The organism is Acinetobacter lactucae, from assembly GCF_013122135.1.
In the GTDB taxonomy this organism is placed as follows: domain Bacteria; phylum Pseudomonadota; class Gammaproteobacteria; order Pseudomonadales; family Moraxellaceae; genus Acinetobacter; species Acinetobacter lactucae.
The window spans coordinates 864,729-922,399 of record NZ_CP053391.1 but is presented as its reverse complement, the minus strand read 5'-3'; the positions used below and the strand labels follow the sequence as shown (position 1 = coordinate 922,399).

The following is a 57,671-nucleotide window of genomic DNA, read 5'->3' as shown; positions in this document are numbered from 1 at the left end:
GCAAAGCACCAAAGCACAAGCAAATCTTGCAAAAACCACCTACCAACGTGGGGAAAATTTATATAGACAAGGCGTCATTTCACGTCAAAGACGAGATGAAATGCTTGCTGCACAGACCTCTGCTCAAGAATTAAGTGAGGCCTCTTATCAACAATATGCTCGTGCTAAACGCGGCAGTACCAGCCAACAGAAATCTACGGCAGATGCACAGGTTGAAATTGCAAAAGCAGCGGTAAGCGAAGCAAAAGCACTGGAAGCAGAGACACGTTTACTCTCACCTATTTCAGGTACGGTTTCAAAAACTTATGGTAAACCTTCCGAATTAGTCGCTATGGGTGTACCTGTTGTCAGCATTTTAGAAGATGATGATTTATGGGTAAGTTTAAACGTCGGTGAAAATCAATACGCCTCTGTTTATAAAAATAAAACCCTTGAAGGATTCATTCCCGCTCTTAATCAGAATGTGAATTTTAAAATTAAGAATATTGATGCTGAAGGCGAATTTGCCACCATTAAAACGACTCGCCAAACCGGAGGATATGATATCCGTAGCTTTAAATTACATCTGGTGCCTGAAAGTCCTGTCAAAGATTTAAAGGTTGGCATGAGCGTTCTATTTAAAATTAAAGAAGACAAATAAAGCATGTTTGCCAGTATATTACGGGAACTAAACTATCTAAAAAGCAATAAATGGGATTTGTGTATGGTGACACTTATCCCTGTTTTTATCATTTTTATGTTTAGCAGCATGTTTTACGCGGGTAAAGCTGAACACTTACCAATTGCGATTATTGATCAGGACCAAAGTGAACTCAGCCGTAATATTGAAAAGTATCTTTCGTTAAATCATACAGTAGACATTAAAACAATTACGGCAAGCTCTGCTGAGGCTGAACAACTACTCAATGAAACCAAAATATGGGGTTATGTTTTTATTCCAGACGGTGCTGAAAAACGCTTCGTGAAAGCACAAGATGCTCAAATCAGCATTGCATTTAATCAGTCTTTTTTTAGCGTCGGGAACACGATTTCCTCTGCAATGCTGGTCAGTACACTCAATGCTTTAGCAGATTATGCAGGTCAAAGTTATCTTGCAAATAGTATTCCCTATTTAGATGTACCTACCGCGCATGTCAAAATCTCAACGCTTTACAACCCAAGTATGAGCTATGAATTTTATTTAGAACCTTTCATGGTTCCAGCGGTATTGCACTTATTGTTATGTTGCTGTGTTGCCTTTGCTATTGGACAAGAACTTAAACGTGGCACATTAACAGCATGGGTAAACCGAGAAAGTTTTATTCAAGGCTTATTGGCTAAAAATCTGCTTTATACCCTTATTTTTTGTTTCTGGACATGGGTATGGATGTTTTGGCTAGTCGAAATCCGTGGCTGGTTTGTAGCAGGTTCTCTTAGTTTATTGCTATGCGCACAGTTTTTACTTTATTTTGCTTACGCTTTGATTAGCAGCACGGTCATTCTTGCTACTAAAAATTTAAGTAAAACTTTTGGCTTTATCGCCGTATACGGTGGCTCTTCTTTAAGTTTCGCAGGTGTTACGCTACCTTTAAATAATGCCCCTATTTTCACCAAGTTTTGGTCACTCATTATTCCTTATACCCCTTATGCCAAACTGCAAACCGAACAATGGGTGATCGGCAGTCCAGTTTTCATTTCTATGATTCCTTTTTTAATACTCTTGGGTTATTGCCTGATTTACTTCTTTTTAAGTTGTCTATTACTTAAAAAATTAGTTCAGGGGGCAACGCAATGAAAGAATTCTTTAAGGCTTATGGGCAAACATTTAAAGACATTGTAAGTAATAGCTCAGTTTTCACAACGCTAATTTTATCGGTCATTCTTTATAGCTTTTTTTATCCTACTGCATATAAAGCTGAGCGTGCAGAATCTATTCCTATTGTGATTGTTGATGAAGAACAAAGTCTTTTAACTTCTCAATTGATTGGCCAAAGTGCAAATAGCCCTCATGTTCATATCGTTACCGTTACCAGCAATTTTTTACAAGCTGAACAAATGGTACGTGAGCAAAAAGCCGATGGTATTTTACTTTTACCAAACAACCTAACCCAAAGCTTACGCAGAGGAGAAACTGGTGGAATTGGCTTATACTTAAGCACAACCAACTTTTTAAAAACTAAAGAAATTGGTTTAGGTCTAGCAACCTCAATTGAAGCCACATTAAAAGAATATATTGAAAAATTCGGACAACGCACACATTTCCAGCCAGCGCTTTCTATTCATCAAGTGCCGTTATTTAACCCTCTTTCAGGATATGGAAGTTATATTTTTCCGGCTGTTGCATCATTAATTATTCACCAAACCATTGTGCTCGGTTTGGCAATGTTAATAGCGACCTACCGTGAGCAACATGAAAAAATTACAACTGTTCGCTTCGCTGGAATTTTCGCAAGTATATTGACCATTGGCTGTTTAGGTTGTTTTTATCTTTTCGGTTTTACTCTGTGGTTCAATGACTATCCACACGGTGGAAATTTTATAGGTCTACTTATTGCTGTTCCAATTTTTATTAGTTGTGTGATTGGACTAGGTATGTTGATCGGCTCACTTTTAGATATGCCAGAGCGTGCCGGACATATTATTGTGTTTAGTTCAGTACCTTTATTCTTACTCACTGGAGCTGCTTGGCCTCATCAAGCAATGCCTGACTGGTTACAATGGCTGGCGTGGTGTTTACCTTCCACACATGGGGTACAAATGTTTGTGCAACTTAACCAGATGGGTGTTCCATTAGCGACAGTTGTACCGAAACTAATTTTTCTTGGGACAATTGGATTATTATTAGGAAGCTTAGCCTATTATCGGATTGTTAAAAAAACGTCTTTTTAAAATAAAAAAAGGAAGCTTACGCTTCCTTTTTTTATTTAATTTCTTCTTACTCTTCTGACACTTCGTCATTCGTAGAAACTGCATCTTCACCATCTACATCTGAAGTATCAACTTCTCCTTCGAGAAATTCTTCTTCATCTTCGACAGCTTCAATAGAAACAACACCTACTAAAGTTTCTTCTTCACTTAAACGAATTAGACGTACACCTTGTGCATTACGACCAGTCATTGCAACTTCTGCTGCGCGAGTACGAACTAATGTACCGCCGTCAGAAATGAGTAACAACTCTTTGGTTTCATCAATAGAAACTGCACCAACAAGCTCACCGTTACGTTCGCTTGTCTTAATCGCAATGACACCCTTACCACCACGTTTCTTGGTTGGGAAGTCATTTACAGGAGTACGCTTACCATAACCGTTGGCACTTGCACACAGTACTTCACCTGTCTCAGGTACAACTACAAGCGATACGATGCGACTTACTAAATTTGAATCTGCTGAATCGTCATTGTCATCTGATTCATCATTTTCAACTTCCGCATCTTCTTCGCTTAAGATACTGCTTGCAAAGCTTACACGCATACCACGAACACCTTTCGCGGTACGACCCATTGCACGCACATCGGTTTCAGCAAAACGGATTGCCTTACCTTCGTTCGAGAACAACATGATTTGCTGATTACCATCAGTAATCGCAACACCAATTAAGGTATCTTCTTCATTGAGTTCAATTGCGCGTAAACCATTTGAACGGATGTTAGCAAATTGCTCTAAATCAACACGTTTAACCGTACCTGAAGCTGTCGCCATAAATACGTAATGGTTTTCCGGGAACTCAGTTAACGGCAAGATAGCTGTTACTGTTTCATTCGCATCTAAAGGTAACAAGTTCACAATTGGACGGCCTTTGGCACCACGTGATGCTTGAGGCACTTCAAACACGCGAAGACGATATACTTTACCTACATTGGTAAAGCACAGCACAGTCGCATGGTTTGAAGCTACAATGAGATGTTGAATAAAGTCATCATCTTTCATTGAAGTTGCAGACTTACCACGTCCACCACGGCGCTGAGCCTGATAATCTGAAAGTGGTTGAGTTTTTGCATAACCTGTTTGTGAAACTGTTAATACAACTTGCTCTTCAGGAATTAAATCTTCACGGCTAAAATCAATACGTGATTCAATAATTTCAGTGCGACGTCCATCACCATACTGTTGTAGTACCAGTGCTAATTCTTCGCGAATTACAGCCATCAATAAATTGAAATCATTCAAAATCGCAGTAAGTTCAGCGATTTGACCTAAAATTTCAGTATATTCTGCATGTAATTTGTCTTGTTCAAGACCAGTTAAGCGATGTAAGCGTAATTCTAAAATTGCACCTACTTGCGTTGGCGATAAACGGTAAATCGACTCAGTTAAACCAAATGGACGATCTGGGTTTTCACCTTCAATTTCATCTGGACGAACAGAAATTGCGCCAGCTTTTTCAAGCAATGAAACGACACCACCACCTGCCCACTCACCAGCAAGCAAACGCTCACGCGCTTCAGCAGGGTTAGCAGAAGTTTTGATGGTTTCAATAATTTCATCGATATTGGCTAAAGCAACTGTTAAGCCTTCTAAGATATGACCACGTTCACGTGCTTTACGCAATTCGAACATAGTACGGCGTGTCACAACTTCTTGGCGGTGACGGATAAATGCCGCAATAATATCTTTCAGATTCATCAATTTAGGTTGTCCATTGTCTAGACAAACCATGTTGATGCTGAATGAGTTTTCAAGCTGAGTATTTAAGAATAAGTTATTTACAACGACTTCAGCGTTTTCACCGCGTTTCAAGTCAATTGCAATACGCATACCTTCTTTGTCAGATTCATCACGAAGTTCTGAAATACCTTCAAGTTTTTTCTCTTTCACTAACTCAGCAATACGTTCAATAACTCTTGCTTTGTTGACTTGATATGGAATTTCAGTAAAGACGATGGTTGTACGACCTGTCTTTTCATCTTCTTCGAAATGGTACTTACCACGAATGTGTAAGCGGCCTTTACCTGTACGGTACGCATCAACAATGCCTGATTTACCGTAAATAATACCGCCTGTAGGGAAGTCAGGACCCGTAATGTATTCCATCAATCCTTCAATAGAGATATTCGGATTGTCAGCATAGGCTAAGCACGCATTGACAACTTCTGTCATATTATGCGGTGCCATATTGGTTGCCATACCAACAGCAATACCAGCAGCACCATTAATTAACAAGTTAGGAACACGTGTCGGAAGCACTTCAGGAATACGCTCAGATCCGTCGTAGTTATCTTCCCAATCAACCGTGTCTTTTTCTAGATCTGCAAGAAGCTCATGTGCAAGCTTAGTCATACGGACTTCGGTATAACGCATCGCAGCTGCGCTATCACCATCAATCGAACCGAAGTTACCCTGACCATCTACCAATAAATAACGTAAGCTAAAGTCCTGAGCCATACGTACTATGGTTTCATAAACAGCTGAGTCACCATGAGGGTGATATTTACCGATTACGTCCCCAACAACACGTGCAGATTTCTTGTAGGCTTTGTTATAGTCATTGCCCAATTCGTGCATGGCATAAAGCACACGACGGTGAACAGGTTTAAGACCGTCTCTCACATCCGGCAATGCACGAGATACGATTACACTCATCGCGTAATCTAAATATGAATGCTTGAGTTCGTCCTCAATGGCAATCGGTCGGATTTCCGATACGCTCATGCATACTCCTTCTTACAGATAGAAATTTCTATCTGCTTATATGTCTTGATCTTGCAAAAAATTTAGTTCCGAAAACTGAACTAAAATCGAAAAAAATATAGCTGTATACTATAGCATAAAAGCACTTTGTAATGTGCGGAATCTACATCGCTAATCTGGCGATATTTGTATAATTTAATTGCATATTATTCTTATCATATCGCTATAACGAGCATCTTCTCATCTTGGTAAAACTATGTGATTTTTATTCTATAAAAATCAAACCTCAAATGAGCTAAAAGTCTCACTTATACATTTAAGGACACTACTCACAATAAAAAAACCCCTAGTAAAAACTAAGGGTTTTTTAGCTTTAATCGATAAAGATTAAAGTTTAGATACCAATTCAGGTACTACAGTGTTCAAATCACCAACTAACCAGTAGTCAGCAACACTGTTGATTGGCGCTTCTTCGTCTTTGTTGATTGCAACAATAACTTTAGAATCTTTCATACCAGCTAAATGCTGGATCGCACCAGAAATACCTACAGCAACATAAAGGTCAGGTGCAACGATCTTACCAGTTTGACCAACTTGGAAGTCGTTTGGTACAAAGCCCGCATCAACTGCCGCACGTGAAGCACCTTGTGCTGCACCAAGCTTGTCAGCTAATGGATCAAGTACTTTATGGTAGTTCTCACCAGAACCTACACCACGACCACCAGAAACTACGATGCGAGCCGCAGTTAATTCTGGACGGTCAAGCTTCACGATTTCTTCAGATACGAAGTTAGAAATACCTGCATCTTTCGCTTCACTTACTGCTTCAACAGCAGCTGAACCACCTTCCGCAGCAACTGGATCAAATGCTGTACCACGAACAGTACCAACAATGATTGCTTCGTCAGATTGAACCGTTGCAATCGCGTTACCAGCGTAGATAGGACGCTTGAATGTGTTTGCAGATTCAACAGAAATAATATCTGTGATCATGCTTACATCAAGAAGAGCAGCAACACGTGGAAGAATGTTCTTACCAGTTGTTGTAGAAGCAGCTAATACGTATTTGTAACCTTTAGCCAAGTCAGCAACTAAGCCAGCTACGTTTTCAGCTAATTGGTTTGCATAAGCGGCGTTGTCAGCAAGTAAAACTTTGCTTACACCAGCAACTTTAGCAGCAGCATCAGCAACTGCTTGAGCACCAGAACCAGCAACTAATACAGTAATATCACCACCGATTTTTTGTGCTGCAGCAACAACGTTTAAAGTAGCACCGTTAAGTACTTGGTTGTTGTGGTCAGCGATAACTAAAATACTCATGATTTTATCCTTCCGTATTAGATCACTTTCGCTTCATTTTTCAATTTTTCAACAAGCTCATCTACAGATTTCACTTGTACGCCAGCTTTACGTTCTGCAGGAGCTTCAACTTTAACAGTTTTAAGCTTAGTACCAGCTGTAACGCCATAATCAGCAGGAGATTTGGTATCAAGTGGCTTCTTACGAGCTTTCATGATGTTAGGCAATGCTGCATAACGTGGCTCATTCAAACGCAAGTCAGTTGTAATGATTGCTGGAAGTGCCAGTTCAACAGTTTGTAAACCACCGTCAACTTCACGAGTTACTTGTACTTTGCCGCCATCAACTTTCACTTCAGAAGCGAATGTACCTTGGCCCGCACCTAATAATGCACCAAGCATTTGGCCTACTTGGTTAGAGTCATCATCAATTGCTTGTTTACCAAGAAGGATAAGTTCTGGTTTTTCAGCGTCAACAACACCTTTTAAAATTTTAGCAACTTCTAAAGCGCCAATTTCATCAGTAGTTTCAACTAAAATACCGCGGTCTGCGCCTAGAGCCATTGCAGAACGGATTTGTTCTTGAGCTTCTTTAGGACCTACAGAAACAACAACGATTTCTGATACTGTTCCTTTTTCTTTTAAGCGAACCGCTTCTTCCACTGCGATTTCACAAAATGGGTTAATTGACATTTTTACGTTGGTAAGGTCAACCCCACTATTGTCCGGCTTAACACGAACTTTAACGTTGGCATCAACCACGCGTTTTACAGCAACAAGAGCCTTCATGTAATCCTCGGCTGTTCTAGCAAAAGTAAATGTTGAGAAAAGTATATTAACTCTTCAATTAAAATTTTTTAGGTACCCTATCTTGCAATGTGTTTGGCATTTCGGTCAAGTCACAATTTTCTGGAACAGCACAAAAAAAATGAAATCATCAGTTCATAAAAAAATTTTAGCCTACTATTACAAGCTATTTTATTCTTTTTAAACTCTATTTTATACATTGATTTTTATTATCTTTTTATCTTATTTAGCATATAAGCTAGAAACATAAGATTATGTTTAAAAACCTTAAATTCAAGGTTTTTTAGACTCAGTCGTCAACAAAATATGCAAAGATCAAAATGGTCAATTAGGCAGTTTTAGCTATTTCTCTTAAACAAAATTGTAAAAAAAGACAAATGATCTCTACATTCCTCTAAAACTTCTCAATTTAATTATCTTTTTATTCAGTCTATTTTTTAACTTTTAGTTTTTATGTGCCCTTGGATGAGCTTGATCATAAACTTGCGCCAAATGATCGAAATCAATATGGGTGTAAATTTGTGTTGTAGATAAATTACTATGTCCTAACATTTCTTGTACCGAACGCAAATCGCCGCTACTTGATAACATATGGCTAGCAAAACAATGTCTGAGTAAATGCGGATGTAAATCGACATTTACACCAGCCCGTTGAGCTTGAAGCTTTACTCTTTTTTCGATTTGCCTTGGAGTGAGTGCTCCCCCTCGTAAAGAAATAAAGACAGAATCGTTTTGTTCGAAATGTCCTTTCCAAATTTTATAAACTTTCAGCCAATTCAATAGGCTTTCTTTCGCTTTTTTCCCGAACGGTACAATACGGGTCTTATTTCCTTTACCTGTAATACGTACCAGTTGACGATTAAAATCTACATCTTTAACTGTTAAACCCTGCAATTCAGCCAGACGTAAACCACTTGAGTAAAGTAACTCGAGCATGGCTTTATCTCTTAACCATAATTGCTGATCAACGGGTTTTTCAGGCATAGGTTGATCTAAAATCTGATTAACTGTTTCTATGTCGATCATACCTGGCAAAGGTCTAGGCTGACGTTTTAATTTAAAATCGTCAGTCGGATTAATTTCTAAATATTTACCTTGTTCCGCCCATTTCATGAACTGACGAATTGAGGTGAGATGACGTTGCATACTACTTGAACTTAACTGATCCTGCTCAACACGCTGGGCCAAATATTCTCTTAAATCTGAAGCTTCAATATTTCTTAAATCTAGTTGTTTGTGCTCGCAGAACTCAAGAAAGCTTTTCACATCTCTTTCATAAGCAGTAATCGTGTGCTCAGATTGATTCTGTATTTTTCTTTCTTTTAACCACATTGAGAGCAGCTGTAATGCAAAATCCAAAATGCTCTCCATTTATTTGCTCATTTTTTTGAGTGTACCAAAAACTATGTGATCATGAAAATTTGATATCGCACAACCTAATGATGAACTAATTTATATATTACAATTCACCTCAAGTATTTGTCGGACCTTGCTGCCATGACCACCATACTCATTCCTTACTTAATTACGATTACATTACTTACGCTTACCCCTGGTCTAGATACGACTTTAATTATTCGTACAGCAACACTTGAAGGTAAATCGAAAGCGTTTCAAGCAGCAATAGGCATTTGTCTTGGCTGTATTGTATGGGGAATTGTAGTTGCTTGTGGTCTGGGTGCTTTACTCATGGCATCTGATTTAGCTTTTAATATTCTGAAATGGATGGGAGCAGCATATCTCGCGTGGCTGGGTTTAAATATGATTTTAAAACCGCGTAGTCAACTTGCAGACACACAAGAAAGTCATTCAAATCGTTCTACTTCAGAGAATTGGTTCATTAAAGGTTTTTTGGGTAACTTACTTAACCCGAAAGTTGGGATCTTTTATATTTCATTTCTTCCACAATTTATTCCGCCGCAAGCATCGGCTGTGACTTGGGTGATGGGACTGGTAATGATTCATGTGGTAATTGGAATGTTATGGTCAACTTTATTAATTTTAGCCATGCAGCCACTGTCACGTTATCTTAAGCAACCCAAATTTGTGAAATATATGGATCGGATTACTGGCAGTATTTTTGTGTTGTTTGCTTTGAAATTAGCTTTGAGTAAAAGATAATTAAATCAAATATTATTGTACATATAAAAGAAAGCCTCTTTTATCACTTTAGCTGATGAAAAGAGGCTTCTATTTAGGTAATGCGATTAACCTTGGAAATAACGTAAATCCAAACGCCCATCATATACATGAGTTGTTGGACCAGTCATCCAAACCACATCGCCTTCTTGCCATTCGATTTGTAACTTACCACCAGCAAGCTCAACTTCAACTGAGTTCGCAAGTAAGCCACGGCGCATACCACTTACCGCAGCAGCACAAGCACCTGTACCACATGCAAGCGTTTCACCGACACCACGTTCAAATACACGTAAGCGAACATGTTTTTCATCAATTACTTGCATAAAGCCAGCATTAACACGTTCAGGGAAACGTTTATGTGACTCGACTTGTGGACCAATGCCAGCAACATCTGCAGTTAATACGTCTGGAACAATAGTGACAGCATGAGGATTACCCATATTGACCACATCAATACTGATGTTTTGGTCGTTGGCTAACTCAAGTGTATATAAAGCTTCTGGTTGTTCAGCAATGAATGGAATTTCATTCGGCAAAAATTTCGGGTAGCCCATATTCACGCGAACCCAACCATTTTGCCCCAGTTCAGGTTTAACAATCCCTGCTTTGGTTTGAACAGTAATACTAGTTTTCGTTGTTAAATGACGCTCATGTACAAAGCGAGCAAAACAGCGTACACCGTTACCACATTGTTCAACTTCAGAACCATCAGCATTAAAAATACGGTATTTAAAATCCGCTTCCGGTAAATCTGGTGGTTCAACAATTAAAAGCTGATCGAATCCGATGCCAAAATGACGATCGGCTAAGCGTTGAATTGTTTCTGTATCTAAATAGGCACGTTGGCTGATTAGATCAACCACCATAAAGTCATTGCCTAGGCCATGCATTTTAGTAAATTCTAATAACATTTCATTTACTCCTCAGGCAATAAACTTTCTTTTTCCCAAAGGGATTCAACTGTTTCACGCTCACGAATCAAATGGGCTTTGTCGCCAGACACCATCACTTCTGCGGCACGTCCACGTGTGTTGTAATTTGAACTCATTACAAAACCATAAGCGCCAGCACCGAGAACAGCTAACAAGTCATTTTCTTTTAAAGCCAATGAGCGATCTTTACCAATGAAGTCACCTGTTTCACAGATTGCTCCAACGAGATCCCAAGTTTTTTCTTCAGTATCTGAACTTGGCACCACAGGTTGGATATCCATCCAAGCTTCATATAAAGCAGGGCGAATTAAATCATTCATTGCTGCATCAATAATGGCAAAGTTACGGTGGCTTGTTGGCTTGAGCAAATCAACTTTTGTTAAAAGCACACCTGCATTTGCACTAATGCTACGACCCGGTTCCATATAAACCTTGAGACCTAACTTTTCTAAAGCAGGTTTCATTGAGTTAGCATATTCTTCAACACTTGGCGGTGTTTCATCTTTATAACAAACACCCAAACCACCACCGATATCAATGTGTTTAAGAGTAATACCAAGTTTTTTTAGTTCTTCGATCATCAACATGACACGATCTAAAGCGTCAACAAACGGTTTAGTCTCGGTCAATTGCGAGCCAATGTGGCAGTCAATACCAATGATTTCAAGATTTGGTAAAGATGCAGCATATTGATAGGTTTCATAAACGGTATCACTAGGAATACCAAATTTATTTTCTTTTAAACCTGTTGAAATATAAGGATGAGTTTTTGCATCTACGTCAGGATTTACGCGTAAAGAAATTGGCGCTTTTTTACCTAGACGAGCTGCAACTTTTTGAAGACGGTCTAATTCTGCATAAGACTCTACATTAAAGCAAGCAATGCCTACATTTAACGATGTTTCAATATCGGCTTCGGTTTTACCTAAACCAGAAAAAACAACTTTAGAGGCATCTCCACCCGCTTTCAAAACACGTGCAAGCTCACCACCCGATACGATATCAAAACCAGCACCAAGTTTTGCCAAGACATTCAGAACAGCTAAATTCGAGTTAGATTTCACCGCAAAACAGATTTGATGATCAATAAAATCAAAAGCACGGTCCATATCTAAGTAATGTTTTTCAAAAGCTGCTTTTGAATAAACATACAAAGGTGTGCCAAATTGCTGTGCAAGCTGCTCCATAGAACATTGCTCTGCATGCAATACTCCATTAATGCGGGTGAAACTCATGAATGTGTCCTTATTTCAAAGCTTAAGGTGAAGTTGTTTGGGTTGGGGCTGATGATTCAACTGGCTGTTCAGCCTGCTCATCCTGTTGCACAACTTGTTTCTGTTCTTTATTACGATAGAGCAAGTATTTCGCACGTTTGTCATAATTCGGATCAGAAGGTAGCTGTAATGCTCCTGACTGACCACAAGCGCTAAGCAAAATACTGCTGCTCAATAAACTGATGAGGCAAATGACACGACGCATCTGAGCACCTGATTTAAACAATTCGATGCAGTATACCGTGATCATGCAAGCGGCTAAAGAGTAAACTTAAAGAGAAAAACAATATGCATAAAAAACGCCGGCTTTTCAGCCAGCGTTTGATCATAACTAAATAAATTTAATTATTTTTTATGACGTGGTTTATAGAAGAAGAAATAACCAATGATCAAGATAACAAACCAAATCGGGCTGACTTTAAGTGCTTTGAACGTATCTGGTTCTAAAGACAGCACATAAATCATACCAATAAAGAAAATAATCGTGATCCAACACGTAAATAGACCGCCTGGCAATTTAAATGTTGATTTTGCATGTAGCTCAGGACGCGTAGTGTAATAACGGATATAGCTCCAGATAATGAGTAACCACACGCAAATGAACAGAATCGTTGAAAGCGTCGTTGCAAGTGTAAATGCCTCAACAGTATTTGGAACAAAATACTGTAATGCCGCACCTAACAATAAACACGCAGCAGAGAAATACAATGCATTTGCAGGTACTGCACGTCTGTTCAATTTACCAAATGCTTTTGGCCCCTGATCTTCACGAGATAAACCAAATAACATACGGCTTGTTGAGAAGACACCACTGTTCATTGATGACATCACTGATGACAACACCACCAAGTTCATCAAAATTGCTGCTGCTGCCACACCTGCTTGACTGAACAAGTTTACAAATGGACTGATCGCTGGATCAATTTTATTCCATGGTGTTACTGACATCACAATCAACAATGCCAATACGTAGAAAATAATGATACGGATTGGAATTGAGTTAATCGCTTTTGGTAAGTTACGCGCCGGATCTTTCGTTTCGGCAGCTGTTGTTCCCACAAGTTCTACACCCACGAAGGCAAAGATTGCGATTTGGAAGCCTGCCAAGAAGCCATGCACGCCTGTTGGGAAGAAACCACCATTTGCCCAAAGATGAGTAAAGGAAGCAACTTCACCTGTGCTTGAGGTAAAGCCAGTAAAGATCATCCATAGACCCACAGCGATTAAAATAATAATCGCAAGAATCTTAATGAGCGCAAACCAGAACTCTAATTCACCAAACAAACGAACGGTTAATAGGTTTAAACCCATAATAAATACAATCGCAGCAACACTGATCATTGCCCCTTCGACAGGCGAGAAAGGTAGACCATTATTGAAGAACTGTAGGTAGTAGATAATTGCAGAAAGGTCAGCGATACCAATCGTGATCCAACATAACCAGTATGTCCACCCTACAAAATAACCTGCCCATGGACCGATTAAATCTGTTGTGAAGTCAATAAATGATTTATAGGCAAGATTTGAAAGAAGTAGTTCGCCAAGCGCACGCATGACAAAAAACACCATCACACCAATAATCAGATAAATGAACAAGATCGATGGACCAGCAAGACTAATTGTTTTGCCTGATCCCATAAATAATCCGGTACCAATTGCACCACCAATCGCGATCAGCTGTAAATGCCGATTGGAGAGGCTTCGATGGAGCTCACCTTGTTCATGAGGCTCGCTCAGATTTTGATTCGACATTTTATAAATACACTCCAGTAATTTTTTTAATCCGTTAGCTAAATTCAAATCAAAAAGACGATATCGCACCATTTGCAGGTATCTTTTAAATGTATATTTTTTGACAACTTTTCAGCTAACCAATTTGTCTGTATTGCTGATGATTCCAAGCTACATACAATTCAATCCGATAATACGCACAAGCCCATTCCAATACAACGGACTCTCAAGTCAACTTTTGTCGCACTTGTTTAACTCAAGCCGATATAAAAAGGCTACCAATGAGGTAGCCTTTTTGATTAAAAAATCAGAAAGTAAATTCATCATCTGAAAATTTACTTTTGTTTATTCTTCAATTTTTCTTCCCAGAATGTCGCATTTTTGATGCCTAATTTAACAGGGTCAAATGTGTACTCTTTTACTCCAGCTTTTTGCTGCGCTTCATAATCTTTTAGTGCTTTAATTGTTGGCTTCCATACAAAATAAGTCACAATAATTCCGACAATATTAATCCATGCCATTAAACCTACACCAATATCACCAATACCCCATATATAACCAGTTGCACTCAGTACTCCATAAGATACCGATAAAATAATAAAGCACTTCGTCACAAATAATAATGATGGAGATTTTGTAATATAGCTTAGATAAGTAATGTTAGTTTCAGCAATATAGTAATACGCAACAATCGTTGTAAACGCGAAGAAGAACACAGCCAACGCCACAAAGATTTGACCAAAATTACCAAACATTGTGCTCACTGCCATCTGTGTAAATGCAGGAGAGCCTATTTCTACAGTTGCTCCAACATGTTGCACGATAAATTGACCAGCTTCTAATGTACCTTGTACATTATACATGCCGGTAATTAAAATCATGAATGCTGTTGCAGAGCAGACGAATAAAGTATCAACATAAATTGAGAATGCTTGTACAAAACCTTGTTGAGCTGGATGTTGAACTTCTGCTGCCGCTGCTGCGTGTGGCCCTGTTCCTTGCCCTGCCTCATTTGAATAAACACCACGTTTCACTCCCCAACCGATCGCAGCACCAAGACCCGCCATCGGAGAAAAAGCATCTTCAAAAATTAATTTGATTACACCAGGTAGTTCGTCAATATTCGCAATAACGATAACAACAGCCATTAGAATATAACCAGCTGCCATAAAAGGAACAACGAATTCAGCAAAGCGTGCAATCCGTTTAATTCCACCAAAAATAATGATGGCGAGTAAACTAACAATCACCACAAGTGCTACAAGTTTGAATAAACCAATATCACCGAAAATAATTGCCCCTTCACCTGTAATTTGGGTAAATGCTTTACCTACCGCATTTGCTTGAATACCCGGTAAAAATAAACCACAGGCCACAATTGCCGAAATTGCAAATAAAACCCCTAACCAACGTTGTCCCAGTCCTCTATCAAAATAAAATGCTGGACCACCACGATATTGGCCTTGATATTCAACTTTATAGATTTGACCTAAAGTTGATTCTACATATGCCGTGCTTGCTCCTAAAAATGCAACTAACCACATCCAAAAGACTGCACCTGGCCCACCAAAGCCAATTGCTGCCGCCACACCCGCAATATTACCTACACCCACTCGCCCCGATAATGAAACAGCTAAGGCTTGAAAAGATGAAATCCCCTGTTCTGAAGAAGTACCTTTTATTAACAGTCTAAACATTTCCTTCATTTGACGTACTTGAACGAATCTTGTCAAAATAGAAAAAAATAAACCCGCGCCTAAGCACAGGTAAATAAGTCCTTTACTCCAGATTATGCTATTTATCCAATCAACAATTTCTGCTGCACTCATAGATATCAACCTTTTGTATTTTTAAAATACAATACTCATATTATTTTGTTCGTTTTCACTTCAGCAATATCCATGCCATATCTATAATAAACAGCTAGATACATACTGCAGTAAAAACACCGTCCTTGGGGAATAGATTAGATTTTTTATATCCACTGAAAACAAACTTTATCTGACTTGTAAAAATCCAATATCGTGTTATTTTTGGTGTCTTTCCCTTATTAGTTCCTTAGAAGATCCCTTCACATTTCCTCATTATCTTTATGAAAATTTCAGGAAACAAGAATGAAGAACTTCCTAAGAACTATATTTATATAATATCGAGCAAAATTTCAATTTTTTATGAGCAAAGTCAAAACTGTTTACCGTTGCGAGCAATGTGGTGCCGATCATCTTAAATGGGCTGGTCAATGCTCAGAGTGTGGTGAATGGAATTCACTGACTGAAGTTAAACTTGAGCCGACCACTGCTCACCGTGCACGCCCTAAAATTGGGGGCTATGCGGGTCAAGTTGCTAATATTACAACGCTCAATAAAGTTTCAGTTTCTCATGAAACCCGCTTACCTACAGGCATTAGCGAATTTGACCGTGTGCTTGGCGGTGGTTTGGTGACAGGTTCTGTTGTACTGATTGGGGGTGACCCTGGTATTGGTAAATCGACCATTCTTTTGCAAACCGCAACGCACATGGCAAGCGCAAAAAGCTCAGCACTTTATATTACAGGTGAAGAATCTTTATCTCAGGTTGCGCTTCGTGCACAACGCCTTGACTTACCTACTGATCAATTAAAAGTCATGGCTGAAACCTGTGTAGAACGTATTTGTGAAGTTTTAGAGCAAGAAAAACCTGTAGTTGCTATTCTAGATTCGATTCAAACACTTTATACAGAAACTCTCCAATCTGCTCCGGGTGGTGTTTCACAAATTCGTGAATCTGCTGCTTTATTAACCCGCTATGCAAAAAATAGTGGCACAGCGCTATTCATTGTTGGTCACGTGACCAAAGAAGGTGCGCTGGCAGGTCCTCGTGTTTTAGAGCATATGGTGGACTGCGTACTTTACTTTGAAGGTCAATCAGACTCTCGCTATCGCATGATTCGTGCTGTTAAAAACCGCTTTGGTGCAGTCAATGAACTTGGTGTATTTGGCATGACTGATAAAGGCTTACGTGAAGTAGCCAACCCTTCTGCCATTTTCTTAAGCCGTTATGATGAGGCAATTCCCGGTTCAATTGTCATGATTAGTCGTGAAGGAACTCGCCCTCTTTTGGTCGAAGTACAAGCTTTAGTTGATGATGCTCAAGGACAACCACGACGTGTTGCACTTGGACTTGAACAAAACCGTTTAAATATGCTGCTCGCTGTAATGCATCGTCATGGCGGTGTGCAAACCACAGGGCAAGACGTTTATGTCAACATTGTAGGCGGTTTAAAAATTACTGAAACGGGTTCAGACTTAGCGGTTTTACTCGCATGTGCGTCAAGTTTACGTACTAAAGCCTTGCCCCAGCAACTGGCTGTCTTTGGTGAAGTTGGACTTTCAGGTGAAATTCGCCCTGTTCCTAACGGTCAAGAACGCTTAAAAGAAGCAGCAAAACATGGCTTTAAATATGTCATTTTACCAAGAGGTAACGCGCCGCAAAAAGCAATTCCGGGCGTACAAGTCATTGCGGTTGCGCGCTTGCATGAAGCCCTGACAGAAGCAATGCAACTCAGTGATGAATTGACATAAAAAAACATACTTTTAAGGTTGAAATTTAGAGTAAATACCTGCATAAATACTATTACAAATTAACACTAAACAGGAATTTCCTATGGAAGTACACCAGCGTGGCTTGATTACCGGTATTTTAATGGCTGCTTTAGCAATTTCTCCTCTTGCTGAAGCAAAACGTGCAGGTGGTGGTAAAAGCCACGGCATGGCACGTTCTACTACTTCAAGCCAGTCTTATCAACAACCTCGTCAAGTGACTCCAGTTCAACAAACCACTACAGCGCCTCAGAAATCTGGTCCAGGCGTTGGTTCAATGGTTGCAGCTGGTGTGGCTGGTGCTGCCGTAGGTGCTGTTGCAGCAAATGCTTTAGCTGATGACAAACCAACATCAACTGAACAGCAAGCCGCTCAAGCTCAAGAAGAGAAAAAAGGTGGAATCCCAGGTTGGATTTGGGTATTGCTTGCCGCAGCTCTCGCTTTCTTTGTATTCCGTAAATTGGGATCAAAAAAAAAATTAGCGGGTAACAACCCTTACGCACCAAATAGTAACGGTCAAAACCCATTTGGCCGTTCTGCTGCTCCACAAGCAACTCCACGTAATGCTGGAGATAATACAAATATCTTTGGTCAATCTGTGGCTGGCGGTGCAGCAACACAAGCTCCTTTTGGCGGTGTAACAACGAGCAATGGCAATCAACTTCCAGATGGTAGTGAACCTGCTGCGTTCTTACGTATTGCACGTCAACGTTTTAATCACATCCAATCGATGAATACTGCAAGTAACATTGAAGAAATTCGCCGTTATTTAACACCAGAACTTTATAGTTCTATGTATAACGACATCATGGAAAACCAAGATCAAGACGTTGCTGAATTTAGTAACTTGAATGCGATGGTTGTAGATAGTGCGACTGAAAATGGTCAATACGTAGTAAGCGTACGTTTCACTGGTACAGTAAGTGAAGACTTAAACAGCTTGCCGCAACCATTTACTGAAATCTGGCACTTTGTTAAGCCTGCTGGTTCTCAGCAAGACTGGGTTGTTGCAGGTATTCAACAAGCTTAAGCTAAATAAATCCTAAATAAAAAAGCCACACTATTGTGGCTTTTTTATTTGTCAGCGTTTAAGCAATTTCTGCTGGAAAGGTCACTACTTTTTCAATTTTGACCTGATCCATTGCAACCATAAGTAAACGGTCTACACCTAAAGCAATTCCTGAGCATTCTGGCATATGAGGCAACGCTGCTAAAAGATGCTCATCTAAAGGCATAACGTGAAGCCCCTGTTTCGCCCGTTCTGCGTTGTCTGCTTCAAAGCGTGAACGTAACACGTCTGCATCAAGCAATTCATCGTATGCATTTGCCAACTCTAAGCCTTCAATATAAACCTCAAAACGTGCTGCAACCTCTTCCCCGTCTTCATCTACTTTCACTTTTGCCAAAGAGGCCATTTCTGGTGGAAAGTCAGTTAAAAAGACAGGTGCATCAAAACCTAAACTTGGTTCAACAAAATGAGAAAACAACAAATCCATGTAAGCTAGACGATCATCGCCCAAATCAAGGTTTAAGCCCACACGATTTGCTGTGTCTTTAAGTTGCTTCAAAGTGGCTTGCAACGGGTTGATATCAAGGCGATCTTGAAAGGCATGTTTATAACTTAAAATAAACGGACGAACTTCACCGAAACGATGCTGCAAACAAGTTTGCAATAAATCAGCGGTTTCATGCATTAACGCTTTTAAGTCTAGACCGGGTCGATACCATTCAAGCATGGTAAATTCACTATTGTGTTTACGCCCGTGTTCATCGTCTCGGAAAACCTTACAGATTTGATAAATTGGTCCACTACCGCTCGCCAATAAACGCTTCATGGCAAACTCTGGTGAAGTCTGTAAATATTGAGTTTGCAATTTGCCGTTAATATGACGCAAAGCCTGAACCGAAGCTAGATGTACATCGGTGACACCTGCTTGTGAAACGATGGGTGTTTCGACTTCCATAACATCACGTTCAGCAAAAAACTGACGAATTTGGGTATAGAGCTTGGCACGTGCTTTTAAGGCATCAATTGAACAAGTAGGTTGATAACTTAAACTCATGCCTGTGGTCCCCCATGTGCTGCCCATTCACGGCGCAGCGGATAATTCTTACGTAATAAATCAAATGCTTTTTGCTCTACTTTGCCGTCTTTAATACAGGCACGAATGTTGGCATCATCTTGAGCAATATCATAAATTTGAGATAGTTTTTGCTTTAACACCGCTTTTAAATCACGTCCTGAAAAATAATCTTCACATGCAGGTAACTGAGTTTCAAAACGCTTATTAATGTCGTATCCAAATTTTTGGCAAAACGCTTCATAAATCATTTGAGTACCGCGGGCTTTTCCTTCTAGGCTATAACCTGCAATATGCGGTGTTGCTAAAGCCAACATGTCTATAAGCTCTTCTGATATGACTGGCTCATGTTCAAATACATCAAGCACCACTTTACGCTGGGTACGTTGAATATCCTCCATTAAAGTGGCTTCTTTAACGACTGGACCACGTGCACTATTAATTAAAATCGTGTTCGGTTGAAGGGCTGCAAAAGCTTTTTCATCAAACAGATGATATGTGGCATGTTCACCATTTTTAGTAAGCGGCACATGAATTGAAATTGCATTCGCTTGTTGCAACAAAGTTTCAAAGTTTACATTTTCAATTGAATCTAACTTCACATACGGGTCAAAGCCAATTACGTTCCAGCCAAGCAACTGGCCCATATATGCCAAACGCTTACCGACATTTCCAAGACCAACAATGCCTAGCGTAAATTTTTCTTGTTCTTCTAAAAGGCTCTCATCTAAATGAAGTAAAGCAGTAATGACATATTCAGCCACAGCCTGTGCATTACAACCTGCGGCATTCGCCCACGTAATACCTTGTTTTTCTAAAGCCGCGATATCTAAATGATCCGTGCCGATTGTGGCACTGCCCACATATTTTAAGGCGGTATTTTCAATTAAACTTTCATTCACTGCGGTGACTGAACGAACCAATAAAGCTTCAGCATCTTTTACATCGGCATGGGTTAAAGTACGCCCTGCTTTGTGTTGAATATCGCCAAACTCAGAAAAAAAGTAATCGGTAAACGCCAAATTTTCATCTGCGACGATTTTCATTGTCTGCAACCCATAGCTTATAAAAACGTTATTATCCTTTGAGTTGCAGCAAAGCACAATGTTAAGGGCGTTAAATTAGTAGACGGTTTCAAGACTCAGTTCAGTTACAAACCACCGCCAAAATAAAAGTAAGCCATGACCGCGATTGTGAGCCAAATTAAAATAATGAGTACGGCAACCAAATAGTTTTTGGGTCGTTTTTCATGGTCATCCAGCCATTCTTCAGCTTGTTGTTCAGCATCGAAAATGACTTGTTGAGGCGTAAAACGAATAGCTAACCAAATGAGCATTGGTAAAATAATGGCATCATCAATAAAGCCCAAAATAGGAATAAAATCTGGAATTAAATCGATTGGACTAAATGCATAAGCCACAGCCACCACAGCAATAATTTTAGGTAACCACGGCATTTGCGGATGCCTTGATGCAAACCAAAGCATAATAATTTGTTTCTTTAGACCTTTTGCCCATTCTTTTATTGATTGTAACCAAGACATTTGGACAGACTCTGAACCTTTAGAGTTTTATAATAATCCATAAAACCTATCCTTAGCTTAAAAGCCAAATAAATGTCAGATGAGCTTTATTTTAGGTCCATCATATTGAACAATATATTTTAAATTTCTGTATATAAAACAAATCTATCTTCTCGGCAAAAACTTGCCAAAGTCAGGCCAGATTGTTTGGCTAACTGAATCGCCATGCTGGTAGGTGCTGAAATTGACGCCAGTAGACTAATGTTCAGCTGGGCACATTTTCTTATCAGTTCATAACTAGCCCGACTGGTCATCACTACAAAACCTAAACTGGTGTCATAGTTTTCTTGAGCTAGATAACCGATTAATTTGTCTAATGCATTATGGCGGCCAACATCTTCAAATAAAGTGGCAATTTGACCATCAACTACCCATGCTGCGGCATGTGCTCCACCCGTTAAAGCAGTAATCTCCTGTTGAGCTTTTAAATGGGAAATGGCACTCGGAATTTGCTCAAGCCATATTTTGGATGCATGCGTTGTAATTTTTGGAACATCTAACTGAAATTGCTCTAAACTCTCAATTCCACATAAACCACAGCCTGTGCGGCCTACCATCATGCGGCGGTGTTCTTTTAATGCAGCAAATGCTCTAGATGAAATGGTCATTTCCACCGTAATGCCCAATTCATTTTGATGCATATCAAGCGTATATAGTTCTTTTAAGCTCGTTAAAATTCCTTCGGAAAGACTAAAACCTTTGGCAAATAAATCAACATTGGTGGGTGTTGCCATCATCACTGCCTGTGAAATGCCGTTATACACCAAGGCAATTGGGTACTCTTGCACAATATGATCTAAAACATTTTCAGAGTCGTTTTTGTTAAACCGCTGCACTGGTAACGTTTCAACCCCATAAGAATGTGGTGTCAAAATGATTTCCTTTATTTCAAAATGGCGCTTATTGAGAGCGCCATTTGTTTTGATGACATTTTTTTATATCGTTTTTGTTGATTAAAGGCTACTTACTTTCTTATCGGCATCTTCAGGGGCTACTGCCGTTGCCAAGTTAAAGTGGGCGGGTGCATCACCGGGATGTAAAATCACAGGAACACTTTTTGAAGCCGGAATCTTGGCATATTTATCATGACTGCTTAACGCCACCAAAGGATTAGTTTCCGGATAGTAAGCGGCTAAGCTGCCTCGCGGAATGTTGTACGGCACAATACGGAAACTATGCACGATACGCTTCACACCGTCGGAGAAAACACTTTCAATATCAACCCATTGATTTGCTTCAAAGCCAGCTTCATCAATATCGGCTTGGTTCATAAACAACACACGGCGCTGACCAAATACCCCACGATAACGGTCATCGAGACCATATAAGGTCGTATTGTATTGGTCATGAGAGCGAGTGGTCATTAAGGTATAAACTTTACTCTCGGTATATGCGGCAGCGTACTGATTTTCTTTATCAGCATAGACCTCACTCAGAGGTGTAATCATAAACTGCGCTTTGCCACTTTTTGTATTCCAGATGTGCTGATTGGCCGGATGCTCTAGGTGAAATCCACCTGGTTTATAGACACGTAAATTAAAGTCATGGAACTCATCAAAGACGTCAGCAATTGAGTCACGAATACGATCATAACTTTCAATGTACCATTTCCATTTAATCTTGCTGTCTGGCAGCACCGCTTCAGCCATACGGGCGACAATGTCTGGTTCAGACAAAATATTTTCAGAAATTGGGGTATTACGCCCTGCCGACAAATGAATATTACTCATCGAATCTTCGACTGAAATGGCCTGTGGGCCATGAAGCTGCTCATCAATTTCGGTACGTCCCAAACAAGGCAAAATGAGTGCCTCTTTACCACACACCAAATGACTACGATTCAACTTGGTGGCAACGTGAACGGTTAAATTACATTTTCTGAGCGCTTCTTGAGTATACGGTGTATCTGGCGTCGCAACGGCAAAGTTCCCACCCAAACCAATAAAGACTTTGACCTCGCCTTCAGCCATGGCTTTGATGGTTTCAACCACACCAAAACCATTTTTTCTCGGTGATTTAATCCCAAACACACGGTCAATGTTGTCGAGTAATTTGGGACTAGGTAGCTCATTAATACCCATAGTGCGGTCACCTTGCACATTACTATGCCCACGAACTGGACAAAGCCCTGCACCCGGTCTACCAATTTGACCACGCGCCAACAATAAATTTGCCAGCATATGTACATTGGCTGTTCCGTGGCGGTGTTGAGTAATACCCATTCCCCAGCAGAAAATTGAACGCTCAGACTCTAAAAACAGTTTGGCGAGTTTTTCTAAATGCTCTGGTGATAGCCCCGAGTGTTTATAAATATCTTCCCACTCAGTTCTCTCGATCTCGGCAATCATCTCATCAAAACCGACTGTATTGACCGCAATAAAATTTCGGTCAAAAACGCTTGGTTTACCTGAAGCAAGCGCTTTTTTATCCCACTCATTTAAGTGCTTTAAAATCCCTAACATCAGTGCGTAGTCACCACCAATTTTAGGTTGGAAATAATAGCGACTAATCGGTGTACTACCATTGGTCATCATTTCAAGCGGAGCTTGCGGGTCTTGGAAACGCTCTAAGCCCCGCTCTTTAATTGGGTTAATCGCAATAATGTTACCGCCGCGTTTAGATACTTCACGTAAAGTACCTAACATACGTGGATGGTTGGTGCCGGGGTTGTGCCCAAAACTAAAAATAGCATCGGCTAAGTCAAAATCTTCTAGGGTGACTGTGCCTTTTCCTAAACCAATCGAGTCAAGCAAACCAACACTTGTGGTTTCATGGCACATGTTCGAGCAGTCTGGAAAGTTATTTGTACCAAAGCTTCGCACAAATAATTGATATAAAAATGCTGCTTCGTTACTGGCACGGCCAGAGGTATAAAATGCCGCTTGGTATGGGTTGTCTAGCGCATGTAAATGTTCAGCAATGAGTTTAAACGCATCGTCCCATGAAATAGGCAAATATTTATCGGTTGCAGCATCGTAGCGAACTGGGTCTGTTAAGCGACCTAAGTCTTCGAGGAAAAAGTCACTTTGCTCTGACAGCCAACTAACGGTATGTCCTGCGAAATATTCAGGAGTCACTGTTTTACTGGTTGCTTCAAAGGCAACTGCTTTTGCACCATTTTCACAGAAGTTAAAGGCATGAGCATCTTTCTTTTCTGGCCATGCACAGCCGGGACAGTCAAAACCTGTAGGCTGGTTAATATTGAGTAAGGTAATTGAACCTTTACCTAAAATATCTTGTCGCTTTAAGTTTCGAGCAACACTTAGCAGTGCACCCCACCCGCCAGCAGGATGAGTGTATGGCTCAATTCGCGCAAAACCGTTATTTTCCTGTATGTGCTTTTGTTCTTCTGAATTATCCACTTTGTCATCCTCTTAATTCTTCTTAGGCATTCAACAAATCCAATAAAACCACAAATTTAATTATGCTTATATTAAGAATCGCTGCTGTCTAGCTTGGGGGTAGAGTCCACTTGGTATATTATTCACCATATTTTAAAAACCTGGCTCAACTGTTCTTATAATATGTGCCATATTTTTTACAATTACAATCATTCAAGCCAACCACGCTATTTATAGAAAAATATATAAAACAATGAGTTAAAAAGATAGAAACTCCGCCTTTTACAGATCAAAACATTATTAGTTTTCATTCTTAACAGAAGAGAAACTCTTTAAAATTGATGCTTACATGTCTTTATGTATGGTTTTTTTGGATTAAGCAGTATAAAACAATTAAAAATCTATCCACATTAGAGCACTTATGAAGGTTGTGATCGCTCCTGACTCATTTAAAGACAGCTTATCTGCTTTAAACGTAGCTCAGGCCATTGCCAAAGGATGGCAAGAAGTTTTTCCTCATGCAGAAACGATTTTATGCCCTATGGCCGATGGCGGCGAAGGAACCATTGAAGCTGTTTTAGAAGTCTGCGAGGGGCAATGGCGTGAAAAAACTGTGGTTGGGCCATTAAGTCAGCCTGTTCAGGCAAAATGGGGCTGGTTAGAAAAACAAAAAATCGCCATGATTGAAATGGCTCAAGCGAGCGGCATACAGTTAGTTCCACCGGCTGAGCGTGATGCTTGCCACAGCACAACGTTTGGAACAGGCCAGCTCATTCTGGATGCTTTAGATGCAGGCGCAAAAGACATTATTTTAACTGTGGGTGGTAGTGCTACTAATGATGGTGGCACAGGATTACTGAGTGCTTTAGGTGCTGTTTTGCTCGATGCCAACCAAAAGGTTTTATCCGCAGGTGGTCTCGCTCTAAGCAACCTATCAAAAATTGATTTAACACATTTCGACTCACGTATTCAGCACACGCGGTTTTTACTAGCTGCCGATGTGACCAATCCACTTTGCGGACCAAACGGCGCATCTCATATTTTTGGTCCACAAAAAGGGGCTTCCCCTACTCAAGTAAAGTTACTTGATCAAGCGCTTGCCCATTTTGCCGATGTCTCGGCACAACTTTTAGGTTTCGATAAACGAGATGAAGCAGGCTCTGGCGCTGCTGGCGGTTTGGGCTTTGCAGCCAAAAGTTATTTAAATGCAGACTTTAAAGCTGGAGTCAAAGTCGTGGCTGAACTGAATCGGCTTGAGCATAAAATTTCTGACGCAGATTGGGTCATTACCGGTGAAGGTAAATTTGACCAGCAAACCTTAAGCGGTAAAACCGTTTTCGGGGTAAGCCAAATTGCCAAAGCCCACAATGTTCCTGTCATTGTGATTGCAGGAACTTTAGGCCAAGGCTATCAAGCACTTTATGAGCACGGCGTTACGGCTGCTTTTTCGCTAACAAATGGTCCCATCACATTAGAACAAGCCTGCGAACATGCGGCAGAACTCATTTATGAAAGAACAGTCGATATTGCGAGGTTAATTCAGCTTAGCCAACCAAGTTTTAAAGCTTCAAAAGCTTAATCGGCTAACTTTAAAAGACTATCTTTACAGCTTTCCAATATTTCATCGCTAAGGTTTGATTGGTCTGGGCATGCGCGAGACAAGGCAATTGCTCCTACGGATTGAGCAAGAATATTAATAGCTTGCTTTCTCAACTCTGGCGCTTCCAAAGAAGCTTGTTTTGCACGTTCATTCATAATGAACTGAATAAGTTGCTCAATGCCCTCTTCAAATTCGACTTTTACTTCGTCTGGTTGTCTTGCAGCATCACAAGATAATGCTGTTAAGGTACATCCCAAATCTCGATTATCTCGATGAGTGCGAGACACATAAAGCTGAATAAATTGAGTTAAGTTTAAGCCTTCTATTCTTTTTAAAACTTGCTCAAGCCCATGTTTAACAGTAATTGAGACAAGGTCTGTTTTAGAGCTGAAATGTTTATAAAACCCACCGTGGGTAAAGCCTGCGCTAGACATTAATTCAGCAATGCCGACACCGTCGTAGCCTTTATTACGAAACAGTTGAGTCGCCTTCTCGACAATTTTTTCTCGGTTTTCTTTTACCTGAGTTTTACTGACTTTCATGTTGGCCTACCCACTTTTACTCACTCTACTCGTCATAATTATACATTGATTATGATTGACATCAAAACTTGTATATTTTAGATTATACTCATCATCTAAAAATTAAAGCGTGGAGACATCACATGTCAGCTCAATCAAAAGTACTTATTACAGGAGCTTCGTCAGGAATTGGTTCTGTCTATGCAGACCGATTTGCTCAACGTGGCCATAACTTAATCTTGGTTGCACGAGACACCAACCGCTTAGATAAAATCTCAAAAGATCTTCAAGAAAAATACGGCGTACAAGTCGAGTTCATTCAAGCCGATCTATCAAACGATCAAGACATCAGTAAAATTGAAGATGTACTCAAAAACGATGCTGATATTGAAATTTTGATAAATAACGCTGGGATTGCATTAAACGGAAACTTTTTAACTCAAGATATTAAAGACATTGAAAAACTCATTAATTTAAATATGACTGCGGTTGTTCGTTTGTCTCATGCAATTTCTCAATCACTTATACATAAAGGTAAAGGCGCAATTATTAATTTAGGCTCTGTGCTTGGATTAGCGCCTGAATTTGGTTCTACCATTTATGGGGCAAGTAAATCTTTCATCCAATTTTTTAGCCAAGGCCTATATTTAGAATTAAAAGATCATGGCGTGCATGTTCAAGCCGTGTTGCCTTCTGCAACTAAAACCGAAATTTGGGAACGTTCAGGCATCGACTTAAGCCAAGTCCCACCATTAATGGATGTCAATGATTTGGTCGATGCGGCTCTGATTGGTTTTGATCGTAAAGAAACGATTACAATTCCTGTGCTGAAAGACGAAAATCAATGGAATAATTTTGAAAAATCACGTATCACATTACTACCAAACTTTTCTTCGGCTGATGTAGCCCAACGTTATAAAAACTAACGAGTACCGCTACCCAACTCTTAAGTAGGAAAATCTTATGAATGTTATTGATGCCATCCGTAACCGCCGCGCAGTTAAACGCTTCGACCCTGCTTTTCAACTCTCTGACGATAACAAAAAGCAGTTATTACAAGAAGTTTTAGCAAATGCGCCAAGCGCTTTTAACTTACAACATTGGCGTCCAGTCATCATTGAAGATACTGAGTTAAGACAAAAAATTCGCACCATTGCTTGGGATCAACCACAAGTTACAGAATCATCATTACTGATTGTGTTGTGTGCAAAAGTAAATACATGGGAAGTTGATGCTAAGCGTGTGTGGGATGGCGCGACTCCAGAAGTACAAAATATTATGGCTGGCGCAATTGACCAATATTATCGTGACCGTCCGCAAACTCAACGTGACGAAGTAATGCGTAGTGCAGGTATTTTTGCTCAAACTTTAATGTTACTTGCTCAAGAGCATGGTTTAGACAGTTGCCCTATGGATGGTTTTGACTTTGACGCAATGGCAAAGCTCATTAACTTACCTGAAGATCATGTGGTGTGTTTAATGATTGCTGTTGGTAAGTCGGCTTCCGAGCCTTACCCACGCGTGGGCAAACTTCCTTACGATGATGTCATTATTCAAAATACATTCTAAGTTTTTAGTCAGATTTTAGGCCCTCATGCTATTTATAGCATGAGGGCCTAATTGTTAATGACATTCTGTTTTGTAAAATCATTTGGCTTTTTTGGTGTTTAACTTATTGGTTAAACGACGAACTAAAAGAAAAAATAAAGGTACAAAGAAAATAGAAAGTAGAGTTCCCGAAATCATCCCACCAGTGACGGCGATACCAATTTCTTTTCGGCTCACAGCTCCTGCTCCTGTAGATACAGCCAATGGTAGAACACCTGCAACAAAAGCCAGAGATGTCATAATAATTGGCCGTAATCGCTGACCAGCACCTTCAATAATGGCATCCATTAATGCCTGACCAGCCTCTAACTTGGCTGCCGCAAATTCAACAATCAAAATAGCATTTTTGGCAGAAAGTCCAATGGTGGTAAGCATAGCGACCTGAAAGTAAATATCGTTAACAAAACCTGCCAGACTTGCAGCAACTACAGCCCCAATAAGACCTAAAGGAATCACTAGCATGACAGAGACAGGAATAGACCAACTTTCATAAAGTGCTGCCAAACATAAAAAGATAAAGATGATTGAGGCTAAATATAACCAGATCGTTTGGCCACCCGCTAGCTTCTCTTGATAAGACAACCCACTCCACTGAAGATTAAAACCTTGTTGTTGGTCTACTAACTCCTGCATCTTATCCATAGCCCCACCAGAACTCTCACCAGCTGCCGCAGAGCCTTGTATTTGAACGGCTGAAAGACCGTTAAAGCGTTGCAGCATTTGAGGGCCCATCTGCCATTTCACAGAAGAGAAGCTAGAAAATGGCGTCATCTCACCAGTAGCACCGCGAACATACCATTGCCCAATATCTTGGGGTAAGGAACGATAGATTGCCTCTCCTTGCAAATAAACTCGCTTAACACGTCCCTGATCTATGAAATCGTTAATATAAGATCCGCCCCACGCTGATGACAGCGTATTACTAATATCTGCTTGGGCTAATCCAAGAGCACTGGCTTTTCTTTGATCGATATCGACTTGTAACTGGGCTTTATCTTCTAAGCTATTCAAACGTATTGCAGCTAGGCCAGAATCAGCATTTGCTGCTTTTAACACATTATTTTGTGCTGCGAGTAAAGCATCTCGTCCTTTATTTTCAGCATCTTGCAACCAAAATTCAAAGCCACTAGATTGCCCAAGGCCTCTTACAGCAGCGGGTGAAAGTACCTGAACACGTGCGTTACGCAGTGACTTAAAATGTGCATTTGCACGAGCAATCACAGCTTCGGCTGTATTTTCACTACCTTCTCGGTCATCCCAATGTTTGAGTCCGGCAAATGCCATTCCCACATTTTGACCACTGCCTGCGTTATTTCTACCCATCACCATGAAAATCACATTAAGATTATTCTTTTCTTTCGTCAAAAAGTAATCTGCAATCTGGTTACCAACCCGCTCTGTTTCAGCTAGTGTCGTGCCTACAGGCGTACTAAATTGAACCATAACCGAGCCTTGGTCTTCTTGAGGTAAAAACCCCGTATTCATACGCGTATATTGCCAACCTAACAAAGCTGTAATAGCTAAGAATATGATCATAAATATTTTGGGTTTACCTAAAACAGCAACTAGCTTTGTGCGGTAGCCTGACTGCCCTTGTTCGACTTTACGATTGAACCAAGTAAAAAATTTTCTCTGCTTATGTTTTTCATTTGCAGGTTTGAGTAAGGTTGCACATAGCGCAGGTGAAAGTGTTAAAGCAACAATTGCAGAAAGTACCATAGCCGATACGAGCGTTACCGAGAATTGGCGATAGATAATCCCGACAGAACCACCAAAAAATGCCATCGGTAAAAATACCGCCGCAAGTACCATGGCAATACCAACGAGCGCGCCAGATATTTCTTGCATGGAAATTAAGGTGGCTTGCCGAGCATCAAGATTTTGCTCATGCATAACCCGCTCAACATTTTCCACGACCACAATTGCATCATCTACAAGCAAACCAATTGCCAAAACCATCGCAAACAAAGTCAGTGTATTAATGCTATAGCCCAATACGCTCAACACCCCAAATGTTCCTAACAATACAACTGGAACGGCAATTGCCGGTATTAAAGTCGCACGCCAGCTTTGCAAGAATAAGAACATGACAATAATGACGAGAACAATCGCTTCAGCTAAAGTTTTAATCACCCCATTTACCGAAGCTTCGACGAAGGGCGTACTGTCGCGTGGGTATGCAACTTTTAAACCCGCTGGCATAGAGGCAGTTAAACGCATGACCTCAGCCTTAACTCTCTCAGCCGTTTCTAATGCATTGGCACCAGAAGCAAGTTGAATAGACATACCCGAAGCTGGCTTTCCATTCAGACGTGTAGAAGTCTGATAACTCTCTGCACCACGCTCGACTCGGGCAACATCTTTAAGTAATACAACCGCACCATTGGTTTGTGTCCGCAAAATAATATTTTCAAATTGGCTCACGGTTTGTAACCGAGATAATGCTGTTACTGTTGCATTTAGAGCCTGCCCATCACGCGTGGGTAATGCGCCTAATTCTCCCGCTGTAATTTGAGTGTTTTGTGCTTCAATTGCGGTTCTAACGTCTGATGGCATTAATCCATAACTGTTTAATTTATGAGGATCAAGCCAGATGCGCATTGCATATTGGGCACCGAATACAGTGATTTCACCTACCCCATCAACCCGACTTAATGGGTCTTGAAGTGTGCTCACCATATAATCGGAAATATCTACTGAAGATCTACTTCCACTTTCATCATAAAGCGCAAAGACTAGTAAACTATCGCCTTGTGACTTTGTTACAGTGATCCCTTGCTGCTGAACCTCTTGAGGCAATCGACTCAGCGCCTGATTCACAGCATTTTGCACCTGCACCTGAGCAGTGTCAGGATTGGTATTCTGATCAAAACTGAGACTTATCCGTGCTTGACCCGCCGAACTACTACTCGATGAAAAATAAAGTAGGCCATCAATCCCTTTAATTTGTTGCTCCAAAATCTGGGTAACACTGTCTTCAACAGTTTTGGCGGATGCGCCCGGATAATTTGCAGTAACATTTACACCTGGTGGCGCAATATCAGGATATTGCTCAATGGGTAACGTTAAAATCGAAATCGTCCCCAATGCCATAATACAAATAGAGAGGACCCAAGCAAAAATAGGTCGTGCAATAAAAAAACTCGACAACATACGCAATCCTCAACTCATTGGGGTAGGTTCAATCGTCATGCCGACACTTAAGCCTTGCAGACCCTCAACAATGACTTGATCTCCTGCTTTCAAGCCAGAGGTCACTAACCAACGATTATCAATTGCATCGCCTAGAGTAATTTTTCGTTGCTCGGCTTTATTATCTTTTCCAACAATCCAAACAAGTGGATTTCCTTCTGCGTCTCGGAACAGCGCACCTTGAGGAATTAAGACGCTGTTAGGACGTGTTCCCGTTCCAAGTTCTGCCCGCACATACAGGCCGGGCAATAACGCATTATTGGGATTGGGAAATGCTGCACGTAAGGTGACACTTCCTGTCGCCTCATCTACAGCAACATCACTAAACTTAAAAGTCCCCTGTTCTGCATAGGCAGTGCCATTCTCAAGCTTCAAACGTACTGAAAGTTCAGTCGGTTTTATTCCATTTTCAGTAAGCTGTTTACGCAGCGCCATATATTCATCACTCGACTGGGTTAAATCGACATACATCGGGTCAAGTTTTTGAATGGTTGCTAAAGGGTCTGTTTGAGCCGAAGTGACTAAAGCACCGCGTGTAATTGAAGAGCGTCCTATCCGTCCTGAAATTGGCGCACTAACTTGTGTGTAACGTAAATTGGTTCGTGCTGTTTTCAGTACAGCTTCATTTACGGCAACAGTCGCTTTCGCTTGCTCATATGCACTTTGAGCATTATCAAGCTCTTGTTGACTCACCCCATTTACTTTAATTAATTCTTTATAACGCTCGGCTTGAAGGCGAGTCGAATTTACAGTGGCTTTTGCTAATGCAAGATTACCAGCGGCTTCATCCACGCCATCCCGATAGAGTGATGAATCAATTTTATAAAGTGGCTGCCCTTTGCTTACTTGCGTGCCTTCCTTAAATAATTGCTCTATTACTACTCCATTGACTTGTGGACGGACCTGAGAAATTTCAGAGGCCACCGTTCTACCAGCCAATTGATAGGTAGATTCAATCGTCTCTGGTTTTATAGTGATCGTACTCACCTGCTGAATATTTTTAGGGGCAGGCTGATCAGAATCACATCCATTTAAAAAAACCAATAACGGCAATAAATATAAAAACTTACGATAATTAAAACTTAGATCAAGCATATCTGGGACCCCAGACTTATAGACAATTTATTTACTTTACTGTAAAGTAAATAAATAAGATGTGCAAGAAAACCGATATGTTAAAAAAATCTCCAGGTCGTCCCTCTCGAATTCGCCCTACTATCATTGCTGCAGCACGCGAACTATTTCTAGAGCATGGATTAGAAGTTCGTTTGGAAGCTATTGCAGCTAAAGCCGGCACAAATCGACAAACTTTATATAACCACTTCCCGACCAAGACAGCTTTACTTATTGAAGTCTTTGATCATTTAAAAGCAGAAATGGAAGCACCTTTTATTGAGCAGCATGAATTGAAAAATAAGCGTCTAGATCAATTATTGTTAGAAATTGGACAGTCTGTACAAAATCATTTTTATCATATTGACGTCATTCGCCTGCAAAGATTGCTGATTATTGCCTTAGTTGAAATGAAAGAAATTCTTCCTAAAATTCAACAACGTACTCAAGGTAATATAAAAAGGTCTTTAACCGATATTCTTGTAACTGCACACAATGCTGGTATTGTCAAAATTGATCAGCCAGAGGAAGCAACTAAGGCTTTCCTCGGTGCGGTAATGGGTTATACCTATCCCGCTACGTTGATTAGTGGAAATATCCCAACTCCAGAAGAACTACAGCGGTTAAATCAAGAAGTTTGCCAAACCTTTTTAAAAGCATGGCAATATAAAGAATAACTGTATAAGCAATAAAAGCTCCGTATTTAGAGGGGCTTTTATTGTCTAAATCACACTAAACAAGTGTAATAATTTGGTCTTAGATTCATTCTAAAGCATTGTTTTAACGTGAAAATAAACCATAACTTCATATAAGCGCTGCTATATTAAGTTATTTGTGATGTCTTAAATTTAGTTCTTGAGAACGGCGTATGGTAGACAATCGATAGGAAGGGCTACGAATCGCAAACATCGGGTCTTGAACACTTTCTATTCCTATACTTAATGTTGTAGGGTCAAAAGCTAAATCTTGATTTAACCTCAACTGATCATCTCCAACTTTATTAAGCGTGATCGTTCCTAAATCAATAATTTCATGTGGACCTAGCCATGGTTGACTAATACGCATCACATCATCTCCTGGTTTCGAAACTTGTAGTACTAAATGATATTCGACAGGTGCTTTCTTTAATTGTTCAACGAGATCTGTTTGTAAAAAGTTCTTATCCTTCACGCTTGCATTTTTGTCACTTAAGTATTGAACTCCTAGAATTGGCTGAACTTGATAGCGCCCTAACGTTATTTGATGATGTTGATTAATAAATTTAAAGGTGTGCAGTGGATAAAATGCCGTGGTTGCAAAACTTTTGGGTGTTTGACCAAGTAAGGAAAAAAAATGCTTACTCGCTTCATGAGCATTTATATAATTTGAAAATTTATCTGGATCACTTTCCGCTTGATTGGCAACGCTTAAAAAATTTAAAAACTCTTCTGGGGTATCCGCAGGGAAACCTTCTACTGAATGACCAACGATATTTGTGTGTTGATTGTTCGGTAAAGCAAATCGAATTGCGATACCACGTGGACTCGCTTTTGGATTTTGGTCTTCAATATTGGGGATACCTGTTGAATTTGATAAACGAACGATAACGGGAACACTCTGAGAAAAATGGGGAGCAGTTGAAATAGAAGAGGCTTGTTTAGATGGGGTAAATAAGCCCGTTAAGACAATCCCTTTTGCATGATTAACACGGTAGCCTGCTACTTCCTTTTGATTACCTTCGTATAACTTATCAATTAAATGACTTGCAATAGGCTCATTAAGTTGAGATGAATTTTTCACAATATTTTCTCCCGCAAGTACATGTTGAGAATGAAATATTTGGATGAATGCAATCAAAAATAAATATAATTTTTTCATTAGAATACCCGTTAAACTTATGCTTTCTAACAAACTATTTAACCAACCACCACGCCATCTTTTTAGTTAGAAAAGGCATGGAAATATAGGTCATGAGCCAAGAAATAATTAAAGAAATTGGTAATCCAATTAGAACCCGTGGAAATGTATAAATATGCTGTGCAAGATAAAGAACAATTAGAGGTATGCTGAGTGCCCATGGCAACACACCAATCCAAGCCAGTACAAACTGTTTCCATCGCTTGGGTTGATTTACTTTTGGGGCTTTGAACCAAAAGTCAGGATCGACATATGTCTGATACTGGTCGCCATATAATAGACATGGTTTCACTTCATTTATGATGAGCAAACGGTTATCTGATTTAAACCAACTTTCTGCACTATCGATACTTTCGAATCTCAGAATAACGACATAACGCATACCCTCACCGACGGGCCGGAGTATATCTAAAGACTGAAATCCAGAATGCTGACTAAGAAAGTACCGGAACTTTTCAATACTTTTTTCATAAGCTTCACTATGTAACCGATCAACATCATGAATGATGACACTTGTCACAGAAGACATTAGATTCGGCACTTGTCCAATAGAATCATTGCGAGAGAATGTCATATAGGGTCAGCCTATAAAATCAATTTTGAGTATAAGTTTTTGGATTCAAAGCTGCGGGCAAAAAACTCTCTTACCCGCATCAATTGAAAAAGACTACTGATTTAAACTAATCAACCAAACCAGAGGTGATCGTTATATGCTTATACTCAATAAAGTCATCCATTGCGGCGACACCATTTAGACGACCTAAACCAGACTGTTTAAAGCCACCCTCTTCGAACTCATCATAAACCACCGCCCAATCATTGATCCAAATGGTTCCTGCATCAATTTCACGAGCAACTCGTAAAGGACGATTAACATCACGAGTCCAAATACTGGCTGCCAAACCATATTCATTGTCATTTGCAAGTGCAATCGCTTCTGCTTCGGTATCAAAGACCTGTAACGTCAAAACTGGACCAAAAGTTTCCTTCTGAATAATATCCATTGAATTATCAGTCACTTCTAGCAAAGATGGTCGATAAAAAGCACCTTTGGCTAAATCACCTTCTAAGATTGGACCACCACGGACAATAACTTTTGCACCTTCATTAATCGCTTTTTCGACAACTTTATTGACACGCTCCACATTAGGTTTATCAATTAGCGGTCCCATATCGCTTGATGGATCAGATGCTGGGCCAACATTTACAGCTTCTAAACGAGCTGCTAACAATGTTTTAAGTTCTTCAACAATCGGCCGTTGTACTAATAAACGAGAACCTGTCATACAAAATTGACCAGCAAATACAGTTAATGCCTTTTCAATTTTAGGTAACACTTCAGTAAGGTCAGCATCCTCAAATACGATCATTGGTGTTTTACCGCCAAGCTCTAAACCAAAACGCTTTAGATGCTGAGCACCTACTGCAGAAATAGCACGTCCTGTCGTGGTGCTTCCAGTAAAGCTAATTACCGGTACATCAGGTGAAGCAATAAGTAATTTAGAACCATCTCCACCAGATTCACTAAAGATATTAACTACACCTTTAGGTAAAGAAGATACCTCCGAAACAACCTTCGCAATTAATGCATTGGTCTGGGCTGTTTGACCGGGCATTTTGACTACAGTAGTTGCGCCTGCGGCTAAGGCTGGTGCCAACGAACGAATTAATAGAACAACAGGTGAATTCCACGGAACAATAATGCCAGCAACACCCATTGCTTGTCTTAAACTTATAGAAAAGCTACCTGCTTTAGGCTCCAGAGCACGACCATATTCAGTCATGGTTAACGAGGCATAGTAACGTAATTTGGCAGGTACCATGCTGACTTCAAAACCAGCCTCAGCTTTTATTTTTCCATTTTCTGTCGATAAAATTTCAATCAACTCAGGTGTATATTTTTCAAATGCATCAGCTAATTCATGCAACACGCGTGCACGTAGTGAGCGATTATCTTTCCAATCAGTATTTCTAAATGCATCTTTAGCAGCTGCAATCGCTGTTGCAGCATCCGCTTCAGTAGCATCAGCGTATTGACCAATCACGGAGTAGTTTGCAGGGTTAATTGAATCTTTATGTTCAGCAGAATCGACCCATTCACCATTTATCCAGTTTTTTGCAATATTAGACATTTTGTTTTCCTTAAGCATTTGTATATAAATTCGCAATATGTTCAGCGGTTGCAATAACAGTAATATTTGTTGCAACAGATGGAACATCCGGGAAAATTGAAGCATCAACGACACGTAAGCCAGTTACACCGTGTACTTTTGCTTCTAAATCTACAACTGCATTTGGATCACTTAATTGCCCCATCGGCGCGCTTGCCACAGGATGATGATAAGTATCTAATGTTGATCGAACAGAGGCTAAAATAGCTTCATCACTATCTGCTGCTGGTGCAATTTCACTATCAATTAAATCTGATAATGGCGCAGTTTGACCGATCTTACGCGCGAGCTTAATTCCTTCGAGTAGACGGGCTTTATCCTGATCTGCTGCAAGAAAATTTAAGTCAATTTTAGGAGCTTGTAATGGATCTTTACTTTCAATCCAAATGCGCCCTCGAGAAATTGGTCGGGTTAATGCAACCGCCAACACAAAACCCACTTTAGTTGGGCTCATTTCATGAGGAAATAAATGAGTTGCAGTGATATGTAAATCGAGTTCACCTGAAGCTGCACTTGAACTATTTGTCCAGAGTTTTGCACCAATCACTGGAGATTGATCCCCTATTAGGTCAGGTTTTGCTGCATAGGCATTGTAATAAAATGGATGATCCATCAAATTTAAGCCTACTGGTAAATCAGCAATAACAGGAATACCTAATTTATTTGATTGATCTGACGGTCCAACACCTGAGCGTAAAAGAATCGCTGCGCTTCCATATGTTCCTGCCGACAAGATCACTTCTTTCGCGTGTATTTCTTCACCTGATACTAAACGGACACCCACCGCTTTTTTACCATCAAAAACAACACGATCTACCATACTATCTGCACGAATAGTAAGATTTTCCCGACTGCGAACATCCTCTGTCAAATAGACAATACCTGTATTGACGCGCACGCCATTTACGATATTCATTGGATATGGGCCAACCCCATTGGCATCTGCACTATCAAAATCATCAATAGCTTTGTAACCATTTACTATCGTTGCTTTCACGAATGCATCTTGCATGGGGGTAATATCTGCTTGAGTTAATTGCACGATAGGCAGCGGACCAGAACGTCCATGAATTGTGTCATCGCCACCATGTCGAGTTTCTAATTTTTTAAATGATGGTAATAAATCTTCATAACTCCAACCGGGCAAATTCCAACGTTTAAAATCTTCAGGACGGGAACGAATCGCTACAGCACCATTTACGGCAGAACTTCCACCCAATATTTTTCCGCGGATTGCACCAATCTCATGATCGATATAACCAGTTTTTGTTTTATAACCCCATTCAAACTCAGGGTCTAAGTTAGCACCTAAAACATCACTGTTAGAGATAACTCTTGGATAATTATATGGTTCAGGTGAATGGCCTGCTTCTAGTAATAAAACATGACGATTTGCTTGTTCACTTAAACGCGATGCTAATACAGCACCCGCAGAACCGCCTCCAACGATAATTACATCAAGAGTTTCAGAGCTGTGCTGACTAGACGGAAGTGCTGTAGATGCTAGAGTTGCTTCATTTTGTATCGAATCTTTATAGTTACCTGATGACATCATTCTCACCACTTATTTTTAACGTGGTTTTAGAATAAAAGTCTTTACTACGCTTCAATAGGTAACAAAGCTCGAATCAAGGGTTCTTATTTTTAGAACACTTTTAACTATTGATTTAAATTTAAGCCCAATGCCTTTGCAATATCTATTTCCCATTTTGGAGGATTTCCAATTTTTTCAATCAGAAAATTAGAGATTGCATGAATTTTAGGCGAAGCTCTAAGCGAACGTTTATAGACCACAGAAATATTGCCGCCAGAGGGACGAAACTCAGGTAATACTACTTTTAACGATTGATCACAAATAGCAGGCGCAGCAATAAATCCCGGTAAAATAGCTAAACCAAGCCCTGCCTTAGCTGCTTCAAGTAATTGGTGTGCACTATCAGTTCGCATGGCTGTACGTATACGAAAAGATTGATATTCACCATTGACTGGTAATTGCAACATACCATGCGACTCTCTAGCCATATACAGCAATCCATCATGATGATTTAACTCATCTGGATGCTTAGGTGTTCCAAATTCCTGCAAATATTCGGGACTGGCACAAATATAGTGGTGATTGGCGGTGATACATTTAGAAATTAAATCAGAATCCGAAAGCTGCCCCATACGAATTGCGACATCATAATTTTCCTCATGCAAACTGACAAAGTTATCTGTCGATTCAATATCTAAATGTAGATCGCGATGTAATTTCATGAATTCTGCTAAATATGGCGCAAGGTAATTAATACTAAATGCCATTGGCACAGCCAAACGAAGACGGCCTGTAAGACTAAAATGAATTGACTTTACCGACTCCTCTATCGCATTGAGTTCTGTAAGCAATCGTATGGAACGCTCATAAAACTCTTGTCCAGCCTCTGTTAAAGTCATAACCCGTCCACGATTAATCAACGACACCCCTAGCCGGGCTTCTAACTGTTGCATTCGTTGACTGATCACAGATTTTGTAGTGCCAATTCGCTTTGAAGCCTCAGTAATACTGCCAGCTTCGACGATTGCAATATAGGTTTGCATCTCAACAATTTGATTCACTTAGCCGTACTTTATTAATTTATTTATTGTCAGTAATCACGAAATGATTCATCAAATCAAGTTTTGTTTCAAATCAAATTATAAGATTTTTTAAGATCAGTGCTTTAATCGACCTCGAACCTTAGCGAAAAAACTGCACATTCATATAGATTCAATACATTTCTGATGAACCAAAATTATGAACACTTTAGATAAGAGGTCTCATCACTAAAACTTTGGAGCATTTTCAAATCATATCGTTTTAAAAATTTAGTTAACTCAAAAAACCAAATATCATATGTTTAAGAATATAACTAAATACCATATCCCCCATCAATATTGATGTTTGCACCTGTGATATAACCCGCATGTTCGCTACATAACCATGAAACTAATGCCGCAATTTCGCTTTTATGACCATAACGCTTAATCGCCATAATATCTATGAGGGAGCTTGCCATTTCACCATCAGCTGGATTCATGTCGGTATCAACTGGACCTGGTTGAATATTATTGACCGTAATAAATCGCTCACCTAAATCACGTGCCATACCTTTAGTTAATCCTTTAATAGCTGACTTAGTCATGCTATACAAAGTCAATCCTTCTGTAGGCACTCGTTCGGCGTTAATACTACCTATGTTAATAATACGGCCATAGTCTGGCATATGTTTAGCAGCTTCATTAGACGCCACAACCACACTTTTTATATTCACGGCCATGATCTTTTCAATTTCTTCTAATGTCACATCTTGTATTTTGTTCATCACAAAAATACCGACATTATTGACTAAAATATCAATTTTCCCGTAAGCAGTAACAACATGATTAATCGCTTCTATGATTTGCTCTGGAGAGCCACTATCTGCTTTTAATGCAATTACCTTCGACCCGTTGGCATTCAGTTCATCAACTAAATGATGAGCTGCCTGATCTGAGTTAGCATAAGTAAAGGCTACTGTTGCACCCTGCTCTGCTAATTTAGACACAATAGCAGCACCTATACCTCGTGAACCACCTTGTACAAATGCAATTTTATTACCTAAATCATGCGATAAAGTATTACTCATAACTTACTCCTTTTATAAGTTATATAACTGACTTTAAATAAATTATTTTTACCTCACCTATAGGCTCAAATAATTAATCGTATTTCTTTAAAGTTTTGATCAAAGCCTCATGAAATAGTTTCGGGTTTTGCATTTGTGGCGAATGTCCCATACCTGCAAATTCAATTAATTCAGCGTTTGGAATTAATTTCGCAGCCTCTTTACCCAGAACGCTATATTGACCAATTTTCTGTTTAACTTCAGGTGGAGCTATATCACTACCAATTGCAGTCGTGTCACCTGTGCCGATATAAAGCAAGGTAGGCACTTTAAGATCAGAGAATTCATAATAGACAGGTTGAGTAAAAATCATGTCGTAAATAAGAGCAGAGTTCCAAGCGACTTTTTCATGTCCCTTCCCTGCATTTAATCCAGCTAACATATCTACCCATTTGTCATACTCAGGCTTCCATTGGCCCTGATAATAAGTTTTTAATTCATAAGCCTTAATGGACTCAGTACTCACTTTTAGTTCACGCTGATACCATTGATCGATACTGCGATATGGAACCCCTTTTGCTTTCCAATCCTCTAAACCAATTGGATTGACCATTGCGAGAAGTTTTGTTTCTTTCGGATACATAAGTGCATATCGCGTTGCGAGCATGCCACCTGTTGAATGTGCCAATAAAATAGGTTGTTTAACACCTAACTTATTGAGTAAAGCATGGGTGTTCTGTGCAAGCTGTTGGAAACTATATTGATAATGATCGGGTTTACTAGAGGTACAGAAACCGATTTGATCGGGAGCAACCACCCGATAACCATTTTGTGTCAGAAAATTAATGGTTTCTTCCCAAGTTGCAGCACAAAAGTTTTTGCCATGCAAAACAACCACTGTTTGTCCATTAGGCTTTTTGGGTTGAACATCCATATATCCCATTTTTAGATTCTGCTGCTGGGATGAGAAGTTAAAATATTGGAGTGGATAAGGATATTTAAATCCTTCTAAATGCTCTCCATACATATTATTTGCATAACTGACTGACGAAGCAGTGAGACAAGCAAAAAATAAAGACAAGAATGGAAGTTTATTTTTCATCTTTCATTTCTCTCGACCAAATAGGGATAAGGATGTTTTATCTGAGTTACATCCGAATTCGAGATCGATTCGAATGTAAAAGTTTTACGAATTATTTGAATAAAAAATTGGATAAACTTTTCTCGACGCCTTCAGGGTTTTCTTCAATTAGCCAATGACCTGTGTTAGGTAAAATTACGGCTTCTAACTTAGTAGGATCTTCAACAAACTTTGATCTCATCTGCTTAATTAATACTTCATTAACACCTTTCTCTCCACTGAGCGCCATTGCAGGAATAAATAACTTTTTGTTATTTGCTAAAAGTGCTTCATTTTGTAGGGCAGAGTCTTTCTTTGAGCTGTAATAACCAAAGGCTGCTTTTAATTTATCTCGAGTTGAATACGGCTCAATCAACTCAGCAAGCAACTCAGGCGTAAAAATTTCTTTTTTACCTGCATAAGTTTTAATAAAGTATGTGAAAAATAAATTTGGATCATTCGCAATTTGTTTTTCAGCAATATCTCCAAAACTAAAATAACCAAAATGCCACCCTAAACCCGGCCCTTTTGGTGAATACCCAGGATGGTTAAATGTCTCCATATCTGGAATTGGAGAATCCATAAAGACAACTTTTTTAATGTAATCTTGATTATTTGCAACTAGTGGGTAAGAAGCCGTATTTCCTATGTCATGACTAACATAATAAATAGGCTCATTCTTGGTAATTTCTTTTATCGCACTTAATAAAATTTTCGATACATTCTCCGCGGAGTAATCATCGTTAAGTAGTGGAGTAGATTGGCCCAAACCCGGCAAATCAATCGCAATGACTTTATGGTCTTTCATATACGAAAGCATCACTGGTTCCCACATTTTCCATGTCGAACCAAAACCATGAATAAATACAATCGGTGTACCTTTAGACCCACCTTCAACGTAATGGAGTTTTACGCCTTCAGACTCTATAAACTTACTAGATAGACCTTTTGCATAAGAGTATTGCCCTAGCCCATTAGATTTCACTTTATTAAACATTTGTTGTGAAACGGCTGGTGGTGTATCGATAGACTTTAAATTTGGATCATATTCTGCTTTTGCATATGGTGAACTAACTAAAATAAAAGCTATAGAAATGGATATATTTTTGAAATATCTAATCATATTAATACTCTATTAAATATAAAAAGTAATTACACCCAAGTGCAAATCTTGGATGTAATTATCTTCTTAATTATTTAAATAAAAAGTTAGATAAGCTTTTTTCGATGCCGTCAGCATTTTCTTCAACCATCCAGTGGCCTGTGTTTGGCAAAATGATAGCTGTGTATGTGGATGGATCAGCTACAAATCTTGCTCGCATTTCTTTAACCAAAACATCATTTACCCCTTTTTGACCTGTAAGTGCCATAGAAGGTATGGTTAACTTTTTACCACTAGCAAGTAATGCTTCATTTTGACGAACTGAATCGGCATGTGAACGGTAATACCCAAAAGCTGCTTTTAATTTATCTCGAGTCGAATACGGCTCAATCAGCTCAGCAAGTAGTTCAGGTGTAAAAATTTCTTTTTTACCTGCATAGGTTTTAATGAAGTACGAGAAAAATAAATTTGGATCATTTGCAATTTGCTTTTCAGCAATATCACCGAAACTAAAATAACCAAAGTGCCAGCCTAGGCCTGGACCGTCTGGGGTATACCCTGGATATTCGAACATCGCACGATCTGGAATCGGTGAGTCCATAAATACCACTTTTTTGATATAGCCTTGGTTATTTGCAACCAGTGGATAAGAAGCAGAATTTCCTAAATCGTGACTGACATAATAGATTGGGCCCTTACCAGCAATTTTCTTAATCGCACCAATCAAGGTTTTTGATGTATTTTCTGCTGAATAATCATCGTTAAGTATTGGAGCTGATTGACCCAGACCCGGTAAATCAATCGCAATCACTTTATGGTCTTTCATATACGAAAGCATCACTGGTTCCCACATTTTCCATGTCGAACCAAAACCATGAATAAATACAATCGGTGTACCTTTAGACCCACCTTCAACGTAATGGAGTTTTACGCCTTCAGACTCTATAAACTTACTAGATAGACCTTTTGCATAAGAATATTGCCCTAGCCCATTAGATTTCACTTTATTAAACATTTGCTGTGAAACGGCTGGTGGTGTATCGATAGACTTTAATTCTTGATCATATTCTGCATTTGCTTGACCCACCCCAAATACACCAATTGCGGCAGATAAAGTCATTACTTTAAAAAGTTTATTCATTTTCTTAACCTTGATTTATAGAGTGAGATTAGTGCGCAGTCGGATAGTCGGTATACCCCGTTGCATCGCCGCCATAGAAATATTCAGATTTTGCTGGTGTTAAAGGATGGCCAGACTGTAAACGCTCAACTAAATCTGGGTTGGCGATAAAAGGACGACCAAATGCCACTGCATCTACTAGACCTTTATCAAGAATAGATTCGGCTCTTTCGAGTGAATAATTTCCACAAACAATTAATGTATTTGTGAATAATGAACGGAGTTTTTCTCTGAAACCTACTGGATAAGTATCGCCATGTGGAAGCATGTCCCACTCAGCCAAATGAATATAAGCGATATTTCTTTTTTGTAATTGTTCAGCTAAATAAAGCGTAATTTCTTCGGGTTCTTGGTCTGTCATGCCATTAATAGTTCCCCATGGCGACAAACGCACGCCTACACGACCTGCACCAATCGCATCAATCAATGCATCGACAGTTTCTAATAAGAAACGCGCACGATTTTCAACAGAACCACCATAGGTATCAGTACGCTGATTTGCATCTGTAGATAAGAATTGGTCGAATAAATACCCATTCGCGGCATGGATTTCAACTAAGTCAAAATCAGCTTTCATAGCATTTTGAGCAGCTTGAATAAATTCTTGTTTAACGTTTTGAATATCATCTAAATCCATTGCTCTTGGCATCTCGGCAGGTACCATTGCACCTTCACCTTTTTCATTGGAAATAAATACAGATGCTTTTGCTTGAATTGCAGATGGTGCAATTGGCTGTTCATGATTGATATGTAGTGAAGAATGCGACATACGCCCAACATGCCATAACTGAGCGGCAATTTTCCCACCTTTATCATGTACAGCTTGAGTGGCTAATCCCCAACCTCTGACTTGTTCTTCTGAGTAGATTCCCGGAGTAAAAGAATAGCCTTTACCTATGTCAGAAACTTGTGTGCCTTCAGTAATGATCAAACCAGCACTTGCACGCTGACCATAATAAAGTGCATTGAGTTCGGTAGGTACATCATTAGGTTGTTCTGCTCTTGATCTAGTCATAGGTGCCATAACAATGCGATTGTTTAGTTCAACATCACCTACAATCACAGGATTAAATAATTTGTGATTCATTTTTTAGCCCTTAAAATATGCTTAAGATTATTTATGTAGTGATCACTATATAATCATGTTAAAATACAGTCAACGAATTTTTGTAGTGATTGATACAAAATGGAGATAAAAATGAACAAAACCGCAGGTCGTGGCCGCCCTCGTAATTTCGATCGGGATGCTGCATTAGACAAAGCGATGAATCTATTTTGGCGAAATGGTTATGAAGCGACATCAATTAATGACCTGACAAAAGCGATGGAAATCAACCCGCCAAGTCTCTATGCTTCTTTTGGAAATAAAGAACAATTGTTTATTGAATCTGTTGATTATTATGTTAAAAATTTTGGTAATTATCGAATTGAGGCTCTTCAAGAATCTTTAACGGCTCATGAAGGCATTAAAAATTTGTTAATCAGAACAATTGACCAATTTTATAGTAAACCTGATAAAACTGGTTGTTTAGTCGTTTCCGCAGCATTATCAGGTTCGTCTGAAAGTAAAAATGTACAAGACATCCTGAGTAATGAACGCAGGAAGACTGTTGCTCTCATTAGAACGAGACTTGAGCAAGGTCAAAAGGATGGCGATGTTGCCGAAAGCTTAAACTTGGATGTTTTAGCAGATTATTTTGGCATGATGCTCTTTGGCATTACCATTCAGGCAAAAGATAATGTTCCAATTCAAAATCTATACGAGAGTGTCGAAATTGCTTTAAAAGCGCTAAAAAATTAATTTTTAATGATTTTATAGTTGAAATCATTTGGTTTGATTTCAACTTAAATCATAAAGATGATGATTGATTTAGATAGCAAATAGAGTTTGCAGATCAACGGAAATAATCGTTAGCTTTACGCATCCTTATTAGTTTCTGACTATTCATTTCAACTATCCAAACTTAACCAAAACATTTAGAAAATAATCTAATAATTTCTCTCTTTCCTCTGCTTTATTTGGGTCTAAAAGTTGGACGAGTGCCCCATCAATCATAAATAAAATCATTTTTGCATCGGGTTTTAAAGCACGGGTTTCTAGACTAAATATCAGATCAAAAAGCTCTCTAAGCAGCCATTTTCTATATTCAATCGCCATTTGATAGGCTCTCGGATAAAGCAGTTTAATTTCAAAAATGGCTTTAAACAGCAGATGGTAAAAGCTATTTAAATCGACATGTAAAAGAAAAATTTCTTTGAGTTTATCGTTTGCGGTTGGGTAGCGATGTGAATAAATAATTGCCAGCACTTCTTCTTTTAGCCGACTTTTTTGAAAGGCTATGCATCTTTCAATGAGACGCTCTTTGGACTGAAAATAACTATAAAAAGTCGCCTTTTGAATTTTGCATTTTTTGATCAGAAGGTTTACCCCTGTATTGTGAAATCCATAAATCGTAAATAGCTGAATTGAAGTACAAATAACCTGTAATTTTTTGGCAGATATTTCTGAATGAGGCATATTTTTACCTTTTAAAATAAATTCTTGTTGTAGGTGAGATACTTTTTGGGAGAAAAAAAGGCACAGCAAAGCCTATAAAGACTGTGCTTGGCACATCTCAAGTTTTATTGTTGCTAAGTTTTAGTCGTGACGATTTAAAGCCTGAAAACCCTTAGGTGTTTAAACCGCTTTAAAAGTTCAAGTTGTGTCGATATGGACTTTGGCAAAGGCTGCCAAGAAATAATGAATGTGCAAAGCCAACTCCTTTTTATTGGGAGTTCTGCCAGACATTTATAGAATTATGGTGGCAGAACGAAAGGGGGTTAGCAGACTGGCTCAAGACCCAGCACACCCGAAGGTGTCCCCCTTCCGTCCTACCGCTACAAAAAGGGAGACGAACGGGTCTACATCAAAAAAAATGAATTTTTTCAATGTTCTTGAGCACGGTCTGCTAAAACCGGCTGGCAATGTGGCCAGCAGGCAAAGGATAAGCTTCACATTTATTGCAGTCAAGCACACAAAATGACATTTGCTTTAAATTAGATCATTAAAAAGTAAGGATAAATAATGAGTTGGTTATTGTTAAATTGGGGTTTATAAAGGGGTAAAAAAAATAGAAAAATTAGTAAACAACTATTTGTTATACATACGCGAATATTCAGTATAAGGAAAATGATAGATCTTCATTTAAATTAAATTTAAAAAGTTATTACAGAATTACTGATAATTATAAAAACACTATCATGTAGACACGTTAAAATTTAGAAAATAATTTTTTAATCTAAGGCATGTGATGAAAACCCAGAAAATTGGTGTAGATCTTGGAGGCACTAAATTATTGATATTATGTGATGAGATTGAGGAAATATTTAGTACAGGAATTTCATTCACTCCAGAAGAATTAATATCACACCTACAATCTTTTATTTTTAAACATGGAATTAATCCCCACAGCATAAGCCTAGCAGTGCCGGGTCTAGTTAACGAATTTGGGCATATTGTTAATTGTGATGTACTACCAGCATTTATAGGTTGGCAAGGAAATGACGCATTAAAATTATTATGTAGTAAAACAATTATCTTAAATGATGTAAAAGCTGCCATGCATGCAGAACTAAATGATTCCACGTCTCATGCCGCAAGTGGCATTATTATGATTGGTACAGGTATCGGGGCTGCATTCATAATAAATGGAAAACCCTTACTGGGAGCTAATGGTTGGGCTGGTGAGCTAGGTTACTTACCAGTAAAAAGTAATGAAGGAATTAAGCGTTTAGATGAAGTTGCAAGTGGCTCAGCAATTACCAAGCAATGTGCACTCAGTCCATCTAATCTAGCATTAATGGCTAACAATGGAGATCAACCAACTTTAACTGTTATAAAAGAGGCAGGCACAGCTTTAGGACTTGGAATAGCAACTGTGATTAATCTTTTAAATCCATCGCAATTAGTAATAGGAGGAGGAACAATAGAATTACCCGGTTATTTAGACGCGGCTTTAAAGTCTGCTAAAGAAAACTGCCTTCCTGAGCTTTGGCAAGATTGCGACATATCAAAAGTAAAAGCGGGAAGAAAAGTAGCTGCTTTAGGTGCTATACGTGCAATTGAACAATAAAATTATTTATCAAGAATCAGCAATATTTATGAATAAAACTAAAAATTTACTAAAACTATGTCTGCAACTCTTCTAATACTATTTTTAATGTCTTAATGGCTGAAGATCTAAACATAGTATTACCTTCAATAGGCGCATGTTTATCTGTCCATGCTATTGCTGCAAGACATTGAATCCCGACATAAGTTAGAAACTCCCTTTGAGGTACTACTTCCCCATAAGTCATTTCCCAACCTTGTAGAAAAGCATGTCTTAACTCTAAATCAGAGAAATCCATATCCAACCAAACGATCTTTGCTAAATCATAAACAGCATCACCAATACGAGCCGCTTCATAATCTAAAACACCAGAGATTTTATTACAGCTAGTTGCAAGAAGGTTTCGTCCAATATAATCACAATGCAAAAGACTAAATTGGATTGGTTCCCGCAAGTCTTTGCAATATAAAACCAACTCACTTAGCTCATAACTAAATTCTTTGTAGTCAGCTTTAGTTGGATCAATACGTGACATCCATTTTGTTGTCATTAATTTTAGATGTTCATTCCATAAAGTTGGATCTTTTGAAGAGTCATCTCGCCCCTTCCAGAATTTCATCTCAAATAAACGAGAAGAACTAATCGCTCGATGAAAACTTCCTAGAGATGCGCCTGCCTCTTTTAGTAAGGATAATTTTTCTGTTCTCGAACAATTTTTTAAAATGTTATTTACTGGCTGCCCTTCTAAAGCACTCATTACAACAACAAAATAATTTTCCCATTCAAATTGATTTAATAGTTTTGGGGCCAATGAAAACGCTCTAAGCTCATCCAATATTTCACAATATCTTTCATGATCTACTTTACGTGTATACATTTTTACAAAGACATATCCTTGAGTCGTTTGTGCTTTGTATACAGTAGCTCCATCTCTATGAGTAACTAAAATCAATGTCTTTGCTTGAATTCTGTTGAGTAAGCCATCTAAATTTTTCATAAGTTTTTATTAAATATAAAAGTCATAATTCATATTTATTATGTGCTAAAGAATATAGATAAAAAAAAGCCCTTGTCATTAACAAGGGCTTTTTAAGAATTTTGGCGGAAGCGGTGAGATTCGAACTCACGGAGGACTCACACCCTCGTCGGTTTTCAAGACCGGTGCATTAAACCGCTCTGCCACGCTTCCAACGAGCGCTATAATATAAACAAAAACACAAGTTGGCAAATCTTTTATTTAATTTTTAATTCAACCGCTCAAAATAAACACAAATCTATTTAATTTTCGAGGTTTTCTGTCTTTTCATAGCGAATTGTATTGATATACCACAGCTTTTTCCCAGATGGCGTGTGTACTTCGATCTCATCATCGACTTCTTTACCGAGCAATGCGCGAGCCATAGGTGACTCAATCGAGATATGTTGCGGATGATGATCATAAATTTCATCGATTCCTACAATACGTAAAGTTTTTTGCTCGCCTTCTTCATTTTCAATCTGTACCCAAGCGCCAAAGTAAACCTTGCCGTCTTGCTCTGGTGAGTAATCAACAATTTTTAATTCTTCTAAGCGTTTTCCTAAATAGCGTACACGTCGATCAATTTTTCTAAGGAGCTGCTTATTGTATTGATAATCCGCATTTTCACTGCGGTCACCTAAGCTTGCAGCCCAGTTTACTTTTTTGGTGATTTCAGGTCGTTCTTCATGCCAAAGTTGTTTTAATTCAGCAACTAATTTGTCATGTCCTGACCGAGTGATTAAGTTAGATTTCATGATAAAAAACCACTGTTCAACAACATATCGCTTACAAGATGTAGCATTTTATACCCTATTTTCTCACATCAGAAGTGTATAAATTTTCTTCCTTAAGAAATTCATGTGTTTATGATGATATATCGAAGATTTAATTGTACAAAATTTGACATTACTTTTTTTCAATATTATGATGCGCGCAGATTAAATGTTGAGCATTTTTTAACCCACTCGAAAACTATGTAGATTTTCTACACAGTTTGTTTTTTTCATTTCATGTCATTTTGAATGACGTCATGACTGCCCACCCCTTATTGAATTTATCAACTTTTAGAAGTTATGGCAGCTTTTTGTCTGACTTTTAGGGCATAAATTATCTGTAGCGGAGACAACATGCACAGTAATTCAAGTTCTGGGTCGAGGCTTTGCCTTAACTCTTTATTTTCTTCTCTCCCGTTAAAAGCGCTTGCACTCAGTACTATGCTTATTCCATTTCATAGTCTTAATGCAGGTAAAACCCTACAGTACAATACTGTAGTTAACACAAACACTTTAACTGTTGTTGCGGTAGAAAGCCCGACAACCGTTTTCAAAGAAGATCAGTTTTTACATGGTTTTGGTTATGACCTAGCGCGTAACTATGCACAGAACCTAAATGTAAAGCTGGACTTTAAAATCGTGGCAGACAATGCCACTGCACTTAGATGGGTTCAGCAAGGTAAAGCAAACTTTGCGATGACTACAGCAGGTTTAAACACAATCGAAAACAAAGGTTTGATGTCATTTTCTGCAAGTTGTGGTGACACAACAAATTTGCAAAAAAATGGTTTAAACCCAGAGTTAAGTTGGGTATTTAAACAGGCTGATGACCCACTCACCCAGACTGCCAGTGGCTTTGTATGCCAAAGTAAGCAAAATGGTGTGACTCAGCAGCTCGCTTCTTTTTATAACCGCAATGTGGTGAAACCAGAAGCATGGTCAACCATTCAACGTGACTTAAGCACACGTTTACCGATCTACAAAGCGAGCTTTAAGCAAAGTGCAGCGAAGTATGATCTAGATTGGCATTTACTTGCCGCAATTGGTTATCAAGAATCATATTTAAAGCCTGAATCTGTTTCTCCCACAGGTGTCCGCGGCTTAATGATGCTAACCAATAGCACTGCTCGAGCAATGGGTGTGAGCAATCGTAGTGATCCAACTCAGAGCATTCAAGGTGGTGCGAAGTATTACGATTTAATGTTAAGTGAGTTTGATAATATTCCATTCCCTGATCGGAATTGGTACGCGCTTGTAGCCTATAACATGGGACCAGGTGCGGTAAGTCAAATTCAGAAGCGCTTGCGAGCTCAAGGGAAAGACCCAAATCAGTGGGTTAATCTTTACGATTATTTGCAAAGTAATAAAATGCGAAATGGTCGATATAAGCAAGCGGTTCAATACGTGACTCGTATTCGTGCTTATCTTGAACATATTAAAACGGCGCAAACACGAATCAATATCTAATTTTTATTGTTTAAAAGTTGATAAATTCATTGTTTGTATAAATAAAAAGCTTACCTCTTTAGGTAAGCTTTTTATATGAATTCTTTTAGATTTAAGCAGTATGCTCTAATACTTTCTTAAACAAATCTTTTTGTTCTTGGCTTGGCTTAGCTGTTTGTAGAGCCATCAATTGAGACATATCGCCTTGAACTTTAATTTTACCAGTCATGAATGCCTGCATAGCAGCAGCCATATCAAACTCTAAGAATACTTTACGTAAAGTTTCAGCATCCATATTTAAAGTTGTTTTGGCATTTGAAGACAAACCTTTTTGGATTTTACCCCCATCTAAAGCTAACTCGGTATTTCCAGCAGCATCTGTAACTACTAAATTAATTGCCAAATTCGCAAGAGCGGGTGGCAAATTAAGATCACCTGCTTCAGCAGTTAATTTTTCGACAGTCGCAAACCAATCTTCAGTTAAAAATGCAGGCATGATTCTTCCTCAAATTTATTTGTTCAATTTCTCTAGTTGCCTATCCAGACAACATCATGTGAAGCAATTCTGCTTGTGGGTTGTTATAGCATGTAATTTTAATTTTGGGCTATGACTTTTTGTACGGAACATTCATTTTTTAGTATTTTGATACATTAAAGGCACTTGATTATAAAGTGCCTTTAACATTCTCTAGTTTAACGCTTATTCAGCCGCGAAGCTTAAGTTCACGACATCTAAACGTTTCTTAAGCTCTTCTGGATCTTTAATATCCAACTCGCGCTGAGAATCTAGAGCTTCAAAATCGAATAGCTCACGGTCCGCTAATTGAGATGGTGATACGTTCTGTAACGCACCGAAAATGCTGTGTAAGCGCTTCGGATATTGTTTATCCCATTCACGTAGCATTTCATTAAGCATGGCACGTTGTAGGTTTTCCTGCGAACCACAAAGGTTACATGGAATGATTGGGAACTGACGAATCTCGGCATATTTAATAATGTCTTTTTCTTCAACATATGCCAAAGGACGAATCAAAATGTTCTTTTTATCTGACGATAAAAGCTTTGGAGGCATCGCCTTTAAGCTTCCGCCATGAAATAGGTTTAAGAAGAACGTCGCGATGATGTCATCACGGTGGTGACCTAAAGCAACTTTAGTGGCACCAATCTCTTGTGCAAAGCCATATAAAGAACCACGGCGTAAACGTGAACATACTGCACAGTAGGTTTTACCTTCCGGCGTTAAACGTTTAGTAATGGTATAAGTGTCTTTTTCTAAAATGTAATATGGAATGTTGTTCTCTTCCATATAACGAGGCAAAACATCTTCAGGAAAGCCTGGTTGTTTTTGGTCAAGGTTAACCGCAACCACATCAAAATTAATCGGTGCAATACGCTTAAACTGCAACAAAATATCGAGCAAGGTATAACTGTCTTTACCACCAGACACACACACCATGACCTTATCGCCATCTTCAATCATATTGAAGTCACGAATAGCATGCCCAACTTGACGGCGAAGCTTCTTGAGCAAACGGTAATAGGCCGAGCTTGTTGGAAGTTCAGGCTTAAAATTAAATCCCTGATTGGACTCAACTGGCGCGTACATAGACGAGGTATACCCATAAATAAAAATACGGCGCAATTTTATATGATTCAGAAGAGAATCGCATCAAAAGAATAGTTTCAATTCTTGAAGTCGTCACATTGCTCATGCATGATGCAAAAGACATGCTCTAATTTTGACTGAAGCGTTCAAATTTTGTGCAAAATGCTTACTTTTTGGACTTTTCCACAGTTTTCCACAAAACCTGTGGATAAAATTGTGGATTTCTTCGTACTTGACAAACTGTTTTGACCTTCTGTTAAGGGTTTTATTTAAATTGATCATTTTTTAACCAATGTTTTTTACCCTTAATAATCAACATGTTATGCAAGTCAATAGAATCATTTTAAAAAAATTTTTTAATTTTTTTTGATGAGCATTCGAACAAATAAGCTTGATTTTTTGAAAGAGTCGAAATAAAAAAAATTACACAAATCTTCTTTAAGTAATATTTTTTGATAAACTCTTTTTCAAGTTTTGAGTACCTTAAAATTGTGAATAACATAAAATGAAAAAATCGGTTCAAATTCTTATTTCTTGTTCGCTGGGGATGACCAGTTTTATGGTCGGCATAACTTCGAGTTCAGCAGGTCAAATGTATATTTACCAAGATAAAAACGGTAGTACATTACTAACTAACCGAAAAAGCTATGATCATTCTCTTAAAAAAGTAAAAGTAACCTATTATCCCGATAGTAATATTCACAGCTATACAAACTGGGGAGCATCAGAAGCTTCTGTTCTGCCAAGCTACAACAAGAATAAAAATGCTTTCGATCACATTATTAGACAAGCTGCACAGCAACATGGTGTATCGGAAGGGTTAATTAAAGCGGTTATGCACACCGAATCCGGATTTAACGTAAAAGCCCGTTCGCCAGTAGGTGCCCAAGGCTTAATGCAGCTGATGCCAGCTACTGCCCGTCGTTTTAATGTGTCGAATGCTTATGACCCACAACAAAATATTTTCGCGGGGGCCAAATATTTAAGCTGGTTGCTTAAGCGTTTTAATGGAAATACACAAATGGCGCTTGCGGCTTATAATGCAGGTGAAGGTAATGTTGATAAATATGGTGGTATTCCCCCTTTCCGCGAAACGCAAGATTATGTCCGCCGTGTGACAAGCCGATATCAAAACCTATATGCATCTGGTGCAGGTTTTTCATCTTTTACGAATACTTCAGCTCAAACCGTTTCTCATTCTTCTAATTTGGCAGAAAACACAACTGCTCAAATCACGACTCAATCACCGAAGTATTCATCTTCTCGTCAAATCGTGACTCTATCTGACGGTACTTATACAGATGCACCGACTGGCACTTATGTGACCAACAATGCTACCGCAATCGCCCATATACGCATTGAATAAACAATGAAGAAGAACTGTGGTTCATAGTTCTATTTAGTTAAGTTCAGATGTTTTAAATTGTAATGATCTATTACCTGATCTTTACCATTTTGACGAATTTTGCCAATTATTCTTTAAATTTAGGTACATTCTGATACGTGAAAGAATGTATCAATTCCTTATTTTTTTCTTGAATTTTTCCCCTAAGCCCCGCATATTAGCTGCATGATTTCGAATTTGTAAATCAGATAACATTTTATTTATAAGAGGATTTTCTCAATGATGCGGATTGGTTTGTTTTTGCTTACCAACCTCGCGGTACTGGTTGTAGCTGGCATTATTTTGTCACTCTTCGGTGTCGGTAGTTACCATGGCGCGGGTGGCTTGAATCTAGGCAACCTTTTAGTGATCTGTTTTGTGTTTGGTATGGTGGGATCTTTAATCTCGTTATTCATGTCAAAATGGATGGCTAAGAAAACGACCGGTACAGAACTGATCGACCCGAATGCTCCTCGTAACCAAGCTGAAAGCTGGTTATTGCAAACAGTCGCTGAACTTTCTCAACGTGCTGGTATCAACATGCCAGAGGTTGGTATTTTTCCATCATATCAATCCAATGCCTTTGCAACAGGCTGGAACAAGAATGATGCCCTAGTTGCCGTTTCCACCGGCTTACTTGAGCGTATGAACAAAGATGAGCTACGTGCTGTGCTTGCGCACGAGATTGGTCACGTTGCAAATGGTGACATGGTTACCCTAGCGCTCATCCAAGGTGTTGTGAACGCCTTTGTTATGTTCTTTGCTCGTGTGGTTGGTGACTTCATTGATCGTAATGTCTTTGGTCGTCAAGACGATGAAGCCCCTGGTATGGGTTACTTCATTATTACCATAGTATTGGATATCGTCTTTGGTATTCTCGCTTCTGCCATTGTGATGTGGTTCTCTCGTTATCGTGAATACCGTGCTGATGAAGCAGGTGCACGTTTAGCAGGTAAACAAGCAATGATTTCTGCATTATTACGTCTACAAGCTGAGACAGAAATGCCAGATCAAATGCCAAAAGAAATGAAAGCCTTCGCAATTGCGGAAGGTAAAGAACAAGGCTTTAGCTTAGCTGCTTTGTTCCAAACCCACCCAACAATTGAACAACGTGTGGCAGCTTTACATCAATTAGATTGCCCATAAAACGTTTAGTGTAAAAATAAAGCCTCCATTTGGAGGCTTTATTTTTTATTACATGGTTTGATAGAGACCCCACAGGTAACTTGCGCCCCACCAAACTGCTAAACCCATTAAAAGCAATACAAACGCGCCTATTAAATCGGGAATATGCAACCATAACCAACTGACAACAGGATTACGCCAGAAAGCTGAATTCTGCTGCTTCCTTTCGAGTTTTTCATGTAAGTATGGATGAACAACATGAATATCACTGTGAATCGCATATTCTTCGCGTATATGCGTATGAACCACATCTAGTGCTTTTCGACTTGGTCGTATAAAAATATCAAAAATAGTCCCAGCAACTGGAACAAATCCGACTACAGCATCTACAACCGCCAGTTTAATAACTGGAGTCAACTTATGCTGAGGCACACCAATTTGTTTAGCTTTATAAATCGCATAACAGGTCAATGCAAAACCCGCAACATCACCAGCCACCGGAATCGTACTCAGTGCAGCATCGGCACCAATACCTTGCTTTGTAAAAGGAATGCGAACCGCACTGTCCATCATAGTAGCGAACTTAGCCAGATCTCGTTCTAGTGCGATGACCTGTTGTGCTGTTAATTTTTTTTCTTGAGGCATCTAAATCAAATATATAAAGAGAAAGTTAATCTTAATATACTTGATTTAATGCCTCTTTTTAAATTGTTTACTTTTAACTAGCAGCTTTCGATCTAAACAAGGAACGCAGTAACACGTACATGACTGGAATAAAGAAAAGAACCAGTACTGTACCGAACATCACGCCACCTAAAATACTAATACCGATTTCTTGACGGCTTACAGCTCCAGCACCTTGCGCAAATACAAGAGGAATCACACCTGCACCAAAGGCCAAAGATGTCATTAAAATAGGTCTTAAACGTAAGCTTGCCCCTTCTAAGGCTGCCTGAATGGCATTCTTACCTTTTTCCTGAGCCAAAGCTGCAAACTCAACAATTAAAATGGCGTTTTTACATGACAAGCCAATTGTAGTTAATAGTGCAATCTGGAAATACACATCATTGGGTAGTCCAAAAATATAAGAGAAAATGACACTCCCTCCCACACCAAGCGGAATAGAGGTCATTACCGCTGCGGGGATGCTTAAACTTTCATAGAGTGCAGCTAAACATAAGAAGATAAAGCCTGCCGAAATTAAATATAACCAGACGGCCTGATTTGTCGACTTCTGTTCTTCAAAGGATAACCCTGTCCATGCCAAGCCAACATCCTTTTGCTGATTTACAAGTTGTTCAACATCTTTCATTGCCTGACCCGAACTGCTACCACTCGCCACATCGGCTTGTAACTGTAAGGCGCTATAACCCATATAACGTTTTACGATTTCAGGAGCACCGCCCCAACTGAAGTTAGCAAATGAACTAAAAGGTACCATTTGATTTTGGTTGTTACGCACAGACCAATTATATAAATCTTCCGGTTTTGATCTGAACTCGGCATCACCTTGAATCATAACGCGCTTGATACGGCCACGGTCAATAAAGTCATTTACATACGTTCCACCCCATGCACTCGACAAGGTATTGTTAATCGCGGGTAACTCTAATCCATTTGCCAATGCTTGTTTCTGATCAATCTTAATATTGAGGTTTGTTTTACTATCGGTTGATTGCTTATCAAAGTTTTCAAAACTTGAATAGCTTTTGCTCTGTGTTTGCAACTGACGGAAGGTGCTATCTAGAAAATCCTGCCCTTGCCCATTTAAATCTTGAATCCATAAATCCAGACCATCGGTTTGCCCCAAACCATTGACTGAAGCGGGTAAGGTCACATTAATTTGTGCATTATTAAATTGACTAAAATATTTCATCGCACGCTTTTGTATGGCATCAGCCGAATTTTCTTTTCCAGTACGCACATCCCAAGGTTTTAAAGCAATAAATCCTTGTGCCAAGTTCTGCCCTGTACCAGAATAATTTCGGCCATAGCGAATCAAAACCAGATCCACATTCTTATCTTCTTGAGTTAAGAAATATTGACGGACTTGTTCTCCAATTTTCTGACTTTGCGAGATTGGAGCGCTATCAACAAGCTTAATTTGAACACTTAAAATGCCTTGATCTTCTTTAGGAATAAATCCACTTTTTAAACCACTATAGAACAGTGCAAAAACAGCAATCAAAGCCACAAAAATCACAACAACTGATTTACTGTAGCGAATGCTTGTCTGGACGATTTTTATATATTGATTTTTAAGTTGGTCAATTTTTCGATTAAACCAAATCGCCCAACGCTTAGGCTTTGGATTCGGTTTTAAAATTAAGGCACACAAAGCAGGTGTGAGGACCAAGGCAACGACGAGCGATAACGCCATAGCGGCAACTAAAGTAATGGAAAACTGACGGTAAATCACGCCAATTGAGCCGCCCAAAAACGACATTGGAATAAAAACAGCAGTTAAAACCAAAGTAATTCCCACTAAGGCACCACTAATTTCTCCCATCGACTCAATGGCTGCTTCTTTTGGCGTTAAATGCTGCTCATGCATAAGCCGCTCAACATTCTCAACCACCACAATCGCATCATCGACTAACAAACCAATGGCAAGCACTAATGCAAATAGCGTTAAGGTGTTAATACTAAAACCGAGCACATATAAAACAGCAAAAGTTCCTAAAATAACAACAGGCACAGTAATACTCGGAATGAGTGTAGCGCGCCA

Annotated in this window: 49 protein-coding genes and 1 tRNA gene (2 of these 50 cut by a window edge); 15 read left to right on the top strand and 35 right to left on the bottom strand. The window is 39.2% G+C overall.

Going from position 1 to position 57,671, the window contains the following annotated elements; translation table 11 throughout:
• The 3 genes in view from HLV59_RS04305 to HLV59_RS04295 are tightly spaced (at most 3 nt apart) and all read left to right on the top strand, a layout consistent with a single transcriptional unit that may run on beyond the window.
• Positions 1-640, top strand: the 3' portion of a protein-coding gene (locus HLV59_RS04305) for an HlyD family secretion protein (RefSeq protein ID WP_081172983.1). Its footprint begins 482 nt before the window's first position; 640 of the gene's 1,122 nt are visible here — the last part of the coding sequence; its start codon lies off the left edge, out of view; its stop codon occupies positions 638-640.
• Between the two features lie 3 nt (positions 641-643).
• Positions 644-1,774: an ABC transporter permease gene (locus HLV59_RS04300; protein WP_171429400.1), complete on the top strand. Its 1,131-nt coding sequence runs from the start codon at positions 644-646 to the stop codon at positions 1,772-1,774.
• The gene (locus HLV59_RS04295) at positions 1,771-2,868 is read left to right on the top strand and encodes an A1S_2622 family ABC transporter permease subunit (protein ID WP_081172979.1); all 1,098 of its coding nucleotides are present in this window, start codon (positions 1,771-1,773) and stop codon (positions 2,866-2,868) included. Before HLV59_RS04300 ends, HLV59_RS04295 begins: the two co-directional genes overlap by 4 nt.
• A 46-nt stretch (positions 2,869-2,914) precedes the next feature.
• Here HLV59_RS04295 and gyrA read toward each other — a convergent pair whose 3' ends face one another.
• The 4 genes from gyrA to xerA all read right to left on the bottom strand — a co-directional run bounded on the left by gyrA (position 2,915) and on the right by xerA (position 9,045).
• Positions 2,915-5,629, bottom strand: a complete 2,715-nt coding sequence (gene gyrA / locus HLV59_RS04290; protein WP_125738435.1) for a DNA gyrase subunit A — start codon at positions 5,627-5,629, stop codon at positions 2,915-2,917.
• A 366-nt stretch (positions 5,630-5,995) separates the two neighbouring features.
• Positions 5,996-6,928: an electron transfer flavoprotein subunit alpha/FixB family protein gene (locus HLV59_RS04285; RefSeq protein ID WP_016146176.1), complete on the bottom strand. Its 933-nt coding sequence runs from the start codon at positions 6,926-6,928 to the stop codon at positions 5,996-5,998.
• Between the two features lie 17 nt (positions 6,929-6,945).
• Complete coding sequence (locus tag HLV59_RS04280; protein WP_003650176.1) at positions 6,946-7,695, bottom strand: electron transfer flavoprotein subunit beta/FixA family protein; 750 nt, start codon at positions 7,693-7,695, stop codon at positions 6,946-6,948.
• Between the two features lie 462 nt (positions 7,696-8,157).
• Positions 8,158-9,045: a site-specific tyrosine recombinase/integron integrase gene (gene xerA / locus HLV59_RS04275; RefSeq protein WP_079748502.1), complete on the bottom strand. Its 888-nt coding sequence runs from the start codon at positions 9,043-9,045 to the stop codon at positions 8,158-8,160.
• Between the two features lie 165 nt (positions 9,046-9,210).
• Here xerA and HLV59_RS04270 point away from each other — a divergent pair, with 165 nt between their 5' ends.
• Entirely contained in the window at positions 9,211-9,834 is a 624-nt protein-coding gene (locus tag HLV59_RS04270; protein WP_031949091.1) for a LysE family translocator, read from the top strand.
• Positions 9,835-9,920: 86 nt separating this feature from the next.
• Here HLV59_RS04270 and dapF read toward each other — a convergent pair whose 3' ends face one another.
• The 5 genes from dapF to HLV59_RS04245 form a co-directional block, all read right to left on the bottom strand.
• Positions 9,921-10,766 (bottom strand): diaminopimelate epimerase, encoded by an 846-nt coding sequence (dapF, locus tag HLV59_RS04265; RefSeq protein WP_081172973.1) that lies wholly within the window; start codon positions 10,764-10,766, stop codon positions 9,921-9,923.
• 5 nt (positions 10,767-10,771) lie between these two features.
• The gene (lysA, locus tag HLV59_RS04260) at positions 10,772-12,022 is read right to left on the bottom strand and encodes a diaminopimelate decarboxylase (RefSeq protein ID WP_151822392.1); all 1,251 of its coding nucleotides are present in this window, start codon (positions 12,020-12,022) and stop codon (positions 10,772-10,774) included.
• A 22-nt stretch (positions 12,023-12,044) separates the two neighbouring features.
• A complete protein-coding gene (lptM, locus tag HLV59_RS04255) occupies positions 12,045-12,266 on the bottom strand; it encodes an LPS translocon maturation chaperone LptM (RefSeq protein WP_002118887.1) in 222 nt (73 codons plus the stop codon).
• A 140-nt stretch (positions 12,267-12,406) separates the two neighbouring features.
• Entirely contained in the window at positions 12,407-13,813 is a 1,407-nt protein-coding gene (locus HLV59_RS04250) for an amino acid permease (protein ID WP_014207418.1), read from the bottom strand.
• A 314-nt stretch (positions 13,814-14,127) separates the two neighbouring features.
• Positions 14,128-15,621, bottom strand: coding sequence for an alanine/glycine:cation symporter family protein (locus HLV59_RS04245; RefSeq protein ID WP_087087492.1), 1,494 nt, complete (start codon positions 15,619-15,621; stop codon positions 14,128-14,130).
• 342 nt (positions 15,622-15,963) lie between these two features.
• On the opposite strand from HLV59_RS04245, the gene radA reads away from it, so the two are divergent.
• The gene (radA, locus tag HLV59_RS04240; protein WP_005073053.1) at positions 15,964-17,352 is read left to right on the top strand and encodes a DNA repair protein RadA; all 1,389 of its coding nucleotides are present in this window, start codon (positions 15,964-15,966) and stop codon (positions 17,350-17,352) included.
• An 82-nt stretch (positions 17,353-17,434) separates the two neighbouring features.
• A complete protein-coding gene (locus tag HLV59_RS04235) occupies positions 17,435-18,400 on the top strand; it encodes a Tim44 domain-containing protein (protein ID WP_016146185.1) in 966 nt (321 codons plus the stop codon).
• Positions 18,401-18,458: 58 nt separating this feature from the next.
• On the opposite strand, the gene epmA is transcribed toward HLV59_RS04235, so the two are convergent.
• From epmA to HLV59_RS04210, 5 genes are all read right to left on the bottom strand, one after another.
• Positions 18,459-19,433 (bottom strand): EF-P lysine aminoacylase EpmA, encoded by a 975-nt coding sequence (gene epmA, locus HLV59_RS04230; RefSeq protein ID WP_060464879.1) that lies wholly within the window; start codon positions 19,431-19,433, stop codon positions 18,459-18,461.
• The gene (locus tag HLV59_RS04225; RefSeq protein ID WP_171429399.1) at positions 19,430-20,497 is read right to left on the bottom strand and encodes a 4-phosphoerythronate dehydrogenase; all 1,068 of its coding nucleotides are present in this window, start codon (positions 20,495-20,497) and stop codon (positions 19,430-19,432) included. The genes epmA and HLV59_RS04225 overlap by 4 nt, the downstream gene beginning before the upstream one ends.
• A gap of 104 nt (positions 20,498-20,601) precedes the next feature.
• Positions 20,602-20,994 carry a YkvA family protein gene (locus HLV59_RS04220; protein ID WP_031949103.1) on the bottom strand — a complete coding sequence of 131 codons (393 nt, stop codon included), beginning with the start codon at positions 20,992-20,994 and terminating at the stop codon, positions 20,602-20,604.
• Positions 20,995-21,113: 119 nt separating this feature from the next.
• Entirely contained in the window at positions 21,114-21,905 is a 792-nt protein-coding gene (fdhD, locus tag HLV59_RS04215) for a formate dehydrogenase accessory sulfurtransferase FdhD (RefSeq protein ID WP_171429398.1), read from the bottom strand.
• 81 nt (positions 21,906-21,986) lie between these two features.
• Complete coding sequence (locus tag HLV59_RS04210) at positions 21,987-24,395, bottom strand: FdhF/YdeP family oxidoreductase (protein ID WP_171429397.1); 2,409 nt, start codon at positions 24,393-24,395, stop codon at positions 21,987-21,989.
• A 400-nt stretch (positions 24,396-24,795) separates the two neighbouring features.
• Between HLV59_RS04210 and HLV59_RS04205 the strand changes: the two genes are divergently transcribed.
• Positions 24,796-25,953 carry a glycerate kinase gene (locus tag HLV59_RS04205; RefSeq protein WP_171429396.1) on the top strand — a complete coding sequence of 386 codons (1,158 nt, stop codon included), beginning with the start codon at positions 24,796-24,798 and terminating at the stop codon, positions 25,951-25,953.
• On the opposite strand, the gene HLV59_RS04200 is transcribed toward HLV59_RS04205, so the two are convergent.
• Positions 25,950-26,516 carry a TetR/AcrR family transcriptional regulator gene (locus HLV59_RS04200; protein ID WP_171429395.1) on the bottom strand — a complete coding sequence of 189 codons (567 nt, stop codon included), beginning with the start codon at positions 26,514-26,516 and terminating at the stop codon, positions 25,950-25,952. The two genes, HLV59_RS04205 and HLV59_RS04200, sit on opposite strands and share 4 nt — an antisense overlap.
• A gap of 122 nt (positions 26,517-26,638) precedes the next feature.
• Here HLV59_RS04200 and HLV59_RS04195 point away from each other — a divergent pair, with 122 nt between their 5' ends.
• Together HLV59_RS04195 and HLV59_RS04190 are read left to right on the top strand one after the other, a co-directional pair.
• Positions 26,639-27,421 carry an SDR family NAD(P)-dependent oxidoreductase gene (locus HLV59_RS04195; protein ID WP_057085832.1) on the top strand — a complete coding sequence of 261 codons (783 nt, stop codon included), beginning with the start codon at positions 26,639-26,641 and terminating at the stop codon, positions 27,419-27,421.
• A 37-nt stretch (positions 27,422-27,458) separates the two neighbouring features.
• Positions 27,459-28,064, top strand: coding sequence for a nitroreductase family protein (locus tag HLV59_RS04190; protein ID WP_032057642.1), 606 nt, complete (start codon positions 27,459-27,461; stop codon positions 28,062-28,064).
• Positions 28,065-28,142: 78 nt separating this feature from the next.
• Here HLV59_RS04190 and adeE read toward each other — a convergent pair whose 3' ends face one another.
• Both adeE and adeD read right to left on the bottom strand, forming a co-directional pair.
• Positions 28,143-31,256: a multidrug efflux RND transporter permease subunit AdeE gene (adeE, locus tag HLV59_RS04185; RefSeq protein ID WP_171429394.1), complete on the bottom strand. Its 3,114-nt coding sequence runs from the start codon at positions 31,254-31,256 to the stop codon at positions 28,143-28,145.
• 9 nt (positions 31,257-31,265) lie between these two features.
• On the bottom strand, positions 31,266-32,390 hold the full coding sequence (adeD, locus tag HLV59_RS04180; RefSeq protein WP_171429393.1) for a multidrug efflux RND transporter periplasmic adaptor subunit AdeD: 1,125 nt from the start codon (positions 32,388-32,390) through the stop codon (positions 31,266-31,268).
• 77 nt (positions 32,391-32,467) lie between these two features.
• Between adeD and HLV59_RS04175 the strand changes: the two genes are divergently transcribed.
• On the top strand, positions 32,468-33,085 hold the full coding sequence (locus HLV59_RS04175) for a TetR/AcrR family transcriptional regulator (protein ID WP_171429392.1): 618 nt from the start codon (positions 32,468-32,470) through the stop codon (positions 33,083-33,085).
• A 151-nt stretch (positions 33,086-33,236) separates the two neighbouring features.
• On the opposite strand, the gene HLV59_RS04170 is transcribed toward HLV59_RS04175, so the two are convergent.
• The 10 genes from HLV59_RS04170 to HLV59_RS04125 all read right to left on the bottom strand — a co-directional run bounded on the left by HLV59_RS04170 (position 33,237) and on the right by HLV59_RS04125 (position 44,587).
• On the bottom strand, positions 33,237-34,187 hold the full coding sequence (locus HLV59_RS04170) for a catalase family peroxidase (protein WP_171429391.1): 951 nt from the start codon (positions 34,185-34,187) through the stop codon (positions 33,237-33,239).
• A gap of 112 nt (positions 34,188-34,299) precedes the next feature.
• Positions 34,300-34,878 carry an antibiotic biosynthesis monooxygenase gene (locus HLV59_RS04165; protein ID WP_171429390.1) on the bottom strand — a complete coding sequence of 193 codons (579 nt, stop codon included), beginning with the start codon at positions 34,876-34,878 and terminating at the stop codon, positions 34,300-34,302.
• A 106-nt stretch (positions 34,879-34,984) separates the two neighbouring features.
• Complete coding sequence (locus tag HLV59_RS04160) at positions 34,985-36,436, bottom strand: aldehyde dehydrogenase family protein (protein ID WP_171429389.1); 1,452 nt, start codon at positions 36,434-36,436, stop codon at positions 34,985-34,987.
• A gap of 10 nt (positions 36,437-36,446) precedes the next feature.
• Positions 36,447-38,030, bottom strand: coding sequence for a GMC family oxidoreductase (locus HLV59_RS04155; RefSeq protein ID WP_171429388.1), 1,584 nt, complete (start codon positions 38,028-38,030; stop codon positions 36,447-36,449).
• A gap of 104 nt (positions 38,031-38,134) precedes the next feature.
• A complete protein-coding gene (locus tag HLV59_RS04150) occupies positions 38,135-39,070 on the bottom strand; it encodes a LysR family transcriptional regulator (protein ID WP_171429387.1) in 936 nt (311 codons plus the stop codon).
• 293 nt (positions 39,071-39,363) lie between these two features.
• On the bottom strand, positions 39,364-40,119 hold the full coding sequence (locus HLV59_RS04145) for a 3-oxoacyl-ACP reductase family protein (RefSeq protein ID WP_081172947.1): 756 nt from the start codon (positions 40,117-40,119) through the stop codon (positions 39,364-39,366).
• 73 nt (positions 40,120-40,192) lie between these two features.
• Complete coding sequence (locus HLV59_RS04140; RefSeq protein ID WP_171429386.1) at positions 40,193-41,200, bottom strand: alpha/beta fold hydrolase; 1,008 nt, start codon at positions 41,198-41,200, stop codon at positions 40,193-40,195.
• Between the two features lie 91 nt (positions 41,201-41,291).
• Positions 41,292-42,341, bottom strand: a complete 1,050-nt coding sequence (locus HLV59_RS04135) for an alpha/beta fold hydrolase (protein ID WP_081172943.1) — start codon at positions 42,339-42,341, stop codon at positions 41,292-41,294.
• Between the two features lie 70 nt (positions 42,342-42,411).
• Positions 42,412-43,461: an alpha/beta fold hydrolase gene (locus tag HLV59_RS04130; RefSeq protein WP_081172941.1), complete on the bottom strand. Its 1,050-nt coding sequence runs from the start codon at positions 43,459-43,461 to the stop codon at positions 42,412-42,414.
• Positions 43,462-43,489: 28 nt separating this feature from the next.
• The gene (locus tag HLV59_RS04125; RefSeq protein ID WP_061875662.1) at positions 43,490-44,587 is read right to left on the bottom strand and encodes an alkene reductase; all 1,098 of its coding nucleotides are present in this window, start codon (positions 44,585-44,587) and stop codon (positions 43,490-43,492) included.
• A 111-nt stretch (positions 44,588-44,698) separates the two neighbouring features.
• Here HLV59_RS04125 and HLV59_RS04120 point away from each other — a divergent pair, with 111 nt between their 5' ends.
• Positions 44,699-45,301, top strand: a complete 603-nt coding sequence (locus HLV59_RS04120; RefSeq protein WP_061875663.1) for a TetR/AcrR family transcriptional regulator — start codon at positions 44,699-44,701, stop codon at positions 45,299-45,301.
• Positions 45,302-45,454: 153 nt separating this feature from the next.
• On the opposite strand, the gene HLV59_RS04115 is transcribed toward HLV59_RS04120, so the two are convergent.
• On the bottom strand, positions 45,455-46,018 hold the full coding sequence (locus tag HLV59_RS04115; RefSeq protein WP_081172937.1) for a TetR/AcrR family transcriptional regulator: 564 nt from the start codon (positions 46,016-46,018) through the stop codon (positions 45,455-45,457).
• A gap of 772 nt (positions 46,019-46,790) precedes the next feature.
• Here HLV59_RS04115 and HLV59_RS04110 point away from each other — a divergent pair.
• Entirely contained in the window at positions 46,791-47,612 is an 822-nt protein-coding gene (locus HLV59_RS04110) for an ROK family protein (RefSeq protein WP_171429385.1), read from the top strand.
• 55 nt (positions 47,613-47,667) lie between these two features.
• Here HLV59_RS04110 and HLV59_RS04105 read toward each other — a convergent pair whose 3' ends face one another.
• The 3 genes from HLV59_RS04105 to greB all read right to left on the bottom strand — a co-directional run bounded on the left by HLV59_RS04105 (position 47,668) and on the right by greB (position 49,364).
• On the bottom strand, positions 47,668-48,588 hold the full coding sequence (locus HLV59_RS04105) for an aminoglycoside phosphotransferase family protein (RefSeq protein ID WP_171429384.1): 921 nt from the start codon (positions 48,586-48,588) through the stop codon (positions 47,668-47,670).
• A gap of 102 nt (positions 48,589-48,690) precedes the next feature.
• A tRNA-Ser gene (locus HLV59_RS04100) sits at positions 48,691-48,780 on the bottom strand.
• Between the two features lie 89 nt (positions 48,781-48,869).
• Positions 48,870-49,364 (bottom strand): transcription elongation factor GreB, encoded by a 495-nt coding sequence (greB, locus tag HLV59_RS04095; RefSeq protein WP_057106336.1) that lies wholly within the window; start codon positions 49,362-49,364, stop codon positions 48,870-48,872.
• A 372-nt stretch (positions 49,365-49,736) separates the two neighbouring features.
• Here greB and HLV59_RS04090 point away from each other — a divergent pair, with 372 nt between their 5' ends.
• A complete protein-coding gene (locus HLV59_RS04090) occupies positions 49,737-50,849 on the top strand; it encodes an MltF family protein (RefSeq protein ID WP_171429383.1) in 1,113 nt (370 codons plus the stop codon).
• 91 nt (positions 50,850-50,940) lie between these two features.
• Here HLV59_RS04090 and HLV59_RS04085 read toward each other — a convergent pair whose 3' ends face one another.
• Positions 50,941-51,324 (bottom strand): SCP2 sterol-binding domain-containing protein, encoded by a 384-nt coding sequence (locus tag HLV59_RS04085; protein ID WP_016140203.1) that lies wholly within the window; start codon positions 51,322-51,324, stop codon positions 50,941-50,943.
• A gap of 204 nt (positions 51,325-51,528) precedes the next feature.
• Complete coding sequence (gene ttcA / locus HLV59_RS04080; protein ID WP_057074273.1) at positions 51,529-52,434, bottom strand: tRNA 2-thiocytidine(32) synthetase TtcA; 906 nt, start codon at positions 52,432-52,434, stop codon at positions 51,529-51,531.
• 505 nt (positions 52,435-52,939) lie between these two features.
• On the opposite strand from ttcA, the gene HLV59_RS04075 reads away from it, so the two are divergent.
• Both HLV59_RS04075 and htpX read left to right on the top strand, forming a co-directional pair.
• Positions 52,940-53,800 (top strand): lytic transglycosylase domain-containing protein, encoded by an 861-nt coding sequence (locus tag HLV59_RS04075; protein ID WP_213071743.1) that lies wholly within the window; start codon positions 52,940-52,942, stop codon positions 53,798-53,800.
• 258 nt (positions 53,801-54,058) lie between these two features.
• A complete protein-coding gene (gene htpX, locus HLV59_RS04070) occupies positions 54,059-54,964 on the top strand; it encodes a protease HtpX (RefSeq protein WP_016146201.1) in 906 nt (301 codons plus the stop codon).
• Positions 54,965-55,012: 48 nt separating this feature from the next.
• Here htpX and HLV59_RS04065 read toward each other — a convergent pair whose 3' ends face one another.
• The gene (locus HLV59_RS04065) at positions 55,013-55,588 is read right to left on the bottom strand and encodes a DUF4112 domain-containing protein (protein WP_081172932.1); all 576 of its coding nucleotides are present in this window, start codon (positions 55,586-55,588) and stop codon (positions 55,013-55,015) included.
• A 73-nt stretch (positions 55,589-55,661) separates the two neighbouring features.
• On the bottom strand, positions 55,662-57,671 hold the 3' portion of the coding sequence (locus HLV59_RS04060; RefSeq protein WP_081172930.1) for a multidrug efflux RND transporter permease subunit. Its footprint extends 1,086 nt past the window's final position; only the last 2,010 of its 3,096 coding nucleotides appear in the window; the start codon falls outside the window, past its right edge; its stop codon occupies positions 55,662-55,664.

Excerpts from the sequence above, each read along its gene's own strand:
- dapF (WP_081172973.1), bottom strand. The coding sequence starts at position 10,766 with ATGTTATTAGAATTTACTAAAATGCATGGCCTAGGCAATGACTTTATG.
- HLV59_RS04195 (WP_057085832.1), top strand. The coding sequence starts at position 26,639 with ATGTCAGCTCAATCAAAAGTACTTATTACAGGAGCTTCGTCAGGAATT.
- HLV59_RS04075 (WP_213071743.1), top strand. The coding sequence starts at position 52,940 with ATGAAAAAATCGGTTCAAATTCTTATTTCTTGTTCGCTGGGGATGACC.
- HLV59_RS04225 (WP_171429399.1), bottom strand. The coding sequence starts at position 20,497 with ATGAAAATCGTCGCAGATGAAAATTTGGCGTTTACCGATTACTTTTTT.
- ttcA (WP_057074273.1), bottom strand. The coding sequence starts at position 52,434 with ATGTACGCGCCAGTTGAGTCCAATCAGGGATTTAATTTTAAGCCTGAA.
- HLV59_RS04120 (WP_061875663.1), top strand. The coding sequence starts at position 44,699 with ATGAACAAAACCGCAGGTCGTGGCCGCCCTCGTAATTTCGATCGGGAT.
- HLV59_RS04165 (WP_171429390.1), bottom strand. The coding sequence starts at position 34,878 with ATGACATTCTCTCGCAATGATTCTATTGGACAAGTGCCGAATCTAATG.
- greB (WP_057106336.1), bottom strand. The coding sequence starts at position 49,364 with ATGAAATCTAACTTAATCACTCGGTCAGGACATGACAAATTAGTTGCT.
- HLV59_RS04175 (WP_171429392.1), top strand. The coding sequence starts at position 32,468 with ATGTTAAAAAAATCTCCAGGTCGTCCCTCTCGAATTCGCCCTACTATC.
- HLV59_RS04190 (WP_032057642.1), top strand. The coding sequence starts at position 27,459 with ATGAATGTTATTGATGCCATCCGTAACCGCCGCGCAGTTAAACGCTTC.
- HLV59_RS04205 (WP_171429396.1), top strand. The coding sequence starts at position 24,796 with ATGAAGGTTGTGATCGCTCCTGACTCATTTAAAGACAGCTTATCTGCT.
- HLV59_RS04105 (WP_171429384.1), bottom strand. The coding sequence starts at position 48,588 with ATGAAAAATTTAGATGGCTTACTCAACAGAATTCAAGCAAAGACATTG.
- lysA (WP_151822392.1), bottom strand. The coding sequence starts at position 12,022 with ATGAGTTTCACCCGCATTAATGGAGTATTGCATGCAGAGCAATGTTCT.
- HLV59_RS04090 (WP_171429383.1), top strand. The coding sequence starts at position 49,737 with ATGCACAGTAATTCAAGTTCTGGGTCGAGGCTTTGCCTTAACTCTTTA.
- xerA (WP_079748502.1), bottom strand. The coding sequence starts at position 9,045 with ATGTGGTTAAAAGAAAGAAAAATACAGAATCAATCTGAGCACACGATT.
- HLV59_RS04155 (WP_171429388.1), bottom strand. The coding sequence starts at position 38,030 with ATGATGTCATCAGGTAACTATAAAGATTCGATACAAAATGAAGCAACT.
- HLV59_RS04065 (WP_081172932.1), bottom strand. The coding sequence starts at position 55,588 with ATGCCTCAAGAAAAAAAATTAACAGCACAACAGGTCATCGCACTAGAA.
- gyrA (WP_125738435.1), bottom strand. The coding sequence starts at position 5,629 with ATGAGCGTATCGGAAATCCGACCGATTGCCATTGAGGACGAACTCAAG.
- HLV59_RS04235 (WP_016146185.1), top strand. The coding sequence starts at position 17,435 with ATGGAAGTACACCAGCGTGGCTTGATTACCGGTATTTTAATGGCTGCT.
- HLV59_RS04250 (WP_014207418.1), bottom strand. The coding sequence starts at position 13,813 with ATGTCGAATCAAAATCTGAGCGAGCCTCATGAACAAGGTGAGCTCCAT.
- HLV59_RS04300 (WP_171429400.1), top strand. The coding sequence starts at position 644 with ATGTTTGCCAGTATATTACGGGAACTAAACTATCTAAAAAGCAATAAA.
- HLV59_RS04140 (WP_171429386.1), bottom strand. The coding sequence starts at position 41,200 with ATGAAAAATAAACTTCCATTCTTGTCTTTATTTTTTGCTTGTCTCACT.
- HLV59_RS04295 (WP_081172979.1), top strand. The coding sequence starts at position 1,771 with ATGAAAGAATTCTTTAAGGCTTATGGGCAAACATTTAAAGACATTGTA.
- adeE (WP_171429394.1), bottom strand. The coding sequence starts at position 31,256 with ATGTTGTCGAGTTTTTTTATTGCACGACCTATTTTTGCTTGGGTCCTC.
- epmA (WP_060464879.1), bottom strand. The coding sequence starts at position 19,433 with ATGAGTTTAAGTTATCAACCTACTTGTTCAATTGATGCCTTAAAAGCA.
- lptM (WP_002118887.1), bottom strand. The coding sequence starts at position 12,266 with ATGCGTCGTGTCATTTGCCTCATCAGTTTATTGAGCAGCAGTATTTTG.
- radA (WP_005073053.1), top strand. The coding sequence starts at position 15,964 with ATGAGCAAAGTCAAAACTGTTTACCGTTGCGAGCAATGTGGTGCCGAT.
- HLV59_RS04220 (WP_031949103.1), bottom strand. The coding sequence starts at position 20,994 with ATGTCTTGGTTACAATCAATAAAAGAATGGGCAAAAGGTCTAAAGAAA.
- HLV59_RS04160 (WP_171429389.1), bottom strand. The coding sequence starts at position 36,436 with ATGTCTAATATTGCAAAAAACTGGATAAATGGTGAATGGGTCGATTCT.
- HLV59_RS04200 (WP_171429395.1), bottom strand. The coding sequence starts at position 26,516 with ATGAAAGTCAGTAAAACTCAGGTAAAAGAAAACCGAGAAAAAATTGTC.
- HLV59_RS04135 (WP_081172943.1), bottom strand. The coding sequence starts at position 42,341 with ATGATTAGATATTTCAAAAATATATCCATTTCTATAGCTTTTATTTTA.
- HLV59_RS04285 (WP_016146176.1), bottom strand. The coding sequence starts at position 6,928 with ATGAGTATTTTAGTTATCGCTGACCACAACAACCAAGTACTTAACGGT.
- HLV59_RS04115 (WP_081172937.1), bottom strand. The coding sequence starts at position 46,018 with ATGCCTCATTCAGAAATATCTGCCAAAAAATTACAGGTTATTTGTACT.
- adeD (WP_171429393.1), bottom strand. The coding sequence starts at position 32,390 with ATGCTTGATCTAAGTTTTAATTATCGTAAGTTTTTATATTTATTGCCG.
- HLV59_RS04130 (WP_081172941.1), bottom strand. The coding sequence starts at position 43,461 with ATGAATAAACTTTTTAAAGTAATGACTTTATCTGCCGCAATTGGTGTA.
- HLV59_RS04125 (WP_061875662.1), bottom strand. The coding sequence starts at position 44,587 with ATGAATCACAAATTATTTAATCCTGTGATTGTAGGTGATGTTGAACTA.
- HLV59_RS04145 (WP_081172947.1), bottom strand. The coding sequence starts at position 40,119 with ATGAGTAATACTTTATCGCATGATTTAGGTAATAAAATTGCATTTGTA.
- HLV59_RS04270 (WP_031949091.1), top strand. The coding sequence starts at position 9,211 with ATGACCACCATACTCATTCCTTACTTAATTACGATTACATTACTTACG.
- HLV59_RS04245 (WP_087087492.1), bottom strand. The coding sequence starts at position 15,621 with ATGAGTGCAGCAGAAATTGTTGATTGGATAAATAGCATAATCTGGAGT.
- HLV59_RS04110 (WP_171429385.1), top strand. The coding sequence starts at position 46,791 with ATGAAAACCCAGAAAATTGGTGTAGATCTTGGAGGCACTAAATTATTG.
- htpX (WP_016146201.1), top strand. The coding sequence starts at position 54,059 with ATGATGCGGATTGGTTTGTTTTTGCTTACCAACCTCGCGGTACTGGTT.
- HLV59_RS04280 (WP_003650176.1), bottom strand. The coding sequence starts at position 7,695 with ATGAAGGCTCTTGTTGCTGTAAAACGCGTGGTTGATGCCAACGTTAAA.
- HLV59_RS04085 (WP_016140203.1), bottom strand. The coding sequence starts at position 51,324 with ATGCCTGCATTTTTAACTGAAGATTGGTTTGCGACTGTCGAAAAATTA.